The organism is Streptococcus sp. ZY171113 (assembly GCF_057748235.1).
In genome coordinates, this window is the sequence record NZ_CM173243.1 from 806959 (window position 1) to 863303 (window position 56345).

Consider the following 56345-nt stretch of genomic DNA (forward strand, 5'->3'; position numbering starts at 1 on the left):
TAGAATAGTCCTTTTTAGACTTATTGGTACTTTGGTTGTCAGTACCTCTTTTCTGATTTCAGGAATGATGTTTTGGAAAGATGAGCGACCAATAAGTGGCCTACTGTTTCTTATACTGGGCATAGGCCTCAGTTATTACTTTATCTATTTGCTCGTGCGACTCTTGACCTCGACCCCTTATCTAAGGTTGACTAAGGAAGGTTTTTACCATACAGCTAATTTTCGTCAGCAGTTTATGGCCTGGTCTGAGGTGAAAAAAGTCAGTTACAACTCCTATAATGATGGAGACGGCAGTGATATCTGCGACATCGAGATTACTTTGTTGAATGGGAAAATCAGGTCCATTGATTTGACCTTATTAGGGATAACTGACGACGTGAGAAAGCAGGCCTTTCGGGAGTTTTCCAGCTATTATCGCTCTTATCGGCCGAAAAAGGCTCCAATTCAAACTAGAAAAGACAAGTCTTATAGATAAAACCTATACCCCACCATAAAAATCAGGCACTTTCTTCTGGAAAGTGCCTATGTTATAATAAAGGAAAATCATAAACGAGAAGAGGAACATATGACACAAGAACTTGTTGACATTGCTATTATCGGGGGCGGGCCAGTTGGCCTCTTTACGGCCTTTTATGCGGGCCTGCGTGGGGCCAGCGTTAAGATCATTGAGAGCCTGTCTGAGCTAGGAGGCCAGCCCGCCATTCTCTACCCAGAGAAAAAAATCTATGACATCGCTGGTTATCCAGAAGTGACAGGTGGCCAGTTGACCGAGAACCTGATTCAGCAGCTGGACCGCTTTGCCGATCGAGTGACCATCTGCCTCAAGGAAGAGGTTCTGACCTTCGACAAGACCGATGACCACTTTACCATCACCACCAGCAAGGGCCAGCACCAGGCCCGATCTATCATCATCGCCTGTGGTAACGGAGCCTTCTCCCCTCGTCCGCTGGGACTGGACGGCGAAGAGGTCTATGCCGACACCAACCTTTTTTACAATGTCCGCCAGCTGGACCAGTTTGCTGGTCAGGACATCGTTATTTGCGGCGGCGGTGATTCGGCAGTTGACTGGGCCCTGGCCCTTGAGCTTCTGGCCAAGTCGGTGACCCTGGTCCACCGTCGGGAAGCCTTCCGGGCCCACGAGCACAGCGTGGAGCTCCTTGAGCAGTCCACCGTCCGTGTCTTGACGCCTTACCTTCCTTTAGCATTAAAGGGTGACGGTCAGAGAGCGACTGCCCTGGTGATTGAAAAAGTCAAGGGAGAGGAGCAGGTGGAGCTGCCGCTGGACAGCTTGATTGTCAGCTTTGGCTTCGCCACCTCTAACAAGAACCTCAAGAATTGGCAGGTGGAGAGCAAGCGAACCAGCGTTCTGGTGTCGCCACAGTTGGCCACCAGCCTGCCAGGTGTCTTTGCGGTCGGTGATGCGGCCAGCTACGAGGGTAAGGTGGAATTAATTGCAACTGGCTTTGGTGAAGCCCCCTTGGCGGTCAACCAGGCCCTTAACTACATCTACCCAGGCCGGGACAATCGGGCGGTTCATTCGACATCGTTGATTAAGGAGGGCTAACCAGTCCTTAACTGGATAGTAAACTGGAAACTAAAGTGGTGAACAAAAAGTCCTTGTCGCGCTCTGCTATTTGACGTATAATAAAGGCACTAAGAAAAAGGAGATTGAACAGATGACACATCACATCCATGATAACCACGACCACCAGCACGGCGAGGGCTGCGGCCACCAAGCCATCCAACACGGTGACCACCTGGACTACCTGCATGACGGCCATATCCATCACGAGCATGACGGCCACTGGGATGAGGCTGAAATCGTGGCTTGCGAGGGCCACGAGACTCACGCTGACCATGGCCACGAGCATGGCGAAGGCTGTGGCCATGAGGCTATCCAACACGGTGACCATGTGGACTATGTTCACGATGGCCACCTCCACCACAAGCATGAGGACCATTGGGACGAGTGTGCTATCAGCCACAACTAATTCGCTTGATGGAGGCTGGGACTCAGTCCTGGCCTCTTTAGTTTTTTAGCAATAGGGGACCTCTAAACACTCAATTAAGAAAATTCAAACCGTTGATTTGATAGATTTTTGACTTGGAAAAATAGTCAAAAGCTAGTTTTTAGAGGTCCCCAATAGTTAAACTTGACGCAGTGGTTGAGTGGGCTCTCTTCGCTGATTTTATCAGCTGAACAGCCCTACTCAACTGTGCAGGGGGTGGGACAACAACATCGAACCCTAGGGGTTACCGATTGAGTTCCACACCCAATTTTTTTTGGATATTTAAAACGAAATCCTTGACAAAAATATTCAGAAAATTTATAATGTTTTACATCTTGAAAAATAATGAAAAGAGGAAATCACATGACAGCTGGTAAAGCATATGTTGCACGCGTTTTTGAAAAGGTAAAGGCTGAGAACAGCCATGAGGCCGAGTTTTTGCAGGCCGTTGAAGAAGTCTTTGATTCGTTGGTGCCAGTTTTCGACAAGTACCCTAAGTACATGGAGGAGAACATCCTGGAGCGTCTGGTTGAGCCAGAACGTGTGGTGTCTTTCCGTGTGCCTTGGGTTGATGATAAGGGGCAAGTCCAAGTCAACCGTGGTTACCGAGTTCAGTACTCGTCAGCCATCGGTCCTTACAAGGGTGGTCTTCGTTTCCACCCGTCTGTTAACCAGTCCATCATCAAGTTCTTGGGCTTTGAGCAAATCTTCAAAAACTCCCTGACAGGTCTGCCAATCGGTGGTGGTAAGGGGGGCTCAAACTTTGACCCTAAAGGCAAGTCTGACCGTGAGGTGATGGCTTTTACCCAGAGCTTTATGACCGAGCTCCAAAAATACATCGGTCCAGACGTGGACGTTCCAGCTGGTGACATCGGTGTTGGCGGCCGTGAGATTGGCTACATGTTCGGCCAATACAAACGCCTTAACGGCTACGAAAACGGGGTATTGACTGGTAAGGGCCTGACCTACGGTGGGTCATTGGCACGTACCGAAGCGACGGGTTACGGTGCGGTTTACTTCGCCAAGCACATGCTGGCTTCTAAGGGTGAGGATTTTGCTGGCAAGACGGCTATCGTATCTGGTTCTGGTAACGTGGCCATCTATGCTACTGAAAAACTTCACCAACTTGGTGCCAAGGTTGTGGCTGTCTCTGACTCATCAGGTTACGTTTACGACGAGCAAGGTATCAACCTGGAAACCCTCAAGCAGCTCAAGGAAGTGGAGCGTGAGCGGATTTCTAAGTACGTTGATTTGCACCCGCATGCCGTCTTCACCCCAGCTGGTGGCGACAGCATCTGGACCATCAAGGCTGATTTGGCCTTCCCATGTGCCACCCAAAACGAGCTCAACGAAGACGATGCCAAGGCTCTTGTTGCCAACGGTGTGATTGCTGTTGCCGAAGGTGCTAACATGCCATCAACCCTGGAAGCTGTTGAAGTCTTCCAAGCCAACGGCGTCCTCTTTGGCCCAGCCAAGGCAGCCAACGCTGGTGGTGTAGCGACTTCTGCCCTTGAAATGTCTCAAAACAGCCAGCGTTTGGCCTGGACCTTTGAAGAGGTTGACGCCAAGCTCTACGACATTATGGAAAACATCTACAAGAATGCTGCTGCCGCTGCTGAAGAATTCGGTCAGCCAGGCAACCTGGTTCTTGGTGCCAACATCGCCGGCTTCCTCAAGGTCGCTGAAGCCATGTCAGCCCAAGGTGTGATTTAAGCCCTTATTTTGCCCAGCTTTGCTGGGTTTTTCTTTTGGGAAATGGCAGAGCAGGTCATATTCAAAGCCTATCAACTCTAGCCGAAGCCAGCTCCAACAGTCTAAAGGTTTGATTTTCAAGGCCGATCAGTCGGCACATAAAAACACCGCTCGATGGAGCGGTGTCGTGATGTTGTCTAGTCTTTCAGGTTTTTCAGGCGAGGTACCATGACCAGGGTCAGGAGGGTCGCTATGACCACCTCAACTAAGGAGTTGGTGGTCAGGATAGCCGCTAAGAAGCTCTGCACATTGCCCCCAAAACGGTCAGGGAAGAGGAAGAAGATACCGCCCAAAACAAAGAGGGTGTTGGTCAGGCTGCCCAGAGCGCCAGCTAAACCAAGACCGGCAGGGTTTTTGAGGGCCTTGTAAATCAGATAAGGGGTTACGCCAATCAGGACCCGAGGCAGGATAGCGATGATGAGGGAGAAGAGGTTGCCCCCCTCAACGAATGGCGAGAAGATGTAGCTGGCCGGTGTCACCAAAATGGTATTGCGGACGACGCTCATGAGGCCCATAAAACCGCCCAGACTGGCTCCAACCTTGGGACCGTAGTAGATGCTGGCGATGATGACCGGGATATGGGTCAGGGTCGGCTTGACAGGAAGCAGGGGAATGGCCGCAAAAATCGTCTGGCTCACAACCTCGATGACCAGCATGACCGCCATAAAAATAGCGATGGCAGCGATGTCCTTAGTTTGTTGACGTCTCTTCATTAAAAAATCTCCTCGATGGCTTGAATGATGGTGGCCACATCGGCCAGGGCCCCTCGACCCACATCGCCGCAGGCCAGGAGGCTGGATTTTGGCGGAATTTCCTGATAGCCTAGCTCCTTGAGCGTGGCCAGGTTCTTCTGGGTCAGAGGGTTGTCGTACATTTTTGTGTTCATGGCTGGCGCAAGCAGTTTGGGCGTGCTGGCGGGGAGAGCCAGAACCGTGGCAGTGACCATGTTGTCGGCTAGACCGCAGGCCAATTTGGCCAGGGTGTTGGCAGAAGCAGGGGCCAGAACAAAGAGATCCGCTTCCTTGCCCAGGTCGATGTGGTTGATGCGGTCGGCCAGTTTTTCCGTCATCACGTCCAGATGAACAGGATTTTTGGATAAGACCTGCAAGGTCAAGGACGTGATGAAATGGGTAGCGGCCTCAGTCATGAGCACATGGACCTGATAGCCCAACTTGGTCAGCTGGCTGGTCAAGTCCGCCGCCTTGTAGGCTGAAATGGAGCCTGAAACGGCTAGTAGGATGGTCTTAGTCATGGTCAGTCACCCTTTCCAAAATTAACTCAGCAATGGCTTCCTTGGTTGTCGCCAGCTCCTCACGGTCCTGACTGACCAAATAGCCCAAATGCTGGCCTGGCTTGATGTCGGTCAGGTCATTGGCCAAGATGTAGTCGGCCTGGTTCTTGACCAGACTGGCTCTGGCCACCTCGAACAGCTTTTCTTTGCTCACATCAACCAGCAACTTGAAGCCCACCAGCTTGATGGTCGGGTTCCAAGCCTTGATCTGGCTGATGACCTTGGGCGTCTTTTTCAGGAAAAGAACCTGATGGTCAGCATTGGACGATATTTTTCCCTCTTGGTTGCTTTGGGTCAATAGCTGGCGCAGTTGCCCAGTCGCCGCAGCCGCCTCAACCTGGTCCAGGTCGGTCATAAAGACAGGGGTGTAGTCAGAGACAGCCATGCTATGAATGCAAACCTCGTGCGACTTGATCTGAGGCTCCATGGTGGCTAAAAGACTTGCCACATTGGTAATCTCGATGATGGTTAAAAGGGGGTGCAAGTCTGGCTTGACGGCCTGTTTGGTGGTGACCAAGGTTACCTCGTGGCCAGCAGCCAAAGCCCTCTCGGCAATGATTTTTCCCAGACTACCGGTAGCGTGATTGGTGATGCCACGAACGCTGTCGATGGGCTCAGTTGTCCCACCAGATGTGATTAAGATTTTCATACCTGCTATTTTACCAAAAAAAGCCAATTTTGTAAGGGATTTATGACCGATTTTCAAGAAAAGAGCTTCTGGGCCAGCTGTCCTGTTCTGGTGCGGATCTTGACCACAAAACAAAGCGCTTCCATTTTTTGTGAACTTGTGCTATACTGATGGTAATTAGCAAAAAGGAGGACAAGATAATGTTCGATAAATTAGATGCAAAATTGGACCAAGTTACTGGCTCAGCCAAAGAATTAGCTGGCAAGGTGCTTGGTGACAAGGGCCTGGAAGCTGAAGGCCTGGTAGACAATCTAGTCGGTAAGGCTAAGGAAGTGGCTGCAGAAGTTAAAGATAGTCTTGACGGTGCCCTTGAGCAAGCTAAGGATTTGGCAACTGATGCTAAAGACGCTGCTGAAGGTGCCTTGAACAGTTTGAAAGACAAGTTCTAAAGATGGCTGTTGGGGAGGGTGCCTGCTCAGCTGATAACATTAGCGAAGCGAGCCATCTCAACCACTGCGTCACGTTTTACAACTAATGAGGTTAGGATAAGTTCTAGCCTCTTTTTAGCTGAATTTATTTGATAATCAAACAAATAAATGCTATAATGGTCCAAAAAGGAGATTATCATGAGAGATATTGTTTTGATTCACGGGACCTGGTGTGATGGGAAGGTCTGGGGAGCCTTTGCAACCAAGTTGGCAGCTATGGGGATTCGGGTCCACACACCAAGCCTGCGTTACCACGACCTCCCTTATGCAGAGGTTGAACAAAAGGTTGGGATAGTTAGCTTGCAAGATTACAGGGACGACCTGGTTGCCTTGGTTGAGAGCCTGCCTGAGCCACCCCTACTTTTGGGCCACTCGCTGGGGTGTCTGCTGGCCCAGATGGTTGCTGAACGCACGCCTGTCGCTGGCATGATTCTCATGGGGCCTGCCCCGACGGCAGATATTTTTGCCCTCTATCCGACCATGATTCGTTGCTTTATTAAGCATTTCCTACGTTGGGGCTTTTGGAAAAAGCCCATGCCTCCTTACAAGGATGAGTTTTTCCGCTACTGCCTCAACGCCCAGGACCCGGCCATCAAGGAAGACATCTTTAAGGATTTGGTGCCTGAATCAGGCAAGGTTTATACCCAGTTGGCCTTTCCTTTTATGGACAAGAGCCGAGCTGGTCGAGTGGACTTCAGCAAGATTTCTTGCCCTGTTTTGGTCATCACGGGCAGTGAGGACAAGATGACCGTCTCAGCTATCGCTCAAAAAACAGCCAAAAACTACAAGGACTCCCTCCTGGTATCCATCACAGGGGCCGACCACATGTACGAATCTGGCAAGTTTCAGGACAAGACCCTCTCTGTTATCAAGAACTGGCTGATTGATTACAACTTTATCTAGTACAAAACGCCCTCCCAGGGGCGTTTTGTCGTCTTAAAAATCATCATCAAAGGCATCGTTTTTGATGGAGGCACCAGAGACGGTGTCGGACCAGCCCACCAGGGCCTGGCCAGTTTCTTTGAGGTAGCTGGCTAGGATGGGCTTGATGTCCTGAACCTGTTGGAAAATCCCTGTCAGCTGCCCTTGGTTATAGAGGCCCTGATAGGACTGGATAAGGATTTGCTCAAAGGACAGGGAGGGAAGAAGCAGGTGGACGGCATGGTCAGGTTTGGTCTTGATGTCGTCAACAATCCAATCATCAACGGGTTCCTTGTCCAGGTCGTCAAAGAGAAAGGGGTCCTTGGGACGGCCGTTGTGGTAGGTGACCTGGTTGTCCTTGTTGGTCAGGGCGACATGGAGGGGCAGCTGGTCCAGAGGGAGCTGGTCTAAGCTGGCCACAAACTGGCTAATTCCCCAAGTCAGCTGGACCAAGTCAGCTGGGTTTAGCTGGTCAGGGTCCAGGTCCAGGTCAGCTGGCAACTGGTAGCTGGCTAGGCCTGAAATGGCTTCATCTGACAGGGTCAGTTGGCCAGCGTAGGGGCTTAGGTCGGCTGGGCAGTTGGCAGCAAGTTCCACAGTCAGGACAGGACTGAGCAGCTCGGCTATTTTCCCAAAAATAAGGGCATGGTGGTCGGTGGTGCAGAGGGCGAGTAGTTTTTTCATAGCTCCATGATAGCACAAGGCGGACGGTCCCGCAAGTTTATGGTATAATAGGGGAAAACTGAAAATAGGGAGAAAACAATGAAAAAATCTGTGAAACTCAGCCTTTTAACGGCCCTGTCTGTCCTGACCCTAGTGGGCTGCCAGAGTGTGAGTGACTACTTTAAGACCACTCAGGAGCAGTATCTGGGCCTATCAGGTACCGTGCGAACCTTTGATGAGAACTCGCAGGTCATTGACAAGTTGACGGGCAAGTCTGTTTCCATCAAGAGCGATGACCGTTTTGACATGACCGACGAGCTGGGCAACATCAGCAAGGAATCCTCGGTCTTGGACGTGACCATCGGCAACAGCCAGGTGCTTCACGTGGGCTCGACCTTGATCTTTTCAGAGGATGGTCTGACCGACTACATGGACAAGTATGGTGAGGCGGTGGAGCTGGAGACCAAGGACCGGTCCCTGCCCTTTGTTAACCGCTTTTTCAACCAGATTAAGAACGACTGGACTGGTCAAAGCAAGCTGATTTTGATTCGGTCCCAGAACGGGACGCCTTTGGCTACCTACTTTGGTAACCGTGTTTCGACTTCAGCCCCTGAGGGCATCCCAAACACCACCTACCTCTTGATTGATGGCAAGCGTCTCATCATTTACCGAGCGGACTTTACCATTTACGACACCGATTTGTTGGATTAGGGACATGGCAGAGCGACAAGCCTCTTGCCAATCGGTAAGGGGCTTGTAACTGGGTTGATTGGTATTTTCGAAAAAAATAAGCAAAAGGCTTTACAGCTCGGCTATTTTTTAGTAAAATAGTCTAGTATGCTCGTCATACTTGTGGGAGGTAAAAATCTTTAATTACCGCCAAAACCACAAATAGGAGGATTTTATATCATGGCTAAAAAAGTTGAAAGACTTGTTAAATTGCAAATCCCTGCAGGTAAAGCTACTCCAGCTCCGCCAGTTGGTCCTGCGCTTGGTCAAGCCGGTATCAACATCATGGGATTCACTAAAGAGTTTAACGCTCGTACGGCAGACCAAGCTGGTCTGATCATCCCAGTTGTTATCTCTGTGTATGAAGATAAATCATTTGATTTCATCTGTAAAACACCTCCAGCTGCTGTTCTCTTGAAGAAAGCCGCGGGTGTTGAAAAAGGTTCAGGTACTCCAAACAAGACTAAGGTTGCTACTGTAACCCGTGCTCAAGTTGAAGAAATTGCTACAACTAAGATGCCTGACTTGAACGCTGCTAGCCTTGAAGCTGCTGTACGCATGATTGAAGGTACTGCTCGTTCTATGGGATTCACTGTCGCTGACTAATCCCAGTCGCAGATAACTTCATTATCAGATTACAAGGAGAATTAAAATGGCTAAAAAAAGCAAACAACTGCGTGCTGCTCTTGAGAAAATCGACAGCACAAAAGCTTACAGCGTAGAAGAAGCTGTGGCATTGTCTAAAGAATTGAACTTCGCGAAATTTGACGCTTCTGTTGAAGTGGCTTACAACCTCAACATCGACGTGCGTAAGGCTGACCAACAAATCCGTGGTGCAATGGTATTGCCAAACGGTACTGGTAAGACTGCTCGCGTTCTGGTTTTCGCCCGTGGCGCTAAAGCTGAAGAAGCTAAGGCTGCTGGTGCAGACTTCGTTGGTGAAGACGACCTGGTTGCTAAAATCAACGGCGGTTGGTTGGACTTCGACGTGGTTATCGCAACACCTGACATGATGGCTGTTGTTGGTCGCCTTGGTCGTGTCCTTGGTCCACGTAACCTCATGCCAAACCCTAAAACTGGTACCGTAACAATGGATGTTGCTAAAGCCGTTGAAGAGTCTAAAGGTGGTAAAATCACTTACCGTGCGGACAAGGCTGGTATCGTTCAAGCTCTGGTTGGTAAAGTATCATTCGAAGCTGATAAACTCGTTGAGAACGTTAAAGCCTTCCACGACACCATCCTTAAAGCTAAACCAGCTACTGCTAAGGGTACTTACATCACAAGCTTGACCATCACCACTACTCAAGGTGTTGGTATCAAGATTGACACAAACTCTCTTTAATGAGATGACTAAGACCAGCAACCTTTTGGTTGCGGGTCTTATTTTTTTGAAAACTTACAATCCTGTAAGGGCACTAGGCAGACAGGTGGGCTATAATAAAACTATCAAGAACACAAGGAGGCAATTATGTTAGAAGTCAAACATTTGGAGAAGGTTTTTCGGACGCGGTTTTCCAAGACCGAGGTGCGGGCCCTTCAGGACGTGGATTTTTCGGTAAATGCTGGCGAGTTTATCGCCATTATGGGTGAGAGCGGGTCTGGTAAGACGACCTTGCTTAATATCCTGGCGACCTTGGATAAACCAACCAATGGGCAGGTACTTTTGGAAGGGCAGGACATCACCCAAATCAAGGCGGGTGAGGTGGCAGATTTTCGTCTGAAGTATCTAGGCTTTGTCTTTCAAGACTTTAACCTGCTGGACACCTTGTCGGTGCGGGATAACATCTACCTGCCCCTGGTGCTCAGTCGGGTGCCTGTCAAGGAGATGGAGAGCCGTTTGCCTGGCTTGGCTGCTCGGCTCCGTATCGGTGACCTGCTGGACAAGCGGCCCTTTGAGCTGTCAGGCGGTCAGAAGCAGCGGGTGGCCATCGCTCGGAGCTTGATTACCCGACCAAAATTGATTTTGGCGGACGAGCCGACGGCGGCCCTGGACTACCGCAATTCGGAAGACTTGCTCAACCTCTTTGAAACCATCAACGCAGACGGGCAGACCATCCTCATGGTGACCCACTCAGCCAATGCCGCCAGCCATGCCCAACGGGTCCTCTTTATCAAGGACGGGCGGATTTTCCACCAGCTCTACAAGGCTGGCAAGTCCAACAGCGACTTTGCTCGGGACATCTCCCTGTCCATGTCTGCGCTCTTAGGAGGTGATTAAGGTGTTCTATCTGAAACTTGCCCTCAACAACATCAAAAATTCTAAAGGCATTTTCGCCCCCTTTGTCCTAGCCAGTTTGGTCCTTTACCTGCTCAACGGGGCTACGCTCCTGGTCTATTTTAGCCCTGTGGTCAAGACCATGCGGCATGGTCAGATGGCCCTAGCCATCTCCTTAGCTGTTCTGACCCTCTTTTCGACCATCATGAGCATTTACAGCTTTAACTTCCTGCTCAAGCAACGGAGCAAGGAGTTCGGTCTCTACAACATGCTGGGCATGAAAAAGAGCCAGATTGGGCTGGTGGCCAGTCTGGAGTTGGGGGGCATCTACCTGGCGGTCATCAGCTTGGGAAGCCTCTTGAGCAGCGGCTTTGCCAACCTCTTTAATCTAGTCTTTGTCCGCCTGATTCGAGGCACAGACCTGTCCTTCAGCATTTCCCCGACCGGTTTGGTGGCCAATGCGGTCATCTTTGCTGGCATTTTTCTGGTCCTCAACCTGATTGGCCTGACTAAGGTCGGCAAGTCCTCGCCCCTGGTTCTCTTTCGGACCCAGGAGAGCGGGGAGAAGGAGCCGCGGGGCAACATTCTCCTGGCTTTTCTGGGCCTGGCTAGTCTGGCTGGTGGCTACTACCTGTCCTTGACCAGCAAGGGCAGAGGTCTTTTGACGACCTTCTATCTCTTTGCCATAGCGGTGGTCCTGGTCATTATCGGCACCTACCTCTTTTACATGGCCTTTGTCGCTTGGTTTTTGAAACATCGCAGAGCAGATAAGGCTTATTTCTATCAGCCCAACCATTTCATCAGCACCAGTCAGATGATTTTCCGTATGAAGCAGCATGCGGCTGGTCTGGCTAATATCACGCTCCTGGCTGTCATGGCCTTTGTGACCATCGCCACCACAACCGCCCTCTACACGGGCATGATTAACCAGACCGAATGGATTTTCCCCAAAAATACCCAGCTAAAAATTTACAGTGATAGCGAGCAGGAGGGGCGGGAAATTTTTCAAAACCAAGTCCTCAGCCAGCTCCCTGCTGACAAAGAAATCATCGACTACCAGTCTGTTCTCTTTCCGATTGATTTGGGTAAGGACAAGGACTTAGTGTTAACCGAGGAGGGTTTGACAGACGACAGGCCTCGCCAGTTTTTCTACCTCTATGTGCTTAGTCTGGAGGATTTCAGAAAATTTGGCAACGAGGTGCCAAATTTGGCTCCTGGCTCTGCCTATTTCTACCAGCCAGGTGGGGGGCAAGACCTGGCCAGCCTGGACATCTTGGGCAACAAGCTGACCATAGCGGATAACCTCAAAACGGCGTACTTTCCAGACCTAATTCAGATAGTATCGTCAGTCCTCATGGTGGTGGAGAACGCCCAGGTGCGTGACCAGCTCTACCAGGACTACATGGCCATGGGCAATCCTCCAAGACCTAACCATTCCATGTATTCGGTCCATATTGACTTGACTGAGATGGAGCAGGAGACCATTTTTTCAGATGTCTTGGATGTGCTGTCTCCAAGTGGTGAAGTTATCGGTTCTGGTCTTACGAGAACTGAATTTGAGGACTTAGTGATTGGTTTTACTGGTGGTTTCCTCTTTACCGGTTTCCTCTTGGGAACAGCCTTCCTGCTCAGTGCGGCCTTGATTATCTACTACAAGCAGTACAGCGAGGGCCATGAGGACAAGCGGTCCTATCGGATTTTGCAGGAGGTTGGTCTGTCGGCTGCAGCTGTCAAGAAGACCATCCAGTCTCAGGTCTTGACCGTCTTCTTTATGCCCCTGGTCATGGCGGTCCTTCATTTCCTGGTTGCCCTGGTCGCCCTCAAGCAGATACTGGCTGCTTTTGGGCTTGATTCCTCTAGCTTGATTTACACCGTCAGCGGCCTGGTTATCCTGGGCGTCACGGTCACTTACTTCCTCATCTACAAGGTTACCAGCCGGGTTTACTATAAGATTGTGGAGCGGTAAAAGACGGTTCAGAACACACCAAAAAAAGTGGCTAGCTGGCCACTTTTTCGTTGACACATCATGTATATACCTGCTATACTAGGAGAAAAAGGAGGTTTTTATGCTATTAGAACGGGAATATAGTCAGCTCAAAGATTGGGGCAATGGTCAGGCCTTTCGGGTGTCGAAAAAACTTTTGACCGCTCTGGAGTTTGACAAGGCAGATCACTTTAGCCTGCAAGCCATTGAGGAAAATGGGGTCAAAAAACTGGTCATCCAACCCCTGGCCCAGGAAGTGGATAAGTTGGCCTTGCTAGATGATCTTGCTGGTCTTCTGCAAGAGCCCCTTGACCAGAAACACTACCGTCAAGAGAGACATGAGGAAAGGTTGGCCCGCTATGAAGGTCTTGTTTGATGTCAACATCATCTTAGATGCCTTTCTTGACCGCAATTCCAGCTCCAAAGAACTCCTGCTAAAGGCGGTTTATGGGGTCTTCACCCCTTGTATCACAGCAAATATGATGACTGATTTTGCCTACATTCTCAAAAAGCAAGGTCTAGAGCCACGACTTCACTTGGAAAAACTGAGCCAGCTTGTTGAGATTTTGGCGGTGACAAAAGAAGATTGTCTCCATGCCCTGACACTTGATATGGCTGATTATGAGGATGCCCTGATTGTGGCTGTGGCCAAGCGGCACCAGATTGACCTTTTGGTCACTCGAAACGAGCCTGATTTTGCTAACAGTCAGCTCATTGTTTACCACCCAGATGATTTTTTAGAACGGTTAAGCAAACCATGACAAAACGCACCTGTATTTATCTTATCGAAGACGATGCCACCATCGTCAACCTCTTGACCAGCCATCTTGCTGACCGCTATCAGGTGGTATCGGTCAGCAATTTCAGGGACGTCTTGACCGAGATTAGGGCTTGTCAGCCTGACCTCATCCTCATGGACATCGGCCTGCCTTATTTTAACGGCTTTTACTGGACAGCCAAGATTCGGGAGGAGTTGACGACGCCCATTCTTTTTCTGACCAGCAGCGTGGACGAGACCAGTGCCATCACAGCCATGGCCACGGGGGCGGATGACTTCATCAGCAAGCCCTTTTCCCTGCCCCTCTTGGAGGCCAAGCTGGCCGCCTTTCTTAGGCGGAGCCAGCAGTTTGCCAAGAACCAGCTGGTCATCGACGGTTGGCAACTGGAGCTGGATGGGCATTTTGGCAGGGGAGGAGAATCCGTCAGCCTCAGCCCGACCGAGACCAAAATCCTGGCCCTGCTCATGGAGCACCACCCCCAGGTCGTCAGCAAGGACAAGCTCCTGGACCGCCTCTGGGAGGGTGGTGACTTCATCGACGCCAACACCCTCAGCGTCAACATGACCCGCCTGCGGAAAAAACTGGCTAGCATTGGATTTGAGCGGATTGCGACCATTCGTGGAAAGGGGTACCAGCTGATATGATTCGAGCCTATTTCCGAGAGCACGGCATCTGGTACCTGCTCTATGCCGTCTTAGTCGTCAGCTTTCTGGCCCAGTTCCTCCTCTATGGCCTGCCCCTGGACTACTTTCTCTGGCCCCTCGGCCTGGCCACTAGCCTCTTACTGGCTGCCAGCCTCTGGCTATTTTCCCGCTTTTATGGAAAAATGCTGACGCTCCAAACCAAGGCCTTGGACCAGTTGGGCGAGTGGGACCTGCCCAGCGAACGGGCTTGGGCGGAGATCTTGAAGGAGCAGGAGGAGCGGACCAAGAGCCGCCAGCAGGACCTCAAGGTGCGGGAGAAGCAGCTCCAGGCCACAGTCAAGCTCTGGTCCCACCAGATGAAGGTGCCTCTGGCCGCCCTGTCGCTCATGGCCCAGACCGACCAGCTGGAGTCCGCCCAGGTTCAGCACCAGCTCCATCATCTGGACAAGTATTTGGGTAACCTCCTCAACTACCTCAAGCTCAAGGACCAACAACTGGACTTCCGTTTTGAAGTTGTCGATGCGAGAAGCATCATGACCCAGCTCATCAAGGACTACCGCACCCAGTTCCTACAAAAGAACCTGACGGTCACCATCACAGGCGACTACCAACTGACCAGCGACAAGAAATGGCTGGCCTTTGCCCTCTCTCAAATCCTGGACAACGCCCTCAAATACAGCCACCCAGGCGGCCAGATTGTCATTGACCTGACCGACGGCATTGCCATCAGCGACCAGGGCATGGGGATTCTGCCAGAAGACCTGCCTCGTTTGGGTCAGGAGGGCTTTACAGGCTACAACGGCCACCTGCACCAGAAGGCGACAGGCTTTGGTCTTTACATGACCAAGACCATTCTGGACCAGCTAGAGTTGGAGATGACCATCAGCAGTCAGCTGGATGTGGGGACGACAGTTCGAGTGGTCAAGAAGTGAGAACAATGCCAATTTGAGCATTGTTTTTGTTTGGAAAAGACGTCACAAAGGAGTATAATAAGAATAGAGAAAGCGTTACCTTCTTACTGGCTGGTCGCTCTTTGCTCATGCATTTGGTCAAGAAGACCTTGTTATCAGGAGGTGGTCGGCATGCTTGGATACTGGAACAAGTGTTTAGGAAAACTACTATTGGTGCTGATGGGGATTTTCCTAGTTTCCTGCAGTCCCCAAGAGAGTAGTCCTGCTCACTACACCTTACTTTACACGACAGAGTTCGCCACTTTTGGTTCGCAATCCGCCTTGGTTTCCTATGATGATAAGGGGCAACTGGTGGACAAGAAAGCTTTGGGTGGCGCCCTCTACTACAATCTGTTGCCTGAAGAACAAGGGTTTTCGATTGATAACGGTCAGCAGGCTCTGCTATTGACACCTGACGGTCATGAGAAGACGGTTTTCCCTGAATTAAGGGGCTATTTTGAGGCTGGTCATTATCTTGAGAGGGGAGGGCAGCGAATTAAGTTTTATAACTATGGAATTGATGAGGCAAGTGGTCTTTGTTTGACGACGATTGCTGTCGGAGAAAACTTGCTCACCATAAGGGGCTTTTTGCACGGCTTTCAAGCGAGAGAAGATGGTGTCTACCTGCTCTTGCAACCTTACCCTGATAAGGAACACCCCTATTTTCTCTCTAGGCTAGATTGGGACAAACTGTCTGTCGAGACCCTAGGAGAGGTTGCCCTCAACCCCGAAGTTGCCAGTTATTTCTTTTCGCAGGCGGTATCGTCTGATGTGATGTTGGGGCTGGTCACCCATCCTGTGACCCAAACCCAGCAACTTGTCCGCCTTTCTTTGGAGAAATCACCAGAGGTCACAAGCTTTTGGCTACCTGAGTCCTTTGCCCACCAGCTCGACGAACGCACCTTCTTTACCTACGCCAATCGTTATTACATCTTTGATAAGGTCTTGGATCAACTTTATGAACTGAAATTAGACGAGGAGAGCCAGCAAGTTGTGGTGACTGAGACCGGCTTACGCTTGGGCGGCCAAGAGGAAAGTTTTATCATCAAATACCAAATGGACCATCAGCTTTATGTCTTGTCTAGCGGCCTAAATCAGGTAACTGAGATTGACCTGCCAACATTGACGGTCACCAAGAAAACGACCTTGGAACCTGTACCAGGACTGGAGGACATGAAGACCTATTCGTTCTGGGTTCATCAGAAATAACACTCAAACAGAATGATAAGAGAAGCGTGTAACCAGAAGATGACACGCTTTTTTCATGCCGACGACATGCTAGTAAAAGAGAAGTTCTAGCCTTTCCCACACTTTTATGGTAAACTAGACAAATGATTTCAGGAATTATCAATTTAAAAAAAGAGGCTGGCATGACCAGCCATGATGCGGTCTTTAAGCTCCGCAAAATTCTCCAAGAAAAGAAAATCGGCCATGGGGGGACTCTGGACCCTGATGTGGTCGGTGTTCTCCCCATCGCTGTTGGTAAGGCCACTCGGGTTATCGAGTACATGACCGAGAGCGGCAAGGTTTACGAGGGCGAGATTACCCTGGGCTATTCGACGACGACCGAGGACGCTAGCGGTGAGACGGTGGCGGAAACCCCTGTCCCTGCAGACCTGACCGAGGCCGCCATCGACACCGCCATGGCTGGCTTTGTCGGTACCATCACCCAGATTCCGCCCATGTATTCGGCGGTCAAGGTCAATGGCCGCAAGCTCTACGAGTATGCCCGGGCAGGTGAAGCAGTGGAGCGGCCCCAACGTCAGGTGACCATCTCCAGCTTCACCCGCACCAGCCCTGTCACCCACACCGACGGCCTGGCCCGCTTCACCTTCCGCGTGGCCTGCAGCAAGGGCACCTATGTTCGGACCCTGGCCGTTGACCTGGGGGCTGCCCTGGACTTGGCTAGCCACATGTCGGCCCTGACTCGGACGGCCTCCGCTGGCCTTGAACTGGCCTCTGCCCTTTCCCTTGGGGAAATCGCTGAGCGGGTAGCGGCTGACGACTGGGCCTTTCTATTGCCCATTGAGTATGGGGTCTTGGACCTGCCAGCGGTGCAGGTGACTGAAGACCAGGCCCAAGAACTGGCCTATGGCCGCTTTATCCAGCTGGACCAGACGGCAGACCTCTTGGCAGCCTTCCAAGGCGACAAGGTTCTGGCCATCCTTGAAAAACGAGACCAGCTCTATAAACCGAGAAAGGTTTTAGTATAGAAAAAAGAAGGAGTGGGAGGCAGTTGGTAATGTCAAGGGGTCGATTTTTCCTCAGACCTTTATCCTTGAGGCTACCAAGGTCTTTCCCTAGAGCATGGCACGAAACCAAGAAAAAAGATTAACAGGCTGTTTGGCCTATTAATCTTTTTTCTGTTGGTTGAGCAGGTTCAGTCCCCAGGGAACCAGGTTTTCTTGCCTGTTTTTGATGCGAACGAGGTTGTCCTTGTGGCGACTGATGATCAGGCCTGCCACAGCCAGAATTAGACCTGTAAAGACGACGTCATAGCTTGTCAGTAAAAAACCAAGGGCTGGGAAAGTCAAAACCCCGATGATGGCCACGGTGGCAGCCGTCACGCTGGACAGGGAAATCATGCTAAAAAGGTAGAGTACGGCCACAAAGACCAGTAAGAGAAAGCTGAGAAAGGCTGGGGCAAAGCCCAGCAGAATGCCAGCTGATGTGGCCACAGCCTTGCCGCCCTTGAATTGGGCAAAGATGGGGTAGGTATGGCCCAGAACAGCGAAAAAGCCGATAAAAAGGGGCAAACTGCCCTCCAGTCCCAACCAGATGGGTAGGAGGGTTGCCAGGGTGCCTTTCAAGATGTCCACAGCCAGGGTCACAATGCCAGCTTTCTTACCCAAAATCCGAAAGGTATTGGTAGTGCCAGTATTACCTGAACCATGCTCACGCAGGTTCACATGATAAAACTTTTTGCCAATCCAGAGGCCTGTTGGGATAGAACCCAGCAGGTAGGCAATCACAATCAAAACTAAAATCTTCATACCTTCATTATAGCATAAACCTTTGATAATGAAAGGATTAACCTTGGAAAAAGATGTGGCTGTGGTAATGGGTTGCCCTGCTCTGCCATTTTTCAAAAGATAAAACCGACAGAAAAACTTTGCAAAAATCCCTAAAAACCTATAAAATAGTACAGATGACAAAATGGAGGTCATAATGGCTAAGAAAGAGATTAGTATTAACAATTATAATGATGACGCCATTCAGGTCCTGGAGGGTCTGGATGCGGTGAGAAAGCGGCCGGGCATGTACATCGGCTCGACCGACGGGGTTGGGCTCCACCACCTGGTTTGGGAGATTGTCGATAATGCCGTCGATGAGGCCCTGTCTGGTTTTGGTGACAAGATTGACGTGACCCTCAACGCTGACGGTTCGGTGACCGTGGCCGACAGCGGGCGGGGTATGCCAGTCGGCCTTCACGCCATGGGCATTCCCACGGTTGAGGTCATCTTCACCGTCCTCCACGCAGGGGGCAAGTTCGGCCAAGGCGGTTATAAGACCTCTGGTGGTCTCCACGGGGTTGGTTCCTCTGTCGTTAACGCCCTGTCCAGCTGGCTGGAGGTTGAGATTACCCGTGATGGCAGTGTCTATCGCCAGCGCTTTGAGGACGGCGGCAAGCCCGTCACCACCCTGGAAAAGGTGGGGACGGCTCCCAAATCCAAGTCTGGCACCAAGGTTAGCTTTTTGCCCGACGCGCGGATCTTCTCCACGGTTGACTTTAAGTATGGGACAATAGCAGAGCGGCTCAACGAGTCTGCCTTCCTCCTCAAGAACGTGACCCTCAGCTTGACCGACAAGCGGTCAGGCGAGGAAGCCTCCTTCCACTATGAGAACGGGGTTCAGGACTTTGTGGCCTACCTCAACGAGGACAAGGAAACCCTGACCCCCATCATCGCCTTCACAGGTGAGGAACAGGAGTTTCAGGTTGATATTGCCATGCAGTACAACGATGGCTTTTCAGACAATATCCTGTCCTTTGTTAACAACGTCCGTACCAAGGACGGGGGTACTCATGAGACAGGTTTCAAGACCGCTATCACCAAGAGCCTCAATGACTATGCCAGAAAGACTGGTCTCTTGAAGGAAAAAGACAAGAACCTGGAAGGGTCTGATTATCGAGAAGGTCTGTCAGCTGTCCTGTCTATCCTGGTGCCTGAGGCCCACCTGCAATTTGAAGGCCAGACCAAGGACAAGCTGGGCTCGCCCCTGGCCAGACCCATTGTGGACGGTATCGTGGCTGAAAAGCTGACCTTCTTCCTCATGGAAAATGGCGAAGTGGCTTCAAACTTGGTCCGCAAGGCCATTCGGGCCAGGGACGCCCGTGAGGCGGCCCGTAAGGCCCGTGATGATGCCCGAAGTGGCAAGAAGAACAAGAAAGACAAGGGGCTTTTGTCGGGTAAGCTGACGCCGGCCCAGTCCAAGAATGCCCAGAAGAACGAACTCTATCTGGTGGAGGGGGACTCCGCTGGTGGTTCGGCCAAGCAAGGGCGTGACCGCAAGTTCCAGGCCATCCTGCCCCTGCGGGGTAAGGTTATCAACACCGAGAAGTCCAAGATGAGCGACATCCTCAAAAACGAGGAAATCAACACCATGATTTACACCATCGGTGCAGGTGTCGGGGCGGATTTCTCTATTGAAGACATCAACTATGACAAGATCATCATCATGACCGATGCGGATACGGACGGGGCCCACATTCAGACCCTGCTCTTGACCTTTTTCTACCGTTACATGCGGCCCCTGGTCGAGGCAGGCCATGTCTATATCGCCCTGCCACCGCTCTATAAGATGAGCAAGGGCAAGGGCAAGACCGAGAAGATTGCCTACGCCTGGACAGACGGTGAGCTGGAAAATCTCCGTAAGGAGTTTGGCAAGGGCGCCATGCTCCAACGCTACAAGGGTCTAGGCGAAATGAATGCCGACCAGCTCTGGGAAACCACCATGAACCCTGAAACCCGAACCCTGATTCAGGTCACCATTGATGACCTGGCCCGTGCCGAACGCCGCGTCTCCACCCTCATGGGCGACAAGGTCGAACCACGACGTAAATGGATTGAGGATAACGTGCGGTTTACCCTGGAGGAGCAGACGGTGTTTTAGAGGAGAAAAATGCTGAAATTGAAGTTTATAGATCTTTTTGCTGGTATCGGAGGTATCCGTCAAGGTTTTGAGGATGAACATACAACGTGTGTCTTTTCATCAGAATGGGATACATTTTCCGCCAAAACTTACGAAGCCAATTATGGTGAGAAACCCTTTGGAGATATTACACAAATTGATGAAAAAGACATCCCGTCTCACGACGTTTTATTAGCAGGTTTTCCCTGTCAGCCTTTTTCAAATATTGGTAAGCGTGAGGGGTTTGAACACTCCACTCAAGGAACGCTGTTTTTTGATGTGCTGAGAATTTTGAGCTACCACATGCCAAAAATGTTTCTTTTGGAGAATGTGCCGGGCTTATTAACCATTCAAAATGGGGAAACCTTTCAACTTATTTTAAAGAGTCTTGAGGATTTGGGCTATTCTGTTTTTTATGAGATTTTGGATGCCCAGGATTTTGGATTGGCTCAAGTTAGGAAGCGTGTGGTTATTGCAGGATTTCATCCTGATTTAAACGTTCACAGTTTTGCTTTTCCAGTTGGAGACAAAGAATGCCGAGTTCCTGTATCTAGTATTTTAGAGGATAACCCAGAAGGCTATTCAATTTCCAAACATCTACAAGATTCTTACCTTTTCAAGAAAGACGATGGGAAACCACAGATTGTTGATAAGACTTCTAATATTCAAGTGAAAACACTTGTTGCTTCTTATCATAAAATCCAGCGGTTAACAGGGACTTTTGTCAAAGGTGGCGAGACAGGGATTCGATTGTTCTCTGAGCTTGAGTGTAAACGGTTGATGGGCTTTCCAGATGATTTTGTCATTCCTGTTAGTCGAACTCAAATGTATCGACAAATGGGGAACTCGGTTGCTGTACCAATGATGAGAGCTGTTGCGACCGCTATGAAAGAAGAAGTTTTCTTAGCTGAAAAAGAATCGGGGAGAGGACAGTATGCCTAATAAGGTAAATAAAGGCGAGTGGGCAGAATTATTTGTTTTTCTAAAGGCTCTTTCTGTCGGAAAAATTCATGCTGCTGATGAGAATTTGAATAAGGTTGAGCAATTATTTTATGTGATTTTGAGTGCTATCAAAATGGAACATGGTAACAGACGAGAATACCTTATCCAACATGATGAGGCTAATGTTGTTCTTTATGAGAATAATGTAGAGCAAGCAAAAATTCCTCTGACGCAGTTTGTCTCTTTTTCAGAAACTGTTTTGACCGCCATAAAAGAGGGCACAGGAACATTTGAAATTCCAGATGTTGAGCCTTTTCTGAATCAGCTGAAGATTAGTCAGATTAAAGCAAACAGTGACAGTAAAAAGGATATTGTCTTTAAAATTCATGATGATTTTACAGGAGCAGAGCCTGAAATTGGTTTTTCTATAAAATCCTATGTCGGTAGTAAACCAACCTTACTAAATGCTAGTGGAGCTACTAAAATACAGTATCAACTATCCTCTTCTTTACCTAAAACTGTTGTAGCGGAAATTAACAGTATAGGTGGCAAGAGTAAGATAAAAGATAGGATTTCTGCTTTATCTGAGAAAAGTATCCAGTTAGAGTTTGAACAATTACCAAATGCGATTTTTCATCGAAACTTACAACTGATAGACTATCGCATGCCCGAACTCTTAGCCAACTTATTTTTAACATCTTATTTTGTAAAAGGAAAGTCTATACAAGATGTTGTCAAGTTATTTTGCTTAGAATACGATGAAGACGAGGAGTTGGTGTCGTATAAAATTAAAGATTTATTGGTTGCAATTGCTCTTGGAATGGAACCAAACACTAAGTGGACAGGACTTGAAGATGCCAATGGGGGCTATATTGTTGTCAAAGAGGACGGAGAAATTCTCTGTTATCATATCTATGATAGAAATAAATTAAAAGAGTACCTTTACAGGCATACCAAATTTGATAGTCCTTCAAGCGGTCGTACGGGTGCTGGACTTATCTTTGAAGAGAATAGTGTCCAAAAATTTAGTTTGACAGTTCAAATTCGATTTTAAGTTACCGTGTAGGAGAATGATGACCCTAGAAAACAAACTCGGCTTAACCGATTCTTTAGAGTTGGCCAAGTAGGAAGAAAAACTCAGCAAGGAAAAGGCCAAGAGCTTGTTTGGGGAGAACTTGTTGGCAGATAAGGTGGCTGGGCGATTTGATAATTTAGATTTTATCCATAGTGCTCATCCCTTTCGCGAGGGTAATGGCAGAGCGACCAGAATTTGGTTGGACCATATCTTCAAGACCCAGATTGGGCAGGTGGTGGATTGGTCTCGGGTTGATAAGGAAGACTATTTGCTGGCTATGGAGCGCAGCCCTATTCGGGCAACTGAAATTAAACACGTGCTTAAGCAAGCCTTGACCAATGAGGTGGACAGCTCAGCTATTTACCTAAAAGGAATAGACCACAGTTACTACTACGAAGGCTACACGCTGTATAAAACAGAAGATTTATAGGAGATAACCTATGAGGGTAAAAATGACAACCAATCGAGCGGTTGACGAAATTCAGAAACGCTTCAAGCAAGCTGACGCCCTGCTCAAGGACGATTCAAAAATGGAGCCATTTTTGGAGAAGTTGGAGAAGAAGGTCAAGTGGGTGCCATTTGTTGGCGATGAGATTAAGAATATTCCCATCTTGATTGCCATGGTGCGGAGCTACTGGAAAAAGGACTACACTCGTGTGCCGACCCGCAGCATTCTTGCTGTGATCAGTGCTTTGATTTACTTTCTGTCACCGCTTGATGTGGTTCCGGATTTCATTCCTTTCTTGGGACAAATGGACGATGCCCTAGTCATCGCCACCGTCTGGAAATATGTCCATAAGGATATTGATGAGTACAGGGAGTGGAGGAAGGGGAGATAGGGCTCCATTTTTCAAACAGTTATCTCTTGCGTGTTTTCGTAATCTATGATAGAATAAGGTTATAGTCAAGAGCCTTGTTCGTCAAGGAGACGATATTTATTTTATAGAGCCTTGTTCGTCAAGGAGTCGTTAAGGGTGTACTTGCAGGTCAGGTGCACCTTATTTTTTGGAGGTGCTTGTGTTCGATATTGGCGGTGTTTATTTAGTGGCTTTTCCAGATAAAGGCGGCAGGGAGTTTTATGGGAAGCACTATGCGGTTGTCTTGACCGAGCCTGCCTCAGATGATGGGACGCTACTGGTTGCTCCTATTACTGGGAAAAAGCCCAAGACCCGATACAAAGGGGGCATCACCTTAGATAACCACAAATACCAAACAGAACCATCTTATGATAAAGCCTTTGTTTATACACGGAAAATCCAAGAAATTGATAAACGAAAGGTTGTTTTCGTCAAAAAGAAACAGGTTGATGAGACAGGTCAGGCTTGTTTGGACAAGAATGGTCATGAACTGTTTATTAAGCAGTATAAAAAGATTTATCAATTGGATTCTAGCGATTACCAACGATTGCAAGATAGCTTGCGAACAGTTTTACACCTGGCGGATTAAGCTTTTCAGCTCTGCTATTTCCCTAAAAATAAAACCCTTGAATCTTAAAGGAAAGGACAGTTTGGTTCTGTTGAACTGAACATGGGACTTTCTAAATTTTACCTTCTAACTTTATAGAAAGGATTTGAGCACAGGCTAAAAACCTAGTGAAAAAGATAAAGTGGCTAGCAATCAGGAGCTTGCGTCGCCACTTTCCTATTTTCATACGGTTTTCTTGACGCCTTTTGCATCTTACGAAAGGAACTGAACACGGGACTAATTCCCTAGGAAAAATGATAAATCTTCCTAGACGCTAGCGTCTTTGTCAGATTTCTCTTTTCGCTTTTGAGTTTTTTGGCTCAAAGCTAAAACAGTTCACTGAACTGTTTTACTTCTACGGGAATTTTCGGCTAGCCGAACCGTCCCTTTGTATCTTATATTATGTCAAACATTCAACACATGTCCCTTGAGGACATTATGGGGGAGCGTTTTGGGCGCTACTCCAAGTACATTATTCAGGAGCGGGCCCTGCCGGACATTCGGGACGGGCTCAAGCCCGTCCAGCGGCGGATTCTCTACTCCATGAACAAGGACGGCAACACCTTTGACAAGGGTTACCGCAAGTCGGCCAAGTCGGTCGGTAACATCATGGGTAACTTCCACCCCCACGGGGACAGCTCCATCTACGAGGCCATGGTTCGGATGTCCCAGGACTGGAAGAACCGTGAGATTTTGGTCGAAATGCACGGGAACAATGGTTCCATGGATGGTGACCCGCCTGCGGCCATGCGTTACACCGAGGCTCGCCTGTCGGAGGTCTCGACCTTCTTGCTCAATGATATTGAGAAGAAAACCGTGCCTTTTGCCTGGAACTTTGACGACACGGAGAAGGAGCCGACGGTTCTACCTGCGGCCTTTCCCAACCTCTTGGTCAACGGAGCGACAGGGATTTCAGCTGGTTATGCGACGGACATTCCCCCTCACAACTTGGCCGAGGTCATCGATGCGGTGGTTTACCTAATTGACCACCCGCAAGCCAGCGTTGATAAGCTCATGGAATTCCTGCCTGGGCCTGACTTCCCAACGGGAGGCATTATCCAGGGGGCGGATGAGATTAAGAAGGCCTACGAGACTGGTAAGGGTCGGGTCGTGGTGCGTTCTAAAACTGCCATTGAGCAACTCAAGGGCGGTAAGGAGCAAATCGTCATCACCGAGATTCCTTACGAGATTAACAAGGCGGTCTTGGTCAAGAAGATTGACGAGGTTCGGGTCAACAGCAAGGTGCCAGGCATTGCCGAGGTGCGTGATGAGAGCGACCGAACGGGGCTCCGCATTGCCATCGAGCTCAAGAAGGACGCCGACGCCCAGGTCATCCTCAACTACCTCTTCAAGTACACCGACCTTCAGGTCAACTACAACTTCAACATGGTGGCCATCGACAACTTCACCCCTCGCCAGGTGGGTCTCCACAAGATTTTGACCAGCTACATCGCCCATCGGCGGGAGGTCATCATCGCTCGGTCGCGGTTCGATAAGGAAAAAGCAGAGCGCAGACTCCACATCGTTGAAGGGCTGATTCGGGTTCTGTCTATCCTGGATGAGGTCATTGCCCTCATCCGTGCTTCGGACAATAAGGCTGACGCTAAGGAAAATCTGAAGGTCAGCTACAATTTTTCGGAGGAGCAGGCCGAGGCCATCGTGACCCTCCAGCTCTACCGCCTGACCAATACGGACATCGTGACCCTGGAAGAAGAAGACAAGAGCCTGCGTGAGCAGATTGCCACCCTGACTGCCATCATCGGTGATGAGAAAACCATGTTCCACCTCATGAAGAAGGAACTCCGTGAGGTCAAGAAGAAGTTTGCCAACCCTCGCCTGTCTGAATTGCAGGCTGAGACAGAGAGCATCGAGATTGATACGGCAAGTCTGATTGCTGAGGAAGACACTTATGTCAGCGTGACCCGAGCTGGTTACATCAAGCGGACCAGCCCACGGTCATTCGGTGCTTCAACGGTTGAGGAAATCGGCAAGAGAGAGGACGACGACCTGCTCTTTGTCCAGCAGGCCAAGACCACCCAGCACCTGCTCCTCTTTACCAATTTGGGCAATGTCATCTACCGACCGGTCCATGAATTGGCCGATACCAAGTGGAAGGACATCGGGGAGCACATTAGCCAGACCGTGACCGCCTTTGACAAGGATGAGCAGGTCATTCTGGCGGAGATTGTTGATAGCTTTGACGGTGTGACCTACTATGCGGTGACGCAGGCTGGTCAAATCAAACGCTTTGACCGCAAGGAATTCACCCCATGGCGGACCTACCGTTCCAAGGCCCTCAAGTTCGCCAAGCTTAAAGATGCCAGCGACCGTGTCGTGACCGTGTCGCCGATTGCCTTGGACGACGTCATGATCATCACCCACAAGGGTTACGCTCTGCGATTTAACGTGGAAGAAGTGCCAGTAGTGGGAGCCAAGGCAGCTGGGGTCAAGGCCATCAACCTCAAGGACGATGATGTCGTCGCCGCAGCCTTTATGGCCAACACGGCCAGCTTCTACCTCCTGACCCAGAGAGGCAGCCTCAAGCGAGTAGCCGTATCGGAAATCCCAACCGCCAAGCGGGCGGGACGTGGCTTGCAGGTCCTGCGGGAGCTCAAAACCAAGCCTCATACCGTCTTTGCAGCAGGCCCAGTCTGGTCTGAAGCCAGCGGCGAGCTGGATCTTTTTGCTAGCCCAGCGGAGGAGGCTAATGGTCAGTCTCTCATCATCACTGCTAACGATGGTCAGGTGACAGAAGTGGTTCTGGACAACCTTGGTTTGTCTGAACGGACCAGCAACGGTTCTTTTGTGTCAGACAGCATTTCGGATACGGGAGTAAGGATGATTAAACTCAAGAATTAGGAGAACAATCATGAAGTGGTTCATGCTTTTCTTGGCGAGCGTCCTATTGGTGGCTTGCCAGCCCCAAAAGGCAAGTAACCAGACCAGCTCCATCAACTGGGAGCAGGCTGGGCCCGATGCCCAGGCCCAAGAAATCACCTTTGCCCAGGTTGAAGCAGTAGTAGAAGCTGGAGCCAAGTTCTATGACGTCCGCAGTCCCAAGGAGTTCCAAACCAGCAATTTCGGCATCACCGAGAATTTCCCCGTGACCGACATGGAGGCGGGCAAGTTCCCTGACCTGCCCAAGGACACGCCGATTTATGTCCACTGCCAGAGCGGTCGGCGGTCAGCCGACGCGGCCAAGCTCCTGCGGGCGGCTGGCTTCACACAGGTTTATGACCTGGGCGGCCTAGCTGCGGTGGAAGCCATCGGCGGGGTCTTGCAGGATTAGTTTTTTGGGAGATGGCAGAGCAGGTCATCAGGCTTTGTGGCTAAAATCGCCTTTGCTGACGAAAAGACCTTGTCAGCTCAGCTATTTTCCTGTAAAATAAGACAGAAAGGACGTGCAATCATGAGTAAAAAAGACAAAAAAATCGACATTCAAGTCGTGGATGCCAAGGTGACTGTGGAAGGTCAGGCCATAGAGGGTTTGGAGCTGATTATCGGCAAGAAAACCATCGGCCAAATCGTCGAGCTGGACAGCAAGTTTGCGACGGTCAAAAACGGCAAGGTTGACAGCTTTTTCAAGACCTTAGAGTTGGCTGTGACCAATTTGGTGGAAAACTATAACCTCAGCCATTAAAAAAATGAGCAAAAGGGCTTGATATTAACAAGAAATTGTGGTAAACTGTTTCTTGTTGTATGGGAAGATAGCGAAGTGGCTAAACGCGGCGGACTGTAAATCCGCTCCTTCGGGTTCGGGGGTTCGAATCCCTCTCTTCCCATTTTTTGGGGTATCGCCAAGCGGTAAGGCAACGGACTTTGACTCCGTCATTCGTTGGTTCGAATCCAGCTACCCCAGTCTTGGTTTAGGGCTTGCCCAGCGGTTCTTTGAACCGCCGCCTAGAGAAATATTTTTGTTGTCAAAAGTTAGCTTGCTGGCTTTTGTTGGAGGATTTTTTAGAATGAATGAATTTGAAGATTTGCTAAACAGTGTTAGCGAAGTCAACCCTGGTGACGTTGTCACTGCTGAAGTGTTAACCGTTGATAACGGTCAAGCTAACGTAATCATCAGCGGCACTGGTGTTGAAGGTGTATTGACCCTTCGCGAATTGACCAGCGACCGTAATGCAGACATTAACGATTTTGTTAAAGCTGGTGAGACACTTGAAGTGCTTGTTCTTCGTCAAGTCGTAGGTAAAGATACTGATACAGTAACTTTCCTCGTGTCTAAAAAACGCTTGGAAGCTCGTAAAGCTTGGGACAAATTGATTGGTCGTGAAGGCGAAGTGGTTAACGTTGCTGTTACCCGTGCCGTTAAAGGTGGATTGTCAGTTGAGTTTGAAGGCCTGCGTGGATTTATTCCTGCGTCTATGATTGACAGCCGCTTTATCCGTAACACTGAGAAATTTGTTGGTCAAACTTTTGACGCAAAAATCAAAGAAGTATCAGCTGCTGACAACCGCTTCATCTTGTCACGTCGTGACGTTGTTGAAGAAACTTCAGCTGCTGCTCGTCAAGAAGCCTTCTCTAAACTTGCTGTTGGTTCAGTTGTAACTGGTAAAGTTGCTCGCTTGACTAACTTTGGTGTCTTTGTAGAGCTTGGTGGCGTTGACGGCTTGATTCACATCACTGAATTGTCGCACGAGCGTAACGCTTCTCCAAAATCAGTTGTTACTGTTGGTGAAGAAGTTGACGTTAAAGTCTTGGCTATCGACGAAGAAGCTGGCCGTGTGTCATTGTCACTTAAAGCGACTACCCCTGGACCATGGGATGGCGTTGAGCAGAAACTTGCTGCTGGTGATGTGATTGAAGGTAAAGTGAAACGCTTGACTGACTTCGGTGCTTTTGTGGAAGTTTTGCCAGGTATCGACGGTTTGGTTCACGTGTCTCAAATCTCTCACAAGCGTGTTGACAACCCTAAAGAAGCTTTGACTGTTGGTCAAGACGTTACTGTTAAGGTTCTTGAAGTGAACGCTGACGCTGAGCGTGTATCACTCTCAATCAAGGCTCTTGAAGAGCGTCCAGCTCGCGAAGAGCGTTCAGAAGATGGCGAAAAACGCCAATCACGTCCTGCACGTCGCCCACGTCGTGAAGCCAAACGTGACTTCGAATTGCCAGAAACACAAACTGGTTTCTCTATGGCTGACCTTTTCGGCGATATTGAATTCTAAAATGATGAAAAGGACTGAGAGTTTCTCTCGGTCTTTTTTGTGTCTGAAAGAACTAATTCATCTTTGGGTTGAAACATGGTATAATGGAGAGAATGACTGCGAATGGAGAAACCAATGACAAATTTATTAGATGGCATGAATGCCAGACAGGCTGAGGCTGTTCAGACAACCGAAGGCCCGCTCTTGATTATGGCAGGGGCTGGGTCTGGTAAGACTAGGGTGTTGACCCATCGGATTGCCTACTTGATTGAGGAGAAAAACGTGGCCCCTTGGAACATCCTGGCCATCACCTTCACCAACAAGGCTGCCAGAGAGATGAAGGAGCGGGCCTTCCAGCTCAATCCAGCCACTAGCGATACCCTGATTGCCACCTTCCACTCCATGTGCGTCCGCATCTTGCGTCGGGAGGGAGACAAGATTGGCTACAACCGTAACTTTACCATCGTGGATCCTGGTGAGCAGCGGACGCTGATGAAACGCATCCTCAAACAGCTCAATCTGGACCCTAAAAAGTGGAACGAACGAGCCATTCTGGGTACCATTTCCAACGCTAAAAATGACCTGCTGGATGAGGTGGCCTACGAGCGTCAGGCTGGGGACATCTACACCCAAATGGTGGCCAAGTGCTACAAACTCTATCAGGCAGAACTCCGCAGAAGCGAAGCCCTGGACTTTGATGACCTGATCATGGTGACCCTCAAGCTCTTTGATGACAATCCTGAGGTGCTCAGCTATTACCAAAACCGCTACCGCTATATCCACGTGGACGAGTATCAGGACACCAACCATGCCCAGTACCAGTTGGTCACGCTCCTGGCGTCCCGCTACCGCAACATCTGTGTGGTGGGGGATGCCGACCAGTCCATCTATGGCTGGCGGGGGGCAGACATGCAGAATATCCTGGACTTTGAGAAGGATTATGCTGAGGCCAAGGTGGTTCTTTTGGAGGAGAACTACCGCTCGACCAAGACCATCCTGCAGGCGGCCAATGAGGTCATCAAAAACAACCGCAACCGCCGGGAGAAGAAGCTCTGGACCCAGAATGCGGATGGAGATAAGATTGTTTACTACAAGGCCCGTGATGAGCATGAGGAGGCCATTTTTGTGGCCAGTCAAATCGGGCAGGCGGTGCGTGAGGGCAATCGAGCCTTCCGTGACGTGGCTGTGCTTTACCGAACCAACGCCCAGTCGCGGACCATTGAGGAAGCCCTGCTCAAGTCCAATATCCCCTACACCATGGTTGGCGGCACCAAGTTCTACAGCCGTAAGGAAATCCGTGACGTCATCGCCTACCTCAATGTCCTGGCCAACAAGGCCGACAACCTGAGTTTTGAACGGATTGTCAATGAGCCCAAACGGGGTGTTGGCCCAGGAACCTTGGACAAGCTCCGTGACTTTGCGGTAGCGACCAACCAGTCTCTCCTTGAAGCGGCCAGCGAGGTGGTCATGTCGTCCATCAAGGGCAAGGCTGCTCAAGCCCTCTTTGAGTTGGGTAACCTCCTCCTCAACCTGCGAGACAAGCTGGACACTTACAGCCTAACCGATCTGGTGGAGCTGGTGTTGGATAAGACGGGCTATCTGGATAGCCTCAAGCTCCAAGGCACGCTAGAGAGCCAGGCTCGGGTAGAGAACATCCAGGAATTTCTCTCCGTGACCAAGATCTTTGACGACAAGACTGCTGAGACGGAAACCGACGAAACTGGTCTTGATCGCCTCAGCCGTTTCCTCAACGACCTGGCCCTGATTGCCGACACCGACGACGGCGAGGCTCAGGCCTCTCAGGTCACCCTCATGACCCTCCACGCTGCCAAGGGGCTGGAGTTCCCTCTGGTCTTCCTCATCGGCATGGAGGAGGGGGTCTTCCCCCTCAGCCGAGCCAGCGAGAACCCCGACGAGCTGGAGGAGGAGCGTCGCCTGGCCTATGTGGGCATCACCCGAGCCGAGCACCAGCTCTACCTGACCAACGCCAACGCCCGAACCCTCTTTGGTAAGACTGGCTACAACCGCCCTAGCCGCTTCCTCCGTGAGATTTCCGACGACCTTTTGGACTACCAAGGCCTGGCCCGCCCTGCCAACACCTCCTTTGTTGCCTCTTATGGCAATAGCAGAGCCACACAGTTTGGCCAGGGCATGAGCCTGTCCCAAGCCCTGCAAGCTAGAAAGAGCTCGGCTCAACCAAGACCATTTGGTCAGCCTGTCACAGCCAGCTCACCAGCAGCTACCAGCATCACCGCAACCGACTGGCAGGTGGGAGACATCGCCATCCACCGCAAATGGGGTGAAGGTGTGGTTCTCGAAGTGACTGGCTCAGGCAGCAGCCAAGAAGTCAAAATCAAGTTCCCAGAAGTTGGTCTCAAGAAATTGCTGGCCAGCCTGGCTCCGATTGAGAAGAAAGGAAACTAGAAAGCCTGTGTTGAGAGAGGTCAGCTCATCCATCGGTTCTCGGACCTTTCATGGTCAGGTGACAGCAGGTTTTGAAGTAGCCTTCCATGGTCTGGTCCAGCTGATTCCTGAACAGGCGACACCTGGTCAAACCGTTCAGCTTGGTTTCAGTCTCTACACTTTGGAAGCCATTGATCAGCAGCAAATCCGTCTTTTGGCTCAAGATTTCTCTAAAAATCCTTGGCAGGATTGGACAGCTGATTTAAGCACGGCCCTTTACTGCTTGCAGGAGCAGGTCTTGTTTGCCAGTCTTCTCGGCATAGTCCCAGAGGACTGCCGTTTTGATGACAAGATTGTCATTGCCAAAGGTGTTTTTGAAGCTGACCGCTATTACCTGCACAAGTCAGCAGGCAGTTGGTTCATTGGCTATCAAGACAGGGACAATACAGACCTTGTTGCCATCTCTGCCTACCAGTTATTGAGCGTTAACCCCAAACTGATTAAGCTCCTCATTTTACCAGATGAGTATCTGGCCACAGTAGATCAGAGAGAGAACAGCTCGATTGTTGATGAGCACGATTGTCTGATTTTTGGGAACTGACAGTTGTTCAGCCAATTAAAGACTAAAAATCTGCCCTGGTTTGCTACCAAGGCAGGTTTTTCTGCTCTGCGATTGTTCCCCAAAAATGGGAGGGCTAGTCAGCCAGTTTGAGCTGCTCTGCGATTTTCCGACCAGCCTCTTCGGCCAAACGCTGGCGTTCGGTTCGAGCTTTGATGTAGCTCTCCGTATCGCCCTTTTCCATGGCCGCCAGAAACTCAGCTGCCGTCTCCAGTAGGTACTGGTCAATCTCAGCCTCGCTGTTAAAGGCGTAAGGGTCGGTTTCAGACAGGTAGTAGGTCTTGTAAATCCGGCCCTGCTGGGTCAAAATCTGGGTCAGCTCAGGCTTGGTCTGGGCTTCAAACTGGACTAGGCTGCTGTAAGCCCATTTTTCGGTGGCGTAAAGGCCTGTCGGTGAGACAAGTGGTTTGGTCATGGCAATCTCCTTATTCTGGTGGGTGGGGGATTAGGTTATTTTAGGGGGATCTCTAAAAACGAGCTTTTTGACTGTTTTTCCAAGTCAAAAGTCTATCAAATCAACGATTTGAATTTGGTTAATTGAGTTTTTAGAAGTCCGCTTTAACGATGACACTGGCAAAGCTGTGTTCACTATTAGCTAGTCAATCTTAATCATACAAAAAAATCTCTCAACTTGTCAAGGTTTTCTGACCAGTTACGAATAATTCAGTAGAACCTCTGAAAGGACAAGCCATGAACAATTTTGAACTCTATAAGCTGAAAAAGGCTGGCCTTAGCAACCGGCAAATCAACCATATTCTAGATTACCAGAAACGGCAGGGCAAGTCTCTATCCCTACGGGATATGGTTGTTGTCTCCCAGCACAAGCAACCCAGCCTCATCATGGAGGCCTACAAGCAGCTGGATACCAAGGCTCTCAAGGCTGAATTTGCCCGTTTTCCTAGTTTTTCTATCCTGGATGCTTGCTACCCTCTGGAACTAAAAACCATCTACAACCCGCCCGTTTTGCTCTTTTATCAGGGCAACCTGGAGCTCTTAGACAAGCCCAAGCTGGCTGTGGTTGGCTCTCGCAACACCAGCGAGACGGGTATCCAGTCCGTCAAAAAGGTTCTGACCGAGCTCAAGAACCAGTTTGTCATTGTCAGCGGTTTGGCTCGCGGTATTGACACCGTTGCCCATGTGGCTGCTTTGAAAAATGGCGGAGCGACCATTGCCGTCATCGGTTGTGGACTGGATGTTTACTACCCCAAAGAAAATCGCCAGCTCCAAGACTATATCGCTAAGCACCATTTACTTTTGACCGAGTATTTACCAGGAGAACAGCCCCTCAAATACCATTTCCCTGAACGTAACCGGATCATCGCCGGCCTCTCCCAAGGGGTTCTAGTTGCCGAAGCCAAGTTGCGGTCAGGTAGCCTGATTACCTGTGAACGAGCCATGGAAGAAGGACGAGACATTTTTGCCATTCCAGGCAATATTTTAGACGGTCACTCCGATGGCTGTTTGCAGCTGATAAAAGACGGGGCAAAGTGCACAACGACAGGCTTGGACGTGATTTCTGAGTACCAATTCTAAACCATCTTTTCCTATAGGAAAAAGTTTTCTATTGACAGTTGGGCAAAAATGGTTTATCATGCTATAGATTTGACTTTGAGAGAAAGAGATTTATGGCAACAGCAACAACGTCTAAAAAGAAAACGGCGACCAAGAAAAACCTGGTCATCGTGGAGTCGCCTGCCAAGGCTAAAACCATTGAAAAATACCTGGGCCGCAACTACAAGGTAGTCGCCTCGGTCGGGCATATTAGAGATTTGAAAAAATCGTCTATGTCCATCGATTTTGAGAATAACTACGAACCCCAGTACATCAACATCCGTGGCAAGGGACCGCTGATCAATTCCCTGAAAAAAGAGGCCAAGAACGCCAAGCAAGTTTTTCTGGCGAGTGACCCGGATAGGGAAGGAGAGGCCATTTCCTGGCATTTGTCTCATATTTTGGGCTTGGACATTGCAGACAAGAACCGAGTGGTCTTCAACGAGATTACCAAGGATGCGGTCAAGCAGGCCTTTGTAGAACCTCGTCCCATTAACATGGACCTGGTCGATGCCCAGCAGGCCCGTCGGGTCTTGGACCGCATCGTGGGTTACTCCATTTCACCCATCCTTTGGAAAAAGGTCAAAAAGGGCCTCTCAGCTGGTCGGGTGCAATCGGTGGCCCTCAAGCTCATCATCGACCGTGAGAACGAGATTAAGGCCTTTAAACCAGAAGAATACTGGACCATCGACGGCCTCTTTAAAAAAGGGACGAAGAAGTTCCAAGCTAGTTTTTATGGCTTAGATGGCAAGAAACTCAAACTGTCAACCAACGATGATGTTAAGGCTGTTCTTTCCCGCCTGACCTCGCCAGATTTCTTGGTCGAGCAGGTCGAGAAGAAGGAGCGTCGCCGCAATGCACCGTTGCCTTACACGACCTCATCCCTCCAACAGGATGCAGCCAACAAAATCAACTTCCGTACTCGTAAAACCATGATGGTGGCCCAGCAGCTCTATGAGGGGATTAGCTTGGGTCCAGCTGGTCATCAGGGTCTCATCACCTACATGCGTACCGATTCGACACGGATTAGTCCTGTGGCCCAGGCTGACGCGGCTAACTTTATCAGTCAGCGGTTTGGTAGCCAGTATAGCAAGCACGGCAACAAGGTCAAGAATGCCAGCGGGGCCCAGGATGCCCACGAGGCCATCCGTCCGTCTAACGTCAACCATACCCCTGAGCAGGTGGCCAAGTACCTGGACAAGGACCAGCTCAAACTTTACACCCTGATTTGGAACCGTTTTGTGGCCAGCCAGATGACAGCGGCAGTCTTTGACACGGTCAAGGTCAACCTGACCCAAAACGGGGTCCTCTTTACGGCAAATGGTAGCCAGATTAAGTTTGACGGTTATTTGGCCGTTTACAACGACTCCGACAAGAACAAGATGTTGCCTGAAATGGCTGAAGGTGACAAGGTCACCAAAGAAAACTTGTCACCAGAGCAACACTTTACCCAGCCACCAGCCCGTTATTCTGAGGCCACCCTCATCAAGACTTTGGAAGAAAACGGGGTCGGCCGACCGTCAACTTATGCTCCGACCCTGGAAACTATTCAAAAACGCTATTATGTCAAATTAGCGGCCAAGCGGTTTGAGCCGACTGAACTGGGGGAGATTGTCAATTCCCTGATTGTCGAGTTTTTCCCAGACATCGTCAACGTTGCTTTCACGGCGGAGATGGAAACCAAGCTGGATGATGTCGAAGTGGGCCAAGAAAACTGGCAGAAGATTATCGACAGCTTTTACCAGCCCTTCAAGGTTGAGCTGGACAAGGCTGAGAGCCAAATGGAGAAAATCCAAATCAAGGACGAGCCAGCTGGCTTTGCCTGTGACCTCTGTGGCCATGACATGGTCATCAAGCTGGGGCGTTTTGGTAAGTTCTATGCTTGTAGCAATTTCCCTGATTGCCACAACACCAAGGCCATCACCAAGGAAATCGGTGTGACCTGTCCAGTCTGCTCGCAGGGTCAGGTCATCGAACGCAAGACCAAGAAAAATCGGATTTTCTACGGCTGTGACCGTTACCCAGACTGTGACTTTACCTCTTGGGACAAGCCGATTGGTCGAGCCTGTCCAAAATCTGGCGATTTCCTAGTTGAAAAAGCCGTTCGCGGTGGCGGCAAGCAAGTCGTCTGTGGCCATGACAAGTGTGATTACAAGGAAGAGAAGATTAAGTAAATCAGCGAAAAAAAGATTACCTAAGACGGTCTAGTTTCGGGTAAATTGAATAGCATTTCCCTCTGCGACCAGTTTCTTGTTTGTTACAGGAAACTGTTTTTTTTATCGGCTATGGCTTGCCATAAGAATGAACTGATTACACTTTATCGGTCGTTTTTTAAGGGAATAATGTGGTATAATAAAGGGAAATACGCCTTTAGAAAGGGACTTATGACTGAAACCCAACTTTCCCAACGCCTGCTGGCCGTCAGCACATTTGTGCCTGCTGGCAGCCGCCTCCTGGACGTGGGCAGCGACCACGCCTACCTGCCCCTCTACCTGCTGGAGCAGGGCCAGATCATGGCCGCTGTTGCTGGCGAGGTGGTGGCTGGCCCCTACCAGTCGGCCCTAAAAAACGCCCAGAATTCGCCCTTTGCTGACCGCCTGACCGTTCGTCTGGCTGACGGTTTAGCTGCCCTGGAGCTCACCGACGGCATTGACACCGTGACCATTTGCGGTATGGGTGGTCGCTTGATTGCGACCATTTTGGACAATGGCAGAGCAAAACTGGAGGGCATCAACCGCCTGATTTTGCAGCCCAACAACCGAGAGGATGACCTCCGCAACTGGCTGAGCGAAAACGATTATGCTATTCTTGCTGAGACCATCCTAGAAGAACATGGTAAGATTTACGAAATCATCGTGGCTGAACCTGGCCAGCAAGACTTGACTACAGCCGATTTGCGGTTTGGGCCCTTCCTGCGTCAGGAAAAGTCTGCGGTCTTTGTGACCAAGTGGACCAAGGAACTGAAGAAACTCGAGGAGGCTCTTAGCGAGATTCCTGACCATCACAAGGAAGCCCGCTCTGCTATTTCTCAAAGAATCCAAGCCATCAAGGAGGTGCTGCATGAAAGCTAGTGAACTCATCGCCCGTTACGAGGCCTTTTGCCCGCCGGGTCTGTCTCTGGAGGGGGATGTGGTCGGCCTGCAAATCGGAACCCTGGACAAGGCCGTTCGCAAGGTCATGGTGGCCCTGGACATCCGTGAGGGAACGGTGGCTGAGGCCATTGAACAGGGTGTGGACCTGATTATTGTTAAGCACGCTCCGATTTTCCGTCCGCTGAAAAATCTGGTGGCCAGTCCCCAGACCCAGATGGTCCTGGATTTGGTCAAGCATGATATCGCCGTTTACGTCAGCCACACCAATATTGACGTGGTTGAAGGAGGTCTCAATGACTGGTTCTGTGAGCTTTTGGGGCTGACCCAGGTGGAAGTCCTGTCGGAAACAGCCGACGGCCAGGGCATTGGTCGGGTCGGCAATCTGGAGCCAACCAGCTTTGAAGATCTTGCCCTGAAAGTCAAGGAGACCTTTGGTCTGGACAGCGTGAGGTTGGTCAGCTACGACCGAGCCAATCCGACGGTGAGCCGTTTGGCCCTCTGCGGTGGGTCTGGCCAGTCCTTCTACAAGGACGCCCTCAAAAAGGGGGCCCAGGTCTACCTGACAGGGGACATCTACTACCACACCGCTCAGGAAATGCTGACGGATGGCCTCTTGGCCATCGACCCAGGCCACCACATCGAGGTCCTCTTTGTGGAACGTTTGGCTCGGCTCTTGGAAACTTGGGCAGTCGAAGAAAACTGGTCAGTAGAAGTGCTGGCTAGTCAGGCGAATACTAATCCGTTTTATCACCTTTAGGAGGTTTCCATGAAAATCGCCATTATCGGAGCGGGTATCGTTGGGTCAACGGCCGCTTATTACCTGTCAAAAGAAGAGGGGCTAGAGGTCACCGTCTTTGACCACGGGGTTGGCCAGGCCACCAAGGCGGCGGCTGGGATTATCTGCCCCTGGTTTGCCCGCAAACGCAACAAGAACTGGTACAAGATGGCCCGTTTGGGGGCAGATTTTTACCAGACCCTGGTGGCGGACTTGCAGGCAGATGGCTATGACACTAGTTTTTACGAGCAGGTTGGGGTTGTAGTCATCAAGTCTCGGGAGGACTTTCTCGAAGAGACCCTGCAACTGGCCCTGACCCGAAAGGAAGAGTCGCCCCTTATGGGCGAGGTTAAGCTGATTAGTCAAGAGGAGTTGGATAGCCGCCACCCTGGCATCGCTGGCTTTGACCGCTACCTCTGGGCGTCTGGTGCCGCTCGTCTGGACGGGGCTGGATTGACCCAGACCCTCTTGGCGGCCAGCAAACTCCCTGTTATTACCAAAGAGGTCAAGCTGGAAGTGTTAGAGAATGGTCGCTATGCCATCGATGGCCAGGTTTTCGACAAGGTTATTTTGGCCTGCGGGGCCTGGTTGCCCTTCATTCTGGAGCCGCTGGGCTATCAGGTGGCGGTCCGTCCTCAGAAGGGGCAGATCATCGACTACCACTTCACTGACCTGGACACGGGCAGCTACCCTGTCATCATGCCCCACGGGGAGGGTGACATCATTCCTTTCCGTGAGGGGCGGATTTCGGTCGGCGCCTCCCATGAGAATCAGGCAGGCTACGACTTGGAGCTGGATCCGACTGTCCTGGCTGGACTTGAGGCCAAAGCTCTGCCATTTTTTGGAAAAATCGCTGGCGCAGCCACCAAGAGTTACCGGGTGGGCATCAGGGCCTATACGCCAAACTTTGCCCCCTTCTATGGGCAGGTACCAGGGCTGTCGGGTGTTTATGCGGCCAGTGGCCTGGGCTCATCAGGTCTGACCACAGGGCCTCTTATCGGTCAGGAGCTGGTTAAACTGCTTTTGAGGCAAGAGGGCCAGCTCAGCCCAGCTGACCACCCCATTGAGGCCATGGTGCAGGTTGTTGAAAACTGACAAAATTAGCGATTTGTGCTATAATGGCAATAGTGCAAAACTGACAGTTATGCCAGTTAAGAAAAAGGAGTTCCCATGAAAGGTATTATTCTGGCGGGTGGTTCAGGAACCCGCCTCTATCCCTTGACCCGAGCAGCGTCTAAGCAGCTCATGCCAATTTACGACAAACCCATGATTTACTACCCCCTGTCAACGCTCATGTTGGCTGGGATTAAGGAGATTTTGATCATCTCAACCCCACAAGACCTGCCCCGCTTCAAGGACATGTTGGGCGATGGGTCTGAATTGGGCATTTCCCTCTCTTATGCTGAGCAGCCAAGTCCAGACGGTCTGGCTCAGGCCTTTATCATCGGTGCTGATTTTATTGGTGACGATAGCGTGGCTCTGATTTTGGGAGACAACATCTACCACGGTAACGGACTGACCAAGATGCTCCAGCGGGCAGCTGCTAAGGAAATTGGTGCAACGGTCTTTGGCTACCAGGTCAAGGACCCAGAACGCTTTGGTGTGGTGGAGTTTGATGCGGACATGAACGCCATTTCCATCGAAGAAAAACCAGAAGTGCCTAAGTCCAACTTTGCCGTGACTGGTCTTTACTTCTATGACAATGATGTGGTTGAGATTGCCAAGAACATCAAGCCAAGCCCTCGTGGTGAATTGGAAATCACCGATGTCAACAAGGCTTATCTTGACCGTGGTGACTTGTCTGTTGAGTTGATGGGACGTGGCTTTGCCTGGTTGGATACAGGTACTCATGAAAGCCTGCTGGAGGCTGCCCAGTACATCGAGACGGTTCAACGCCTGCAAAACGTTCAGGTGGCTAACCTGGAAGAAATCGCCTACCGCATGGGTTACATCACGGCTGACCAAGTCCGTGAGTTAGCTCAGCCATTGAAGAAAAACGAATACGGACAATACCTGCTCCGTCTGATTGGAGAAGCCTAATGACAGAACAATTTTTTGGTAAGACCCTGGCGGCCCGTCCTGTTGAGGGCATCCCAGGCATGCTGGAATTTGATATTCCTGTTCACGGGGACAACCGTGGCTGGTTCAAGGAAAATTTCCAGAAGGAAAAAATGCTTCCCCTCGGTTTTCCTGAGAGCTTTTTTGCAGAAGGCAAGCTCCAAAACAACGTCAGCTTTTCCCGTAAAAACGTTCTGCGTGGCCTCCATGCTGAGCCTTGGGATAAGTACATCTCGGTAGCTGACGGCGGTAAGGTTCTGGGAACTTGGGTGGACCTGCGTGAGGGTGAGACCTTTGGCAACACCTACCAGACCATCATTGACGCCAGCAAGGGGATTTTCGTTCCCCGCGGCGTGGCTAATGGCTTCCAAGTCTTGTCAGACTTCGTTTCTTACAGCTACCTGGTCAATGACTACTGGGCCTTGGAACTCAAGCCTAAGTATGCCTTTGTCAACTATGCTGACCCAAGTCTAGACATTACATGGGAAAACTTGGAAGAAGCAGAAGTGTCAGAAGCTGATAAAAATCACCCTCTCCTCAAGGATGTTAAACCTCTGGGAGCTGAAGATTTGTAATGCTTTCGGTCTTTTTAGAAATAGCAGAGCAGCTTAACAGGATTGGGATTAAACCGTTATTGATGGGGGCTGTTGGTTTAGAGCAGAGAACAGGACAAGACTGGCAAGCTAGGGATTTGGATATCCATGTGCCTGGTGATTCAAGAGGCTGGGAAGTTCCCGATGACCAGCGGATTTATCAATTTGAGGCCCTTCATCAGGTCATGACATCTCTAGGTTACGATTTGATTGACCGGCACGAACACGAGTACCAAAAAGACGGCTTGTCAGTTGAGTTCGGTGTTATGGATACCTTACCTGATTTTTCAGGAGTAGCCTTGGCTGACCTAGAAGAGCAGGTGGTGGACGGTGTTCGTTACTATCTGCCTACTCTTGAGCAGTACCTTGCTATTTACCAAGCCTCGTCCAAAGATAGTTATCGAGCAGAGAATAATAATCAAAAAGATTTTGTAAAAATTGATTACTTGAAAGCAAGATTAGAAAAATAAAATTCGGAGAAATCATGTCAGAATTCAAACACATCATCGTCACAGGTGGAGCTGGTTTTATCGGCTCAAACTTTGTGCATTACGTTTATAACAACCACCCAGAGGTTCATGTGACTGTTCTGGACAAGTTGACCTACGCGGGTAACCGAGCCAACTTGGAAGCCATTCTTGGTGACCGGGTGGAGCTGGTTGTGGGCGACATCGCTGACGCCGAGTTGGTGGACAAGTTGGCTGCCAAGGCGGATGCCATTGTTCACTACGCGGCAGAGAGCCACAACGACAACTCGCTCAACGACCCATCCCCATTTATCCACACCAACTTTATCGGGACTTATACCCTTTTGGAAGCGGCTCGCAAGTACGACATCCGTTTCCACCACGTGTCAACTGATGAAGTGTACGGTGATTTGCCACTTCGTGAAGACCTGCCGGGCCACGGCGAGGGGCCAGGTGAGAAGTTCACCGCAGACACCAATTACAACCCATCATCGCCTTACTCATCAACCAAGGCGGCGTCTGACCTGATTGTTAAGGCTTGGGTGCGTTCCTTTGGCGTAAAAGCGACCATTTCCAACTGTTCAAACAACTACGGGCCTTATCAGCACATCGAGAAGTTTATCCCGCGTCAGATTACCAACATCTTGGCGGGCATCAAGCCAAAACTCTACGGTGAAGGCAAGAATGTCCGTGACTGGATCCACACCAACGACCACTCGACTGGTGTTTGGGCTATTCTGACCAAGGGCCAAATGGGGGAAACCTACCTGATCGGTGCCGACGGTGAGAAGAACAACAAGGAAGTTCTGGAGCTGATTTTGGAGAAAATGGGGCAGCCTAAAGATGCCTACGACCATGTGACTGACCGTGCTGGCCATGACCTCCGCTATGCCATTGACGCCAGCAAGCTCCGCAATGAGCTGGGCTGGACGCCTGAGTTCACCAACTTTGAAGCCGGTATCGAAGAAACCATCAAGTGGTACACCGACAACCAAGATTGGTGGCAGGCTGAAAAAGAAGCAGTTGAAGCCAAGTACGCTCAAACCCAGCAAGTGATTAAATAAACCAAGCACTACCGTCCAATCCTTCGATTGGGCGGTTTTTAATCAAGAGGTGTGGTGGAGGGAGCTTTAAGTTTTTCTTTAGCAAATTTTTAGGCTGGTTTTAGTTTTGAAAATTATACTTGTTTTCAGAAAGAAGGTAATAACTATGACAAGAAAAAACAAATTGAAGATGATTTTCCCAACCCTCGTAACGGTGATGACCCTGGCGGCCTGCCAGGCCCAGTCAGCCAATAGCCAGTTGGCAACCAGCTCGTCTGGTCAAGCAACGACAACCACGCAAACTAGCCAAACCAGTTCAACTGGGACGGCAAACACGGCTTATTTCTCAGACCGAGACCTGGATGCCAGCTACGATGCGGCGACAGCCAGCACCATTAACCTCAACGGCTCATCAGCCACAGTTGTTGGTAATGGGGTCAGCGTGACGGGCTCGGTGGTGAAAATTAGCCAGGCGGGGACCTATGTGGTGTCTGGTCAGAGTGAGGGTGTTCAGATTTTGGTGGAGGCCGCTGACAGCGACAAGGTCCAAATCGTTCTTGATGGGGTGACCATGACGGGGACAGATGCCCTGATTGCGGTGACCTCGGCAGACAAGGTCTTTCTGACCCTGGCAGATGGCTCGCAAAATAGCCTGAGTGACTCGGCTAATCGGACGGCGACTGATTACAGCGCAGCCATTTACAGTAAAAAAGACCTGACCCTAAACGGAACGGGCAGTCTCGTGGTGGAGGGCAACTACAATAATGCCATCAAGTCTAACGACGACCTCAAGATTGCGGGCGGAACCTACACGGTAACGGCGGCCAAGCATGCCTTGTCGGCAAATGATGCCCTCAACATCACGGGGAGCGTGCTTAACTTGACGGCGATGGAGGATGCTATCCACTCGGACAATGATGAGGACACGACCCTGGGTAACCTCTATCTAGCGGACAGTAGTGTGACCATCAAGGCTGGGGACGACGCCATTCACGCCACCAACGAGCTGGTGATTGACAGCGGCGACATCACCATCGAGACCAGCACGGAAGGGATTGAGGGCAAGGTGATCACCATTAACGGCGGGACAATCCTTGTCAATGCCACGGACGACGGCATCAATGCCACCGACTGGACCAAGTCCTCCGACAGCATGATGGTCATGGAGGGCGTGAGCCTGACCATCAACGGTGGCGACCTGACCGTTAACATGGCTGAGGGCGATACCGATGCCATCGACTCCAACGGCGATTTGACCGTGACGGGCGGCACCATTAACCTCAACGGTCCCTTTGGCTTTGATTTTGACGGCACGGCGACCTACAGCGGTGGTAGCATCACCCACAACGGCCAACAACTGACCGAGATTGTGGCTTCAGGCCCTGGTGGAATGGGTGGCATGCCCCCACGTTAGGATTTAGGGAAATAGCAGAGCGAAAAAAGGTTTAGCTGGTGAGCTAGACCTTTTTAGCTTGTGACAGGTGACGCTTGCCTGAAACTATGCTATAATAGAAACCATGAAAACATTAGCAACTGTCTATGCAGACCATGCAGAAGTGCCTCAGGTGCCTGACCAGTATTTGGACGAGATCTTGCTCAAGCCCATTGCCAAGCGGCAGATGGAGAGAACTCCAGAAGGGCTCTTGCCAGGCCATATTATCATGCTCTGGCGGCTGCAATTTGGCTCTTACCTGACCACCAGCCCCCACCACAAATACTTTGCCACGACCTATGGGATTGTGGCCCAAAAAGAACTGGACTGGTTGATGGACCAGGGTTATGTGATCTTGGAAAATCCTGTGCAAGCGCTCCGCCATGTTCCCGCCCAAAAACTCAAACTCTGGCTCAAGGAAGCTGAAGTCAAGGGCCTGTCCAAGATGGCTCGGGCTGACCTGGACGCCCAAGTTCTGGCCCTGTGGTCGGAAGAAGAATTGGATCAACGCTTCGAGGAGCGGGCCTACCTCCTGACGGAAAAGGGGCAGGAAACCTTGGACCGCCATCCCGAGATTGTTGCTAAACACCCCCAAAAGAAATTTTAAAAAGGAGATTTTTATGGAACTCAAACAAGAACAGCCCTTCGTTAATGCTTATCACTATGATGCCCGCAACCTGGAGTGGGAAAAAGAGCACGGTGCTCCCCAGTCCAATGCTGAGGTTAAGTTTCAACTGATGGAGAAAAACGAGGAAACTCAGACCACAACCTTCATGTCTGTCCTCCACTTTATCGTGGTGCAAGACCAGTTTGTGGTCAGCGGTGTCATGTCCCAAATCAACTACCTCCACAACCGCTTGGTCGATTCGCCAAATGAATTTACTCAGGCTGAAGTGGAAACCATCTCCGCTCCCCTCTTGCAGCTGCTCAAGCGCCTGACCTATGAAGTGACGGAGATTGCCTTGGACCAACCAGGGGTTAGTTTGGAGTTTTAGGATGAAATTAGCTGTTATTACCGATTCGTCGGCCTATTTTGAGCCCGGCCTCAGGGAACGCGAGGGCCTCTTTGTCCTGGATGTTCCCATCACCATCGACGGGGAGACCTATGTCGAAGGGGTTAACTTAGACATTGCTGAGTTTTATGGGAAAATGGCTGCCGCAGCTGAGCTGCCAAAAACCAGCCAACCCAGCCTGGACCAGCTGGACACCATCTTGGCCAGCCTGCCTGAACAGGGCTACACCCATGTTATCGGCCTCTTCTTGTCAAGCGGGATTTCAGGTTTCTACCAGAACATCCATTACCTGGTGGATGAGCATCCCCAGCTGACCATCGCCTTCCCAGACACCAAAATCACCTCAGCCCCTCTGGGGAGCCTGGTTCGTAATGCCCTCAACTGGGCGGCGGCTGGTCAGGACTTTGAGGCCATTTTGGACAGGCTCAACCAGCAGATTGCCAAAAGCACAGCCTTTATCATGGTTGATGACCTCAAGCATCTGGTAAAAGGTGGACGTCTGTCTAACGGCTCTGCCATGCTCGGAAACCTCCTCTCTATCAAGCCCATCCTCTATTTTAATGACGAGGGGGCGATTGTGGTCTATGAGAAGGTTCGGACCGAGAAAAAAGCGGTGAAACGCCTCTTGGAGATTTTGAGCGAGCGGACGGCGGACGAGGACTACGAGATTGTCGTCCTCCATACCAATGCCCCAGCCAAGGCTGAGGAACTCATGCAGGCCCTGACCGTGCTTGGCAAAGGGGCGACGGCTCAAATCGTGCCCCTTAATGCCGTCATCGCCACCCACTTGGGTGAGGGTGGGATTGCCCTGGGCTTTACGCCGAAGCTGTAAGGAGAAGCCATGATCAAGGTTATTATTGCCGGATTTTTAGGAAAGATGGGGGCGACCGCTGCCCAGATGGTCCGTGAAGATGACCAGTTGGAGCTGGTGGGCCTTTTGGACCCCTTTGCGACCACAACTGAGGTGGAGGGCGTGCCCGTCTTTACCACCAAAGAAGACTTGATTGGCCTGGCTGCTGACGTCTGGGTCGATTTTACCATGCCAAAGGTGGCCTACGAAAACACCCGTTTCGCCCTGGAGCAGGGCTATGCCCCTGTGGTTGGCACGACTGGTTTTACCACGGAGGAAATTGCCGAGCTGACCAGCCTGTCTGCTGATAAGAGCTTGGGTGGTCTGATTGCACCAAACTTTGCCATCGGAGCGGTCCTGCTCATGCAGTTCGCCCAGAAAGCAGCCCAATACTTCCCAAATGTGGAAATCATTGAACTCCACCACGACAAGAAAAAAGATGCCCCGTCTGGCACCGCCATTAAGACCGCTGAACTGATTGCCCAGGTGCGGGAGAGCCAGGACCAGGGAGTCGCAGACGAGGAAGAATTGCTTGCTGGTGCCCGTGGTGCCAACTATGACGGCTTCCGCATCCATTCGGTACGCTTGCCAGGTCTGGTCGCCCATCAGGAAGTCATCTTTGGCAGTCAAGGTGAAGGCTTGACCCTCCGTCATGATTCCTACGACCGCGTGTCCTTCATGGGCGGGGTCAACCATGCCATCAAGGCCGTTGTCACCCGTGACCAATTAGTCTATGGATTAGAGAATTTACTATGAAATTAACCCATCTGCCTTCTGAATTTCAGGAGGCTTTGCCCGTTTTAGAAAAACTAAAGGCCGCAGGCTACGAGGCCTATTTTGTCGGTGGCTCGGTGCGTGATGCCCTCTTGGGCCGTCCCATCCACGATGTGGACATCGCCACCTCAGCCTATCCAGAGGAGACCAAGGCTGTTTTTCAGCGTACCGTCGATGTGGGCATTGAACACGGCACGGTTCTGGTGCTGGACAATGGCGAGTACGAGGTCACGACCTTTCGGACTGAGGACGTCTATGTGGACTTCCGCCGGCCGTCCAGCGTCTCCTTCGTCCGTTCACTGAGCGAAGACCTCAAGCGGCGGGACTTCACCGTCAACGCCTTTGCCCTGGACGAAACCGGTCAGGTCATCGACCATTTTGACGGCCTGATAGACCTAGACAATCAGGTTCTGAGAGCTGTCGGCTTAGCCGAAGAGCGGTTTAAGGAAGACGCCCTCCGTATAATGCGGGGCTTCCGTTTTGCGGCCAGCCTCAACTTTGCCATCGAACCTGCCACCTTTGCGGCCATGGCCGACCAGGCCCACCTCTTGGAAAAGATTTCCGTCGAGCGGGTCTTCATCGAGCTGGACAAGCTCCTGACCGCCCCCCATTGGCAGGCTGGTTTGACAAGCCTGATTGCCAGTTCCGCCTATGATTACCTGCCTGGTTTATTTGGGAAAATGGCAGAGCTGGAGAGCTTGTTGGCCAGCTTGGCAGACGATTTTACCTTTGCCAGTTCTGAACAGGCTTGGTCTGCTCTGCTATTGGCCTTAGCCGTAGATGAACCCACCGCCTTCCTCAAACAATGGAAGACCTCCCGCGACTTTCAGCGTGCTGTCAGCCAGCTGGTGGCGGCCTACCGTGAGCGTCTGAGCGGTCCTGTGACCAAGCAGCTGGTTTACGCCTACGGCAAGGACTGCCTGCTTGCGGTCGAGCACCTGCGTGCCGGCCAGGGCCTGGACAGCCAGCCTGATTTGGTCACAGAACTCGACCAGCTCCTGCCCATTCACTCCAAGCAGGATATGGCCATCACCGGCCGTGACCTCATCCAAGACTTCGGCATTAAACCAGGTCCTCAACTGGGCGATATCCTCGACGAGCTGGAGCGAGCGATTGTGGCTGGGGAAGTTGGGAATGAGAGGGAGGAAGTCTGGGAGTGGGTTAGGAGATATCAGACGATTTAAAACAAAGAATTGATTCTATTAAAATAAATGGAGTGAACTAGTGGGACAACAAAATATTTATGACAATCAGACTTTTTTTGATGGCTACAAAGCATTAAGGCATAAGGCTAACAATGCTAATCTAGTATTTGAAATTCCAGCTTTATTATCTTTACTACCAGATATGAGAGGGAAAAAAGTATTAGATTTAGGTTGTGGTTTTGGAGACCATTGTAAATTATTTGTCGAAATGGGGGCTGAGAAGGTCGTTGGATTGGATATTTCTCAAAAAATGATAGAAGTAGCTAAAATTGAAAATTCTAGTCCTAAAATAGACTATGTCATTTTGCCAATGGAAGATGTGAATGACATCGGTCAAACCTTTGATTTGGTCGTTAGTTCCCTAGCTCTCCATTATGTTGAAGATTTTGAAACTCTAATTAAAGATAGTTATAACTTATTAGAGGAAGGTGGGAGTTTTGTTTTTTCACAAGAACATCCATTAGCTAGCAGCCATTCAACTGGACAAAGATGGACAATAGATAAAGAGGGTAAAAAAGTCTATGCAAATATTTCTAACTACGGTATAGAGGGAGAAAGAACTGTCGGGTGGTTTGTTGAAGATGTCAAAAAATATCATCGAACGTTTTCAACGATTCTCAATACTCTTACTGAAGTAGGATTTAAGATTGAGAAGATTGTGGAGCCAATGCCTGATGATGATACTTTGAAACGTCATCCAGAATACTATGACTTACTTCATAAACCAGACTTTTTACTTGTAAAAGTTAAAAAATAGAATAACACGCAATATTTTTTCTTACCAAAATAACTTACCTAGAAAAGAAACAGATAGAAAGTTAACCATGTCAAATTTTATCGTAGAACACCTCACCAAGTCCGTCGGCGACAAGACGGTTTTTCGGGACATCAGTTTCATCGTCCACCCGCTGGACCGCATCGGTCTTATCGGCGTCAACGGTACCGGCAAGACCACGCTCCTTGACGTCCTGGCCGGCCACACGGGCTTTGACGGCGACCGCTCGCCCATCACCGCTGCCCGCGACCACAAGCTGGCCTACCTGACCCAGGAGCCTGACTTTGACGACAGCAAGTCCGTTTTGGACACCGTTTTGTCTTCCGATTTAAGGGAAATGGCGGTGCTAAAACGCTACGAGGCCCTGATGGCAAGCTACTCCGAAGACAGTCAGTCTGAGCTTGAAAAAGTCATGGCCGAAATGGATGCCCTGGACGTCTGGTCTATCGAGAGCGAGGTCAAAACCGTCCTGTCAAAATTAGGGATTACAGACCTGACGGCAACCGTCGGTTCCCTGTCTGGTGGCCTTCGTCGTCGGGTTCAGTTGGCTCAGGTTCTCCTAGCGGATGCTGACTTGCTCCTATTGGACGAGCCGACCAACCACCTGGACATCGACACCATCGCTTGGCTGACCAACTACCTCAAAACCAGTAAGAAAACGGTCCTCTTTATCACCCATGACCGCTATTTCTTGGACAATGTGGCGACTCGTATCTTTGAGCTGGCCAACAGCTCCCTGACCGAGTACCAGGGCAACTATCAAGACTATGTCCGCCTGCGGGCAGAACAGGACGAGCGGGATGCAGCCAGCTTCCACAAGAAAAAACAACTCTACAAGCAGGAGTTGGAGTGGATGCGTCGCCAGCCCCAGGCTCGAGCTACCAAGCAACAGGCCCGTATCAATCGTTTCCATGACCTGAAAGGTGATTTGGCCACGGAAACGGCGGCGACCAATCTGGACATCAACTTTGAAACCAGCCGTATCGGGAAAAAGGTGGTCAACTTTGACAAGGTCAGCTTTGCCTATGGCGATAAGCCGATTTTGACCGATTTTAACCTGCTTATCCAGAACAAGGATCGCATCGGCATTGTCGGCGATAACGGGGTCGGTAAGTCCACTTTGCTTAACCTGATTAGCGGGGAACTGACCGCCCAGTCTGGTCTAGTTGACATCGGTGAGACCGTTCGAATCGGCTATTTCTCCCAGAACCTCAAAGGCATGGATGAGAGCAAGCGGGTCATCAACTACCTGCAAGAAGTGGCGGACGAGGTTAAGACAACTGTCGGCACCACTAGCATTTCTGAGCTCTTGGAGCAGTTTCTCTTCCCACGTCCGACCCACGGCACTCAAATCGCCAAGTTGTCGGGTGGGGAGAAGAAACGCCTATACCTCTTGAAAATCCTTATCGAAAAGCCAAACGTCTTGCTTCTGGACGAGCCGACCAACGATTTGGACATTGCGACCCTGACTGTCTTGGAAAACTTCCTGCAAGGCTTTGCTGGACCTGTCATCACGGTCAGCCACGACCGTTACTTTCTGGACAAGGTGGCCAACAAGATTTTGGCCTTTGAGAACGGTGGAGTGACTGAGTTCTTCGGTAACTACACCGACTATCTGGATGAGAAGGCCTTTCAGGCTGATAGCTCTGCCATTGCCCCCAAAGAAAAAGCCGACAAGGCTAAGGGCGACAAGGAAAAAGCCGAGCGCAAACGCATGTCCTACTTTGAGAAGCAGGAGTGGGCGGAAATCGAGGGCGTCATCGCAGACCTGGAGGAGCGCATCGCGGCCATCGAGCAGGAAATGACCACCTGCGGAGCCGACTTCACCCGCCTGTCCGACCTGCAAAAAGAGTTGGACGATAAAAATGAGCAGCTCTTGGAAAAATACGAGCGCTATGAGTATTTGAGTGAGTTGGAGGGGTAGATGGCAGATTATGTCATTCGGCGAAATAAGGTCAGAATGTTCTTTTGGTGGCTAGTTATCACTGGAATCGCCGTGGTATGTTCACTGCTAATGCTTGTTTACTTAGTTGACAGCGATCTGGCTCCATTGGATAAATGGGTAGGTATCTTGTTCTTTGCTTTTGCTGTCATCACAACCACCTTGGCCAGTATGGCAATTGCTGGGCAGTTAGTTTTTGGGTCATCAGAGTTTCTGAGATTGACTCAGGAAGGTTTTTATTACACATTATGGCATAGGGAGAAAGGTTTATTTTTCATCTTGGCAAGAGGTGGATAGAATTTTTTATACAGAAATTGTAACCAGAGGGCGTTAAGGTTCTAAAAGTTATAGTCGATTTATTTCTGTCGATTTTCTACAACCAGAACGTTGGCAGAAACAATACCCAATCAATCAGAGTAACAGTAAACTTGTTCGTTCGTTGACTAATCATAGTAAAAGAAAATATAAGAATGGCGATTTAGATATTCCTTTGACGCTTTTTACTGATCATTCTGACAAACAGATTCATGATGTGATTAATTTGATGAATCAATACCATCAGCAAGCCTTGGTAAAGGAGAAAAATCCATGATCATCCACCCAATTACACCCTCTGATACCATAGCTGTTGCAGCCCTTATCCGAAAGTGTTTAGAAGACGAGGGTTTGGCCCTGCCTGGGACAGCTTATTTTGACCCCCAGTTGGATGATTTGGCGGGTTACTATGCTGGTTTGGCAAGGTCTGGCTATTTTGTCCTTGAAGAAGGTGGGCAGGTGGTTGCCTGCGGTGGTTTTGGCCCTATTTTAGACTCGGTTTGTGAGCTGCAAAAGCTCTATGTGGCTAAGGAACATCGTGGCAAGGGTTATGCTGGTCAGCTCTTGGTGGTGATTGAAGAAGCAGCTCGATTGGCTGGCTACCAAGAGATTTATCTGGAAAGCTCCACCAAGCTGGCTGCTGCTTTGAAACTTTATGAGAAGATGGGCTACCAGCACCTCGCTCAGCCATTGACCCAAGAAACGGGACACTATCTGATGGATGTCTGGATGGTTAAGGACTTGTAGCGACTTGGTTTGCTTTATGGTGTCGTTAGTTCGCCTTGCCCTACCATCAGTACTGCCTTCAGCCAACTGCCTAACCCTAAAGTAAACTAAGCCCTATAAGGGTTAGGTATAAGGATTAAGGAAATACCATTTTCTGAAACAGAAAGGAACTTATGAGATACATTTGGTCTTATTTGAAACGCTACCCCAAGTGGCTGGCCTTGAACTTGTTTGGAGCCCTGCTCTTTATTTTGGTCATTCTGGGCATGCCGACCATCTTGGGTCGGATGATTAACGACGGGATTACTCAAAACAATGAAGAGGCCCTCTATTTCTGGGCGGGCATGATGTTTATGACGGTGCTGGCTGGGCTTGTTGGTCGGGTGACTATCGGTTATGCGGCCAGTCAATTGACCACCACCATGATTGAGCAGATGCGCAACGACATGTACGACAAGCTCCAGGCCTATTCCCACCACGAGTATGAGCAGATTGGGGTCTCGTCTTTGGTGACGCGGATGACCTCTGACGCCTACATGCTCATGCAGTTTGCGGACCAGGCCTTGCGGTTGGGGGTGATTACGCCTTTGATGCTGGTCTTTTCTGTCGTCATGATTTTGATGACCAGCCCTTCCCTGGCCTGGATTGTGGCCCTGTCCATTCCTTTTTTGATTGCAGTTGTGGTCTATGTGGCCGTAAAAACAGAACCCCTGTCCAAGGAGCAACAGACCACCCTGGACAAGATTAACCAGTACGTCCGTGAGAACCTGACGGGTCTGCGGGTGGTGCGTGCCTTTGCTCGGGAGGAGTTTCAGGAGGAGCGGTTTGATACCGCCAATCAGGCCTTTGCCCTGACCTCTCGCCGCCTTTTTACCCTGACAGGCTTGACCGAACCCCTCTTTGTGCAAATTCTTATCGCCATGATTATCGCCATTGTCTGGTTTGCTATTCCATCTTTACGGTCAGGAGACCTGAGAATTGGGGATATGGTTGCCTTCATGGATTATGCCTTCCAAGCCCTCTTGTCCTTTTTGCTCTTTTCTAACCTCTTTACCATGTACCCTAAGATGGCGGTGTCCAGCCAGCGGATTCAGGAGGTCATGAATATGCCCATATCCATCAATCCCAATGAAAATGGGGTGACGGAGACGGCGACCAGGGGCTATCTAGAATTTGACAACGTGACCTTTGCCTATCCTGGGGAGACGGAGAGCCCTGTTCTTCACAACATTTCCTTCAAGACCAAGCCAGGGGAGACCATCGCCTTTATCGGTTCGACAGGGTCTGGGAAGTCCAGTCTGGTTCACCTGATTCCTCGTTTTCATGATGTGACCCTTGGGAAAATCTTGGTGGATGGGGTGGATGTCCGAGACTACAATCTCCAAGCTCTACGCTCGAAAATCGGCTTTATCCCTCAAAAAGCTCTGCTATTTACCGGAACCATCGAAGAAAACCTCAAGTACGGCAAGGCGGACGCCAGTCAGGCGGAACTGGACCAGGCGGCGGACGTGTCTCAGGCCAGGGACTTTATCGCCAGCCGCACTGAGGGCTATGAGACCCTGCTGGCCGAGGGCGGTAGCAACCTGTCGGGCGGGCAAAAGCAACGGCTGTCCATCGCTCGAGCTGTGGTCAAACAGGCGGACATCTACATTTTTGATGATTCCTTCTCGGCCTTGGACTACAAGACGGATGCCGAGCTTCGCCGCCGCCTCAAGGAAGTGACCCAGGAGGCCACGGTCCTTATCGTGGCCCAGCGGGTGGGAACCATCATGGATGCGGACCAGATCATCGTTTTGGACCAGGGCGAGATTGTCGGCCGTGGCACCCACGAGGAGCTCATGGTCAGCAATGCCATTTACCGGGAAATCGCCAATTCCCAGCTCAACAGCCAATCCCTAACGGAAGGAGGCTAGGATGCAACACAAAGGATTGATGCGACTGTGGCCTTATTTACGGGCCTATAAGGGGCGATTTGTATTGGCCATCTTGTTCAAGGTGCTTAGTGTGGTGGCCAGTGTCTTGGAACCCTATGTTCTGGGCTTGGTCATCACTGAGCTGACCCAGAACCTCTTGGACATGGCAAAAGGCCTGCCAGGGGCTGGAATCAATGTGACCTATGTGTTTTGGATGCTGGTGATTTACCAGATTCGCTCCACGGTCTTTCAGGCTGGTGCCTTCTGGTCCAACTATTTCATGACCCAGGTTGTTCAGCGGACCACCCGAGACTTGAGACGGGAGCTGATCCAAAAAATCAATCGGATTCCGGTGTCCTACTTTGACACCAACCAGTTTGGTGACCTCTTGGGTCGCTTTACCAGCGACGTGGAGACGGTCTCCAACGCCCTCCAGCAGTCCATTTTGCAGATTGTCAATGCGGTGTTCAGTCTGGTTTTGGTCACCAGCATGATGCTCTACCTCAATGCCCAACTGGCCATGGTAGTCTTTGTCAGCATGCCCCTGACCTACTTGGTTGCCCAGTTTTTCCTGAAAAAATCCCAGCCCTACTTTGAGGAGCAGGCCAAGGTTTTAGGGGAGCTCAACGGCTTTGTCCAGGAAAACCTGACGGGCTTCAATGTTATCAAGCTCTACGGCCGTGAAGAGGCTTCTAGTCAGGATTTTCGCCGGATTACCAGCCAGCTCCAGCGGGTCGGTTTCAAGGCCAGCTTTATTTCAGGCCTCATGTTTCTGCTCAATGTCATCTCCGACTTGACCTATTTGACCCTGGCCTTGCTTGGCGGTTTGCAGGTTTTGGCGGGTAAGTTGACCATCGGTAACATGCAGACCTTTGTTTACTATGTCTGGCAGATTAGCCAACCTGTTCAGACCTTGGCTCAGTTGTCAGGCCAGCTCCAGTCGGCCAAATCGTCCATGGAACGGATTTTTGCCGTCTTGGATGAGGCCGATGAGGCAGACAGTGCTGTCGAGCTGACGGCAGACTTGACCGGCCAGGTCAGCTTTGAACAGGTGGCCTTCCAGTATAGCCCAGACAAACCTTTGATTCGAGACTTTAACTTGGAGGTTAAACCAGGTGAAATGGTGGCCATCGTTGGCCCGACAGGGGCTGGTAAAACCACCCTGATTAACCTGCTCATGCGCTTCTACGATGTAACGGCGGGGTCAATCAAGGTGGATGGCATGGATATTCGGGACCTGTCACGGCGGAGCTACCGCCAGCAGTTTGGTATGGTCTTGCAGGATGCCTGGCTCTATGAAGGGACCATCAAGGAAAACCTGCGGTTCGGTAAATTGACCGCTACGGATGAGGAGATTGTGACAGCGGCCAAGGCGGCCAACGTTGACCACTTTATCCGCACCCAGCCTGGCGGCTACAACATGGAGATGAATCAGGAATCCAGCAACATTTCCCTGGGGCAAAAACAGCTCCTGACCATTGCACGGGCCCTTCTGGCTGATCCGAAAATCTTGATTTTGGACGAGGCGACCTCATCGGTGGATACCCGTCTGGAACTCCTGATTCAGAAGGCCATGAAGAAACTCATGGAAGGCCGCACCAGCTTTGTCATCGCCCACCGCCTGTCTACCATTCAGGAGGCAGACAAGATTTTGGTCCTCAAGGATGGCCAAATCATTGAGCAGGGCAACCATGAGAGTTTGCTGGAGGCTAAGGGATTCTATTATGACCTCTACATGAGCCAGTTTGCCAAGAGCAGTTAAACTGAAAACCCTCACCCTAGCCACTCACATAAGCGGTCGGGGGTGAGGGTTTTATTTGCATGAAGAGGGCTAGGCTTTTTAGAAAAATGGCCAGATGATCAGGAAAGGGTTGTCAATCGTTTAGTTTCTGATGACTTGTTTTTTTTGTCCTGATAGGTCTTGTCCTTGACCTGATTATGGAGATGAAGGAAGAAAACACCATGCACACTGACCAAACCAAAGCCAGCAAGCCAGGTCACAGTGACCGACAAATGTGCCAGTTTCATCAAGTGATAGGCTAGTAAGATGTCCCAAAGAATGACAAAGAAGCCTGTACGGCGAATCAGTTTTAACATGAGTAACCTCCCTGAGATTTGATAAGTTAATCTTATCGTAATTTCTCAAAAAAAGCTAGAAAAAAGCGGTAACAGAGCTGATAGTCAAGCCAGCAGATGGGACGCAGAACGACAGCTGCATGACGAACAGTTAGGTCATCTGAAAAGTTGCTGGTCTCTATCGTGAGCTTGGCTTCTTGACAGTTCAGTTTTTTACAGAATTATGATAAACTATAAAGATAGGAAAACTGGATTTTCCATAGAGCCTGGTAGCTTCCCAAAAACTGACCCAAACCAGCTAAATTGGGCAATAAGAAAACCTAAAAAGGAGAAGATGATGGGATTTTTTGACCATTTTAAGAAAAAAGAAGAACCCAAGACAGAGCTGGAACGCACGCCAGAGGGTTTTATCAAGATTCCTGTCCAAGAGCTGGTGACCAAAGCTGTTTGGCAGGGCTCAGAAGGTTATGGTGAGGGGGCCATTGTCTCGGATAAAATCACCAAAGAGGGTTACAAGGTGGGCTATTTCTACCGTGACGAGCCTAATCCTAACTATCCTGATAGTGGCTGGTGTTTTTTGGCGGGAGATGAAGAAGATGCCTACATGGATGACCCTAATAACCACCACATTTTTGCCCTCAACACCATAGCCAACTATGACCCAGATATTATCCCCCACCTGTCTATGCCAGTCGGCAGTCAATTGATTCGCCAGTCTGGCGGTCAGTTTGTCCTCGACGACGGCAGTCTGCCCATCTGCATCGAAAAACAAGAAAGGTAACCCTATGTTTAGCTCTGCCATTTCCCAAGGCCTCCTCTGGTCGGTCCTTGGCCTCGGTATTTTTATGACCTACCGGATTTTGAACTTCCCTGACATGACCACTGAAGGCTCTTTCCCTCTGGGTGGGGTCCTGGCGGTCACCCTCATTAGTCAGGGGCACCACCCCCTCCTTGCGACCCTGGTGGCCGTGCTTGGTGGCTGCCTGGCCGGTCTGGTGACGGGCCTGCTCTACACCAAGGGTAAGATTCCCACCATTTTGGCTGGTATTTTGACCATGACGGGCCTGCATTCGGTCATGTTTTGGGTCATGGGCAGAGCCAATCTGGGGATTTTGGAAGAGGATAAGATTCAAGACTTGTTGCCATTTTCGACGTCCATTAACCTGGTCCTAGTTGGCCTTGTGGTGGTCAGTCTGGTTCTGGCGGCCATGATGTTCTTCCTCCACACCCAGTTGGGACAAGCCTACATTGCGACTGGAGATAACCCAGACATGGCCAGGAGTTTTGGCATTGCCACAGACAAGATGGAAGTGCTGGGCCTAGTCCTGTCCAATGGGCTTATCGCTCTGGCAGGGGCATTGATCAGCCAGCAGGACGGCTATGCTGATGTGGGCAAGGGGGCTGGTGTCATTGTCATCGGTCTAGCTGCCATCATCATCGGTGAGGTCTTGGTGTCTGGCCAGCTCAGCTTGTTTGAACGCCTCCTGACCATCGTTCTCGGGGCCATCATCTACCAGCTTCTCATGCTGGTCATCATTAGCCTGGGCCTCAACCCCAACTACCTCAAGCTGGTCTCAGCCCTGGTGCTGGCGGTCAGCCTCATGTTGCCAGAATGGCAGAAAAAATTCCTGAAAGGGGGCCACTAAGATGAAACCAGTCATTGAGCTCAGACAGGCCACCGTGACCATCAACCCCGGTAGCGAGGACCAGAAAAACATCCTAGACCAGGTTGATTTGACCATCTATGATGGGGATTTTGTCACCCTTCTCGGTGGTAATGGAGCAGGCAAGTCCACCCTCTTTAATGTCATCGCAGGGACCCTGCCCTTGACCAGTGGCCAGGTCCTGATTGGTGGCCAAGATGTGACCAAGTTACCAGCCCAGGATCGGGCCAAGTACCTGTCTCGGG

General features: G+C 50.4%; 59 protein-coding genes, 2 tRNA genes and 1 pseudogene (2 of these 62 only partly in view). 55 read left to right on the forward strand and 7 right to left on the reverse strand.

Translation table 11 applies throughout. The annotated features are described in order from the left end of the window. The 4 genes from AC3ARB_RS03710 to gdhA form a co-directional block, all read left to right on the forward strand. A protein-coding gene (locus tag AC3ARB_RS03710; RefSeq protein ID WP_488321214.1) for a hypothetical protein crosses the window boundary here: on the forward strand, positions 1 to 475 show its 3' portion. Its footprint begins 29 nt before the window's first position; 475 of the gene's 504 nt are visible here — the last part of the coding sequence; the start codon falls outside the window, past its left edge; its stop codon occupies positions 473 to 475. Positions 476 to 565: 90 nt separating this feature from the next. After that, complete coding sequence (locus AC3ARB_RS03715; RefSeq protein ID WP_488321215.1) at positions 566 to 1564, forward strand: NAD(P)/FAD-dependent oxidoreductase; 999 nt, start codon at positions 566 to 568, stop codon at positions 1562 to 1564. Positions 1565 to 1676: 112 nt separating this feature from the next. After that, positions 1677 to 1991 carry a hypothetical protein gene (locus AC3ARB_RS03720; RefSeq protein ID WP_488321216.1) on the forward strand — a complete coding sequence of 105 codons (315 nt, stop codon included), beginning with the start codon at positions 1677 to 1679 and terminating at the stop codon, positions 1989 to 1991. Between the two features lie 381 nt (positions 1992 to 2372). Beyond that, positions 2373 to 3722 (forward strand): NADP-specific glutamate dehydrogenase, encoded by a 1350-nt coding sequence (gene gdhA, locus AC3ARB_RS03725; RefSeq protein ID WP_488321217.1) that lies wholly within the window; start codon positions 2373 to 2375, stop codon positions 3720 to 3722. A 176-nt stretch (positions 3723 to 3898) separates the two neighbouring features. Here the strand turns inward: gdhA and AC3ARB_RS03730 are convergent, their stop codons facing one another. The 3 genes from AC3ARB_RS03730 to AC3ARB_RS03740 are packed head-to-tail and all read right to left on the reverse strand — an operon-like array spanning position 3899 to position 5701. Next, on the reverse strand, positions 3899 to 4474 hold the full coding sequence (locus AC3ARB_RS03730) for an ECF transporter S component (RefSeq protein WP_488321218.1): 576 nt from the start codon (positions 4472 to 4474) through the stop codon (positions 3899 to 3901). Further along, positions 4474 to 5013 (reverse strand): phosphopantothenoylcysteine decarboxylase, encoded by a 540-nt coding sequence (gene coaC / locus AC3ARB_RS03735; protein ID WP_488321219.1) that lies wholly within the window; start codon positions 5011 to 5013, stop codon positions 4474 to 4476. Before coaC ends, AC3ARB_RS03730 begins: the two co-directional genes overlap by 1 nt. Continuing rightward, positions 5006 to 5701: a phosphopantothenate--cysteine ligase gene (locus tag AC3ARB_RS03740; protein WP_488321220.1), complete on the reverse strand. Its 696-nt coding sequence runs from the start codon at positions 5699 to 5701 to the stop codon at positions 5006 to 5008. The genes coaC and AC3ARB_RS03740 overlap by 8 nt, the downstream gene beginning before the upstream one ends. A gap of 179 nt (positions 5702 to 5880) precedes the next feature. Here AC3ARB_RS03740 and AC3ARB_RS03745 point away from each other — a divergent pair, with 179 nt between their 5' ends. Then, positions 5881 to 6129, forward strand: coding sequence for a CsbD family protein (locus AC3ARB_RS03745; RefSeq protein WP_488321221.1), 249 nt, complete (start codon positions 5881 to 5883; stop codon positions 6127 to 6129). Positions 6130 to 6306: 177 nt separating this feature from the next. Beyond that, positions 6307 to 7071, forward strand: a complete 765-nt coding sequence (locus AC3ARB_RS03750; protein ID WP_488321222.1) for an alpha/beta fold hydrolase — start codon at positions 6307 to 6309, stop codon at positions 7069 to 7071. A gap of 33 nt (positions 7072 to 7104) precedes the next feature. Here the strand turns inward: AC3ARB_RS03750 and AC3ARB_RS03755 are convergent, their stop codons facing one another. Then, positions 7105 to 7773 (reverse strand): hypothetical protein, encoded by a 669-nt coding sequence (locus AC3ARB_RS03755; RefSeq protein ID WP_488321223.1) that lies wholly within the window; start codon positions 7771 to 7773, stop codon positions 7105 to 7107. 78 nt (positions 7774 to 7851) lie between these two features. Here AC3ARB_RS03755 and AC3ARB_RS03760 point away from each other — a divergent pair, with 78 nt between their 5' ends. The 11 genes from AC3ARB_RS03760 to truB all read left to right on the forward strand — a co-directional run bounded on the left by AC3ARB_RS03760 (position 7852) and on the right by truB (position 17266). Continuing rightward, positions 7852 to 8463, forward strand: coding sequence for a DUF5052 family protein (locus AC3ARB_RS03760; RefSeq protein WP_488321224.1), 612 nt, complete (start codon positions 7852 to 7854; stop codon positions 8461 to 8463). A 198-nt stretch (positions 8464 to 8661) separates the two neighbouring features. Then, on the forward strand, positions 8662 to 9087 hold the full coding sequence (gene rplK, locus AC3ARB_RS03765; RefSeq protein WP_488321225.1) for a 50S ribosomal protein L11: 426 nt from the start codon (positions 8662 to 8664) through the stop codon (positions 9085 to 9087). 46 nt (positions 9088 to 9133) lie between these two features. Continuing rightward, positions 9134 to 9823, forward strand: coding sequence for a 50S ribosomal protein L1 (rplA, locus tag AC3ARB_RS03770; RefSeq protein ID WP_488321226.1), 690 nt, complete (start codon positions 9134 to 9136; stop codon positions 9821 to 9823). Between the two features lie 123 nt (positions 9824 to 9946). Then, positions 9947 to 10699 carry an ABC transporter ATP-binding protein gene (locus tag AC3ARB_RS03775; RefSeq protein ID WP_488321526.1) on the forward strand — a complete coding sequence of 251 codons (753 nt, stop codon included), beginning with the start codon at positions 9947 to 9949 and terminating at the stop codon, positions 10697 to 10699. 1 nt (position 10700) lies between these two features. Then, positions 10701 to 12662, forward strand: coding sequence for an FtsX-like permease family protein (locus tag AC3ARB_RS03780; protein WP_488321227.1), 1962 nt, complete (start codon positions 10701 to 10703; stop codon positions 12660 to 12662). Positions 12663 to 12762: 100 nt separating this feature from the next. Continuing rightward, positions 12763 to 13056: an AbrB/MazE/SpoVT family DNA-binding domain-containing protein gene (locus tag AC3ARB_RS03785; protein ID WP_488321228.1), complete on the forward strand. Its 294-nt coding sequence runs from the start codon at positions 12763 to 12765 to the stop codon at positions 13054 to 13056. Continuing rightward, a complete protein-coding gene (locus AC3ARB_RS03790) occupies positions 13040 to 13441 on the forward strand; it encodes a type II toxin-antitoxin system VapC family toxin (RefSeq protein WP_488321229.1) in 402 nt (133 codons plus the stop codon). The genes AC3ARB_RS03785 and AC3ARB_RS03790 overlap by 17 nt, the downstream gene beginning before the upstream one ends. Next, a complete protein-coding gene (locus AC3ARB_RS03795) occupies positions 13438 to 14103 on the forward strand; it encodes a response regulator transcription factor (protein ID WP_488321230.1) in 666 nt (221 codons plus the stop codon). Before AC3ARB_RS03790 ends, AC3ARB_RS03795 begins: the two co-directional genes overlap by 4 nt. Beyond that, complete coding sequence (locus AC3ARB_RS03800; protein ID WP_488321231.1) at positions 14100 to 15035, forward strand: sensor histidine kinase; 936 nt, start codon at positions 14100 to 14102, stop codon at positions 15033 to 15035. The genes AC3ARB_RS03795 and AC3ARB_RS03800 overlap by 4 nt, the downstream gene beginning before the upstream one ends. Positions 15036 to 15185: 150 nt before the next feature. Next, entirely contained in the window at positions 15186 to 16262 is a 1077-nt protein-coding gene (locus AC3ARB_RS03805) for a hypothetical protein (RefSeq protein ID WP_488321232.1), read from the forward strand. A 122-nt stretch (positions 16263 to 16384) separates the two neighbouring features. Next, positions 16385 to 17266, forward strand: a complete 882-nt coding sequence (truB, locus tag AC3ARB_RS03810; RefSeq protein WP_488321233.1) for a tRNA pseudouridine(55) synthase TruB — start codon at positions 16385 to 16387, stop codon at positions 17264 to 17266. A gap of 138 nt (positions 17267 to 17404) precedes the next feature. On the opposite strand, the gene plsY is transcribed toward truB, so the two are convergent. Then, positions 17405 to 18046, reverse strand: coding sequence for a glycerol-3-phosphate 1-O-acyltransferase PlsY (gene plsY / locus AC3ARB_RS03815; RefSeq protein WP_488321234.1), 642 nt, complete (start codon positions 18044 to 18046; stop codon positions 17405 to 17407). A 175-nt stretch (positions 18047 to 18221) separates the two neighbouring features. Between plsY and parE the strand changes: the two genes are divergently transcribed. The 14 genes and pseudogenes from parE to AC3ARB_RS03885 all read left to right on the forward strand — a co-directional run bounded on the left by parE (position 18222) and on the right by AC3ARB_RS03885 (position 31818). Continuing rightward, positions 18222 to 20165, forward strand: coding sequence for a DNA topoisomerase IV subunit B (parE, locus tag AC3ARB_RS03820; protein ID WP_488321235.1), 1944 nt, complete (start codon positions 18222 to 18224; stop codon positions 20163 to 20165). 9 nt (positions 20166 to 20174) lie between these two features. Continuing rightward, on the forward strand, positions 20175 to 21125 hold the full coding sequence (locus AC3ARB_RS03825; RefSeq protein WP_488321236.1) for a DNA cytosine methyltransferase: 951 nt from the start codon (positions 20175 to 20177) through the stop codon (positions 21123 to 21125). After that, positions 21118 to 22179 (forward strand): HpaII family restriction endonuclease, encoded by a 1062-nt coding sequence (locus AC3ARB_RS03830; RefSeq protein WP_488321237.1) that lies wholly within the window; start codon positions 21118 to 21120, stop codon positions 22177 to 22179. Before AC3ARB_RS03825 ends, AC3ARB_RS03830 begins: the two co-directional genes overlap by 8 nt. Positions 22180 to 22198: 19 nt before the next feature. After that, positions 22199 to 22630: pseudogene (locus AC3ARB_RS03835) on the forward strand (protein adenylyltransferase Fic). Between the two features lie 10 nt (positions 22631 to 22640). Continuing rightward, positions 22641 to 23039, forward strand: a complete 399-nt coding sequence (locus AC3ARB_RS03840; RefSeq protein ID WP_488321238.1) for a YkvA family protein — start codon at positions 22641 to 22643, stop codon at positions 23037 to 23039. A gap of 178 nt (positions 23040 to 23217) precedes the next feature. Next, complete coding sequence (locus tag AC3ARB_RS03845; protein WP_488321239.1) at positions 23218 to 23646, forward strand: type II toxin-antitoxin system PemK/MazF family toxin; 429 nt, start codon at positions 23218 to 23220, stop codon at positions 23644 to 23646. Between the two features lie 420 nt (positions 23647 to 24066). Further along, positions 24067 to 26523, forward strand: coding sequence for a DNA topoisomerase IV subunit A (gene parC, locus AC3ARB_RS03850; RefSeq protein ID WP_488321240.1), 2457 nt, complete (start codon positions 24067 to 24069; stop codon positions 26521 to 26523). 10 nt (positions 26524 to 26533) lie between these two features. Further along, positions 26534 to 26953, forward strand: coding sequence for a rhodanese-like domain-containing protein (locus AC3ARB_RS03855; RefSeq protein ID WP_488321241.1), 420 nt, complete (start codon positions 26534 to 26536; stop codon positions 26951 to 26953). A 120-nt stretch (positions 26954 to 27073) separates the two neighbouring features. Continuing rightward, on the forward strand, positions 27074 to 27304 hold the full coding sequence (locus tag AC3ARB_RS03860) for a DUF2969 domain-containing protein (protein WP_488321242.1): 231 nt from the start codon (positions 27074 to 27076) through the stop codon (positions 27302 to 27304). A 61-nt stretch (positions 27305 to 27365) separates the two neighbouring features. Beyond that, a tRNA-Tyr gene (locus AC3ARB_RS03865) sits at positions 27366 to 27446 on the forward strand. A 5-nt stretch (positions 27447 to 27451) separates the two neighbouring features. Further along, a tRNA-Gln gene (locus tag AC3ARB_RS03870) sits at positions 27452 to 27523 on the forward strand. Between the two features lie 103 nt (positions 27524 to 27626). Beyond that, the gene (rpsA, locus tag AC3ARB_RS03875) at positions 27627 to 28835 is read left to right on the forward strand and encodes a 30S ribosomal protein S1 (RefSeq protein ID WP_488321243.1); all 1209 of its coding nucleotides are present in this window, start codon (positions 27627 to 27629) and stop codon (positions 28833 to 28835) included. Between the two features lie 114 nt (positions 28836 to 28949). Beyond that, a complete protein-coding gene (gene pcrA / locus AC3ARB_RS03880; protein WP_488321244.1) occupies positions 28950 to 31238 on the forward strand; it encodes a DNA helicase PcrA in 2289 nt (762 codons plus the stop codon). Between the two features lie 7 nt (positions 31239 to 31245). Next, the gene (locus AC3ARB_RS03885) at positions 31246 to 31818 is read left to right on the forward strand and encodes an immunity protein Imm33 domain-containing protein (RefSeq protein WP_488321245.1); all 573 of its coding nucleotides are present in this window, start codon (positions 31246 to 31248) and stop codon (positions 31816 to 31818) included. A gap of 94 nt (positions 31819 to 31912) precedes the next feature. On the opposite strand, the gene AC3ARB_RS03890 is transcribed toward AC3ARB_RS03885, so the two are convergent. Next, a complete protein-coding gene (locus AC3ARB_RS03890) occupies positions 31913 to 32251 on the reverse strand; it encodes a hypothetical protein (protein ID WP_488321246.1) in 339 nt (112 codons plus the stop codon). A 275-nt stretch (positions 32252 to 32526) separates the two neighbouring features. Here AC3ARB_RS03890 and dprA point away from each other — a divergent pair, with 275 nt between their 5' ends. The 21 genes from dprA (at position 32527) to AC3ARB_RS03995 (ending at position 54122) form a co-directional block, all read left to right on the forward strand. Next, positions 32527 to 33369, forward strand: a complete 843-nt coding sequence (gene dprA / locus AC3ARB_RS03895) for a DNA-processing protein DprA (RefSeq protein ID WP_488321247.1) — start codon at positions 32527 to 32529, stop codon at positions 33367 to 33369. A 92-nt stretch (positions 33370 to 33461) separates the two neighbouring features. Then, positions 33462 to 35561 carry a type I DNA topoisomerase gene (topA, locus tag AC3ARB_RS03900; protein WP_488321248.1) on the forward strand — a complete coding sequence of 700 codons (2100 nt, stop codon included), beginning with the start codon at positions 33462 to 33464 and terminating at the stop codon, positions 35559 to 35561. Between the two features lie 210 nt (positions 35562 to 35771). Further along, entirely contained in the window at positions 35772 to 36458 is a 687-nt protein-coding gene (locus AC3ARB_RS03905; protein WP_488321249.1) for a tRNA (adenine(22)-N(1))-methyltransferase, read from the forward strand. After that, the gene (locus AC3ARB_RS03910; protein WP_488321250.1) at positions 36448 to 37236 is read left to right on the forward strand and encodes a Nif3-like dinuclear metal center hexameric protein; all 789 of its coding nucleotides are present in this window, start codon (positions 36448 to 36450) and stop codon (positions 37234 to 37236) included. The genes AC3ARB_RS03905 and AC3ARB_RS03910 overlap by 11 nt, the downstream gene beginning before the upstream one ends. Before the next feature lie 9 nt (positions 37237 to 37245). Then, entirely contained in the window at positions 37246 to 38349 is a 1104-nt protein-coding gene (locus tag AC3ARB_RS03915) for an NAD(P)/FAD-dependent oxidoreductase (protein ID WP_488321251.1), read from the forward strand. Between the two features lie 75 nt (positions 38350 to 38424). Beyond that, on the forward strand, positions 38425 to 39294 hold the full coding sequence (gene rfbA, locus AC3ARB_RS03920; protein ID WP_488321252.1) for a glucose-1-phosphate thymidylyltransferase RfbA: 870 nt from the start codon (positions 38425 to 38427) through the stop codon (positions 39292 to 39294). Then, a complete protein-coding gene (locus AC3ARB_RS03925; protein ID WP_488321253.1) occupies positions 39294 to 39887 on the forward strand; it encodes a dTDP-4-dehydrorhamnose 3,5-epimerase family protein in 594 nt (197 codons plus the stop codon). The genes rfbA and AC3ARB_RS03925 overlap by 1 nt, the downstream gene beginning before the upstream one ends. After that, entirely contained in the window at positions 39887 to 40375 is a 489-nt protein-coding gene (locus AC3ARB_RS03930; RefSeq protein WP_488321254.1) for a phosphoribosylanthranilate isomerase, read from the forward strand. The genes AC3ARB_RS03925 and AC3ARB_RS03930 overlap by 1 nt, the downstream gene beginning before the upstream one ends. A 14-nt stretch (positions 40376 to 40389) precedes the next feature. Beyond that, positions 40390 to 41436, forward strand: a complete 1047-nt coding sequence (gene rfbB, locus AC3ARB_RS03935) for a dTDP-glucose 4,6-dehydratase (protein ID WP_488321255.1) — start codon at positions 40390 to 40392, stop codon at positions 41434 to 41436. Between the two features lie 145 nt (positions 41437 to 41581). Then, positions 41582 to 42829, forward strand: a complete 1248-nt coding sequence (locus AC3ARB_RS03940; RefSeq protein WP_488321256.1) for a carbohydrate-binding domain-containing protein — start codon at positions 41582 to 41584, stop codon at positions 42827 to 42829. A 103-nt stretch (positions 42830 to 42932) separates the two neighbouring features. After that, positions 42933 to 43454, forward strand: coding sequence for a hypothetical protein (locus tag AC3ARB_RS03945; RefSeq protein WP_488321257.1), 522 nt, complete (start codon positions 42933 to 42935; stop codon positions 43452 to 43454). Positions 43455 to 43467: 13 nt separating this feature from the next. Continuing rightward, on the forward strand, positions 43468 to 43842 hold the full coding sequence (locus AC3ARB_RS03950) for a DUF1149 family protein (RefSeq protein WP_488321258.1): 375 nt from the start codon (positions 43468 to 43470) through the stop codon (positions 43840 to 43842). 1 nt (position 43843) lies between these two features. Beyond that, entirely contained in the window at positions 43844 to 44692 is an 849-nt protein-coding gene (locus tag AC3ARB_RS03955; RefSeq protein WP_488321259.1) for a DegV family protein, read from the forward strand. A 9-nt stretch (positions 44693 to 44701) separates the two neighbouring features. Further along, a complete protein-coding gene (gene dapB / locus AC3ARB_RS03960; RefSeq protein ID WP_488321260.1) occupies positions 44702 to 45466 on the forward strand; it encodes a 4-hydroxy-tetrahydrodipicolinate reductase in 765 nt (254 codons plus the stop codon). After that, positions 45463 to 46668, forward strand: a complete 1206-nt coding sequence (locus AC3ARB_RS03965) for a CCA tRNA nucleotidyltransferase (RefSeq protein WP_488321261.1) — start codon at positions 45463 to 45465, stop codon at positions 46666 to 46668. The genes dapB and AC3ARB_RS03965 overlap by 4 nt, the downstream gene beginning before the upstream one ends. Before the next feature lie 40 nt (positions 46669 to 46708). Then, positions 46709 to 47446 carry a class I SAM-dependent methyltransferase gene (locus AC3ARB_RS03970; protein ID WP_488321262.1) on the forward strand — a complete coding sequence of 246 codons (738 nt, stop codon included), beginning with the start codon at positions 46709 to 46711 and terminating at the stop codon, positions 47444 to 47446. A gap of 67 nt (positions 47447 to 47513) precedes the next feature. Continuing rightward, positions 47514 to 49388 carry an ABC-F family ATP-binding cassette domain-containing protein gene (locus AC3ARB_RS03975; protein ID WP_488321263.1) on the forward strand — a complete coding sequence of 625 codons (1875 nt, stop codon included), beginning with the start codon at positions 47514 to 47516 and terminating at the stop codon, positions 49386 to 49388. Then, on the forward strand, positions 49389 to 49703 hold the full coding sequence (locus AC3ARB_RS03980; protein WP_488321264.1) for a hypothetical protein: 315 nt from the start codon (positions 49389 to 49391) through the stop codon (positions 49701 to 49703). A gap of 291 nt (positions 49704 to 49994) precedes the next feature. Further along, positions 49995 to 50468, forward strand: coding sequence for a GNAT family N-acetyltransferase (locus AC3ARB_RS03985; protein ID WP_488321265.1), 474 nt, complete (start codon positions 49995 to 49997; stop codon positions 50466 to 50468). Positions 50469 to 50620: 152 nt separating this feature from the next. Beyond that, positions 50621 to 52360 (forward strand): ABC transporter ATP-binding protein, encoded by a 1740-nt coding sequence (locus AC3ARB_RS03990; RefSeq protein WP_488321266.1) that lies wholly within the window; start codon positions 50621 to 50623, stop codon positions 52358 to 52360. A gap of 1 nt (position 52361) precedes the next feature. Beyond that, the gene (locus AC3ARB_RS03995; protein WP_488321267.1) at positions 52362 to 54122 is read left to right on the forward strand and encodes an ABC transporter ATP-binding protein; all 1761 of its coding nucleotides are present in this window, start codon (positions 52362 to 52364) and stop codon (positions 54120 to 54122) included. Between the two features lie 98 nt (positions 54123 to 54220). On the opposite strand, the gene AC3ARB_RS04000 is transcribed toward AC3ARB_RS03995, so the two are convergent. Continuing rightward, positions 54221 to 54457, reverse strand: coding sequence for a hypothetical protein (locus tag AC3ARB_RS04000; protein WP_488321268.1), 237 nt, complete (start codon positions 54455 to 54457; stop codon positions 54221 to 54223). 316 nt (positions 54458 to 54773) lie between these two features. Between AC3ARB_RS04000 and AC3ARB_RS04005 the strand changes: the two genes are divergently transcribed. The 3 genes in view from AC3ARB_RS04005 to AC3ARB_RS04015 are tightly spaced (at most 4 nt apart) and all read left to right on the forward strand, a layout consistent with a single transcriptional unit that may run on beyond the window. Further along, the gene (locus AC3ARB_RS04005) at positions 54774 to 55217 is read left to right on the forward strand and encodes a DUF2185 domain-containing protein (RefSeq protein ID WP_488321269.1); all 444 of its coding nucleotides are present in this window, start codon (positions 54774 to 54776) and stop codon (positions 55215 to 55217) included. Between the two features lie 4 nt (positions 55218 to 55221). Continuing rightward, complete coding sequence (locus AC3ARB_RS04010) at positions 55222 to 56082, forward strand: ABC transporter permease (RefSeq protein ID WP_488321270.1); 861 nt, start codon at positions 55222 to 55224, stop codon at positions 56080 to 56082. Between the two features lies 1 nt (position 56083). Beyond that, a protein-coding gene (locus AC3ARB_RS04015; RefSeq protein WP_488321271.1) for an ABC transporter ATP-binding protein crosses the window boundary here: on the forward strand, positions 56084 to 56345 show its 5' end (the start). The gene runs 497 nt beyond the window's last position; 262 of the gene's 759 nt are visible here — the first part of the coding sequence; it begins with the start codon at positions 56084 to 56086; the stop codon falls past the right edge of the window.

Excerpts from the sequence above, each read along its gene's own strand:
- rpsA (WP_488321243.1), top strand. The coding sequence starts at position 27,627 with ATGAATGAATTTGAAGATTTGCTAAACAGTGTTAGCGAAGTCAACCCT.
- AC3ARB_RS03975 (WP_488321263.1), top strand. The coding sequence starts at position 47,514 with ATGTCAAATTTTATCGTAGAACACCTCACCAAGTCCGTCGGCGACAAG.
- dprA (WP_488321247.1), top strand. The coding sequence starts at position 32,527 with ATGAACAATTTTGAACTCTATAAGCTGAAAAAGGCTGGCCTTAGCAAC.
- AC3ARB_RS03890 (WP_488321246.1), bottom strand. The coding sequence starts at position 32,251 with ATGACCAAACCACTTGTCTCACCGACAGGCCTTTACGCCACCGAAAAA.
- AC3ARB_RS03905 (WP_488321249.1), top strand. The coding sequence starts at position 35,772 with ATGACTGAAACCCAACTTTCCCAACGCCTGCTGGCCGTCAGCACATTT.
- AC3ARB_RS04000 (WP_488321268.1), bottom strand. The coding sequence starts at position 54,457 with ATGTTAAAACTGATTCGCCGTACAGGCTTCTTTGTCATTCTTTGGGAC.
- AC3ARB_RS03995 (WP_488321267.1), top strand. The coding sequence starts at position 52,362 with ATGCAACACAAAGGATTGATGCGACTGTGGCCTTATTTACGGGCCTAT.
- AC3ARB_RS03925 (WP_488321253.1), top strand. The coding sequence starts at position 39,294 with ATGACAGAACAATTTTTTGGTAAGACCCTGGCGGCCCGTCCTGTTGAG.
- AC3ARB_RS03715 (WP_488321215.1), top strand. The coding sequence starts at position 566 with ATGACACAAGAACTTGTTGACATTGCTATTATCGGGGGCGGGCCAGTT.
- AC3ARB_RS03855 (WP_488321241.1), top strand. The coding sequence starts at position 26,534 with ATGAAGTGGTTCATGCTTTTCTTGGCGAGCGTCCTATTGGTGGCTTGC.
- AC3ARB_RS03990 (WP_488321266.1), top strand. The coding sequence starts at position 50,621 with ATGAGATACATTTGGTCTTATTTGAAACGCTACCCCAAGTGGCTGGCC.
- rplA (WP_488321226.1), top strand. The coding sequence starts at position 9,134 with ATGGCTAAAAAAAGCAAACAACTGCGTGCTGCTCTTGAGAAAATCGAC.
- AC3ARB_RS03740 (WP_488321220.1), bottom strand. The coding sequence starts at position 5,701 with ATGAAAATCTTAATCACATCTGGTGGGACAACTGAGCCCATCGACAGC.
- AC3ARB_RS03910 (WP_488321250.1), top strand. The coding sequence starts at position 36,448 with ATGAAAGCTAGTGAACTCATCGCCCGTTACGAGGCCTTTTGCCCGCCG.
- AC3ARB_RS03730 (WP_488321218.1), bottom strand. The coding sequence starts at position 4,474 with ATGAAGAGACGTCAACAAACTAAGGACATCGCTGCCATCGCTATTTTT.
- AC3ARB_RS03745 (WP_488321221.1), top strand. The coding sequence starts at position 5,881 with ATGTTCGATAAATTAGATGCAAAATTGGACCAAGTTACTGGCTCAGCC.
- AC3ARB_RS03965 (WP_488321261.1), top strand. The coding sequence starts at position 45,463 with ATGAAATTAACCCATCTGCCTTCTGAATTTCAGGAGGCTTTGCCCGTT.
- AC3ARB_RS03795 (WP_488321230.1), top strand. The coding sequence starts at position 13,438 with ATGACAAAACGCACCTGTATTTATCTTATCGAAGACGATGCCACCATC.
- AC3ARB_RS03980 (WP_488321264.1), top strand. The coding sequence starts at position 49,389 with ATGGCAGATTATGTCATTCGGCGAAATAAGGTCAGAATGTTCTTTTGG.
- AC3ARB_RS03800 (WP_488321231.1), top strand. The coding sequence starts at position 14,100 with ATGATTCGAGCCTATTTCCGAGAGCACGGCATCTGGTACCTGCTCTAT.
- AC3ARB_RS03840 (WP_488321238.1), top strand. The coding sequence starts at position 22,641 with ATGAGGGTAAAAATGACAACCAATCGAGCGGTTGACGAAATTCAGAAA.
- AC3ARB_RS03860 (WP_488321242.1), top strand. The coding sequence starts at position 27,074 with ATGAGTAAAAAAGACAAAAAAATCGACATTCAAGTCGTGGATGCCAAG.
- gdhA (WP_488321217.1), top strand. The coding sequence starts at position 2,373 with ATGACAGCTGGTAAAGCATATGTTGCACGCGTTTTTGAAAAGGTAAAG.
- rfbB (WP_488321255.1), top strand. The coding sequence starts at position 40,390 with ATGTCAGAATTCAAACACATCATCGTCACAGGTGGAGCTGGTTTTATC.
- AC3ARB_RS04005 (WP_488321269.1), top strand. The coding sequence starts at position 54,774 with ATGGGATTTTTTGACCATTTTAAGAAAAAAGAAGAACCCAAGACAGAG.
- dapB (WP_488321260.1), top strand. The coding sequence starts at position 44,702 with ATGATCAAGGTTATTATTGCCGGATTTTTAGGAAAGATGGGGGCGACC.
- AC3ARB_RS03825 (WP_488321236.1), top strand. The coding sequence starts at position 20,175 with ATGCTGAAATTGAAGTTTATAGATCTTTTTGCTGGTATCGGAGGTATC.
- coaC (WP_488321219.1), bottom strand. The coding sequence starts at position 5,013 with ATGACTAAGACCATCCTACTAGCCGTTTCAGGCTCCATTTCAGCCTAC.
- AC3ARB_RS03720 (WP_488321216.1), top strand. The coding sequence starts at position 1,677 with ATGACACATCACATCCATGATAACCACGACCACCAGCACGGCGAGGGC.
- plsY (WP_488321234.1), bottom strand. The coding sequence starts at position 18,046 with ATGAAGATTTTAGTTTTGATTGTGATTGCCTACCTGCTGGGTTCTATC.
- AC3ARB_RS03805 (WP_488321232.1), top strand. The coding sequence starts at position 15,186 with ATGCTTGGATACTGGAACAAGTGTTTAGGAAAACTACTATTGGTGCTG.
- rplK (WP_488321225.1), top strand. The coding sequence starts at position 8,662 with ATGGCTAAAAAAGTTGAAAGACTTGTTAAATTGCAAATCCCTGCAGGT.
- AC3ARB_RS03985 (WP_488321265.1), top strand. The coding sequence starts at position 49,995 with ATGATCATCCACCCAATTACACCCTCTGATACCATAGCTGTTGCAGCC.
- AC3ARB_RS03950 (WP_488321258.1), top strand. The coding sequence starts at position 43,468 with ATGGAACTCAAACAAGAACAGCCCTTCGTTAATGCTTATCACTATGAT.
- AC3ARB_RS03955 (WP_488321259.1), top strand. The coding sequence starts at position 43,844 with ATGAAATTAGCTGTTATTACCGATTCGTCGGCCTATTTTGAGCCCGGC.
- pcrA (WP_488321244.1), top strand. The coding sequence starts at position 28,950 with ATGACAAATTTATTAGATGGCATGAATGCCAGACAGGCTGAGGCTGTT.
- AC3ARB_RS03785 (WP_488321228.1), top strand. The coding sequence starts at position 12,763 with ATGCTATTAGAACGGGAATATAGTCAGCTCAAAGATTGGGGCAATGGT.
- AC3ARB_RS03940 (WP_488321256.1), top strand. The coding sequence starts at position 41,582 with ATGACAAGAAAAAACAAATTGAAGATGATTTTCCCAACCCTCGTAACG.
- topA (WP_488321248.1), top strand. The coding sequence starts at position 33,462 with ATGGCAACAGCAACAACGTCTAAAAAGAAAACGGCGACCAAGAAAAAC.
- AC3ARB_RS04010 (WP_488321270.1), top strand. The coding sequence starts at position 55,222 with ATGTTTAGCTCTGCCATTTCCCAAGGCCTCCTCTGGTCGGTCCTTGGC.
- parC (WP_488321240.1), top strand. The coding sequence starts at position 24,067 with ATGTCAAACATTCAACACATGTCCCTTGAGGACATTATGGGGGAGCGT.
- truB (WP_488321233.1), top strand. The coding sequence starts at position 16,385 with ATGATTTCAGGAATTATCAATTTAAAAAAAGAGGCTGGCATGACCAGC.
- AC3ARB_RS03915 (WP_488321251.1), top strand. The coding sequence starts at position 37,246 with ATGAAAATCGCCATTATCGGAGCGGGTATCGTTGGGTCAACGGCCGCT.
- parE (WP_488321235.1), top strand. The coding sequence starts at position 18,222 with ATGGCTAAGAAAGAGATTAGTATTAACAATTATAATGATGACGCCATT.
- rfbA (WP_488321252.1), top strand. The coding sequence starts at position 38,425 with ATGAAAGGTATTATTCTGGCGGGTGGTTCAGGAACCCGCCTCTATCCC.
- AC3ARB_RS03760 (WP_488321224.1), top strand. The coding sequence starts at position 7,852 with ATGAAAAAATCTGTGAAACTCAGCCTTTTAACGGCCCTGTCTGTCCTG.
- AC3ARB_RS03790 (WP_488321229.1), top strand. The coding sequence starts at position 13,040 with ATGAAGGTCTTGTTTGATGTCAACATCATCTTAGATGCCTTTCTTGAC.
- AC3ARB_RS03945 (WP_488321257.1), top strand. The coding sequence starts at position 42,933 with ATGAAAACATTAGCAACTGTCTATGCAGACCATGCAGAAGTGCCTCAG.
- AC3ARB_RS03750 (WP_488321222.1), top strand. The coding sequence starts at position 6,307 with ATGAGAGATATTGTTTTGATTCACGGGACCTGGTGTGATGGGAAGGTC.
- AC3ARB_RS03830 (WP_488321237.1), top strand. The coding sequence starts at position 21,118 with ATGCCTAATAAGGTAAATAAAGGCGAGTGGGCAGAATTATTTGTTTTT.
- AC3ARB_RS03755 (WP_488321223.1), bottom strand. The coding sequence starts at position 7,773 with ATGAAAAAACTACTCGCCCTCTGCACCACCGACCACCATGCCCTTATT.
- AC3ARB_RS03930 (WP_488321254.1), top strand. The coding sequence starts at position 39,887 with ATGCTTTCGGTCTTTTTAGAAATAGCAGAGCAGCTTAACAGGATTGGG.